Source organism: Enterococcus asini ATCC 700915 (genome assembly GCF_000407365.1).
Lineage (GTDB): Bacteria > Bacillota > Bacilli > Lactobacillales > Enterococcaceae > Enterococcus_C > Enterococcus_C asini.
Map to the genome: position 1 here is coordinate 1 of NZ_ASVU01000002.1, position 57,671 is coordinate 57,671.

Sequence of the window (57,671 nt, forward strand, 5' to 3'; positions counted from 1 at the left end):
CTTATCTCCCCCAAGAGTCCACATCGACGGGGAGGTTTGGCACCTCGATGTCGGCTCGTCGCATCCTGGGGCTGTAGTCGGTCCCAAGGGTTGGGCTGTTCGCCCATTAAAGCGGCACGCGAGCTGGGTTCAGAACGTCGTGAGACAGTTCGGTCCCTATCCGTCGCGGGCGTTGGAAATTTGAGAGGAGCTGTCCTTAGTACGAGAGGACCGGGATGGACTTACCGCTGGTGTACCAGTTGTCTCGCCAGAGGCATCGCTGGGTAGCTATGTAGGGAAGGGATAAACGCTGAAAGCATCTAAGTGTGAAGCCCACCTCAAGATGAGATTTCCCATTCTTTTAAAGAAGTAAGATCCCTGAGAGATGATCAGGTAGATAGGTCAGAAGTGGAAGGCCAGTGATGGTTGGAGCGGACTGATACTAATCGATCGAGGACTTAACCAAAAGAATCGTGGACTTGGTTGTTTCAAACGTATTTCAAATCCAGTTTTGAGTGAGCAAAGACTTACTCAACTAAATAGTGTGGTGGCGATAGCGAGAAGGATACACCTGTAACCTTGCCGAACACAGAAGTTAAGCTTCTTAGCGCCGATTGTAGTGAAGGGTTTCCCTTTGTGAGAGTAGGACGTCGCCACGCATCATTCCGGCATAGCTCAGTTGGTAGTAGCGCATGACTGTTAATCATGATGTCGTAGGTTCGAGTCCTACTGCCGGAGTTCTCTTTTGGAGAAGTAAAAATTAAGCTCTTTTTAACTATGGAGAGTTGTCCGAGTGGCCGAAGGAGCATGATTGGAAATCATGTAGATGGGTAACCCTGTCTCAAGGGTTCGAATCCCTTACTCTCCGTTTGTTACTTGGTCCGTTGGTCAAGTGGTTAAGACACCGCCCTTTCACGGCGGTAACACGGGTTCGAATCCCGTACGGATCATTAGTTGAATATTTGGGGGTTTAGCTCAGCTGGGAGAGCATCTGCCTTACAAGCAGAGGGTCAGCGGTTCGAACCCGTTAACCCCCATTGAATGTTGGTCCCGTAGTGTAGTGGTTATCACGCCTGCCTGTCACGCAGGAGATCGCGGGTTCGAGTCCCGTCGGGACCGCCATTTATTATTTGACTAAAATTAAGCATAATATTGTGGCTCGGTAGCTCAGTTGGTAGAGCAATGGATTGAAGCTCCATGTGTCGGCAGTTCGATTCTGTCCCGCGCCACCATGGAGGAGTAGCGAAGAGGCTAAACGCGACGGACTGTAAATCCGTTCCTTCGGGTTCAGTGGTTCGAATCCACTCTCCTCCATTTTAGGGGTATAGTTTAAAGGTAGAACAGCGGTCTCCAAAACCGTTAGTGTGGGTTCAATTCCTGCTACCCCTGCCATTATTATGGCGATCGTGGCGAAGTGGTTAACGCACCGGATTGTGGCTCCGGCACTCGTGGGTTCGATTCCCATCGATCGCCCTTTTCTTTTTGGGGTATAGCCAAGCGGTAAGGCAAGGGACTTTGACTCCCTCATGCGTTGGTTCGAATCCAGCTACCCCAGTTGGTTTCATTTGAAATCATAAAATAGTATAATGGCGCTATAGCCAAGTGGTAAGGCAGAGGTCTGCAAAACCTTCATCACCGGTTCAAATCCGGTTAGCGCCTTAGTACTACTATTTATAACATGCCGGCGTGGCGGAATTGGCAGACGCGCTGGACTCAAAATCCAGTGCCCGTTGAGGGCGTGCCGGTTCGACCCCGGCCGCCGGTATTCAGGGTAAATCATCTGAGAGTTAATTCTCAGATGATTTTTTTATTTCAAAAACTTCTGAAAATCGATATTTTTACTATGCTTAAGATAAATAGAAACTGTGCAAATAAATTATAGAAAATAACTAAAAAATTTACAAAAAGAGGTTGAACTTTGTGGCAAAGAATTGTATACTAACAAAGTACTAAATGACATGCCGGCGTGGCGGAATTGGCAGACGCGCTGGACTCAAAATCCAGTGTCCGTTGAGGACGTGCCGGTTCGACCCCGGCCGCCGGTATTGAAAACCTACTAGTTTGTTAGTAGGTTTTTTTGTATTCGAGAATGGGAATGAACTCAGATAGGAGAGAATGCAAATGAAGTTAGCAGAGGCTTTGATTGAACGTCGAGATCTTCAGAATAAACTCCTGGAATTGAAAAATCTAATGCTTGCGAATACGTTGGTGGAAGAAGGCAGTGAGCCGGATATTGAAGTGGCTGATTTGCTGGGCCAATACGATCAGGCAAGTAAGCAATTGGAAGATTTGATTGTTGCGATAACGAAGCGTAACCAAGAAGTTGTAGTTACAGTGAATGGTACAACGTGTTCTTTGCAAAGCTTACTGGCTAAAAGAGCACGCTTACGGCAAAAATATGATTTGTATACCAGTGTGTTAGAAGCGACTCGGGAAAATAGGCGTTTTGGGCGCAATGAGATTCGCATGGTCAAGACGGTGAGCGTGAAGGATTTCACTGAGAAGTTGGACGAGTTGGCCAAAGCTTTACGGCAAACAGACGGGGTAATTCAGCAGACGAATTGGCTAGAAGAGTTGTAAGAAAATGGGTGGGTGAATCAAAGGCGAGCACAAAGGCGTCTGTACACGCATCGTATGTACAACCAATGTGGGCGAGGCTGTAGCTTTTTAAAAACAGATGACAGCAAATCAATCACGAGGGTACTGCTAATCAATGATTACTAACTGACCATGTGCTGATTTGATTCGGTTGGGAAAAAGTCTGGGGGAAACCTCGGGCTTTTTGTATGGAGCCATATCTCACTGTCACAAGAGGATGAAAAAAGACACTACCGCGAATCGAGGTAGTGTCTTTTGGTTTGAGGTTTAACTGAAAAAGTAAGTTTCACCAACCATTTGTTTTACATCGGCATAGTCTGCGGTGATTTCCCGATTGTGGGCGTCTGCGGTTTCGCGATCGCATAATTCACAGCTTTCCACGCGGAAGATGATGCCACCATTTGTGATTTTTTCTGCTGTACCTACCATATTGCGATGGAAACGTTCCGGTTTCACTTCGTACTTTTGACCTAGGATGATTTCTTTTTTCATGGTTATCAAAGCCTCACTCTCTCACATAGTACCTATATGATACCATACCAATCTTGTTTAGAGAACTGGAAAACCGTGAATTTACACGGTTTTAGGTTGTATATACAAACAGACCTATTTTGTGAAAAAGGCTTAAATAAGGGAAGTGTGCGCTTCCAAAAATAGAAAAAAAGTTGAGAGGTATATACAAGATGTCTGGTTTTAGATAATAAGTTAATCGTGATTTTTTAAGCGGAAAGTAAAATGCTTGTTTTCTAAAGAAGTTGTTTGCCAATAAGAAGACCATAAAAGTCAGTGTGCTGGTGCTCGATTGCTTTTGATAAGGGTTGTCGTCCCTTATAATGAAAAAAAAGGAGGAGACGAGTATGAAAGATGGTAGTTACTGGGTAGGGGCCTTACAAGCCGGGCGGATTTCTTATGGGGAGTTGTACCAGGAAATAGCAAATCGAGTCGCAAAACACAATCCACAGCTAAATGCCTTGGTCACTTGGGACCTTGCAGGAAGTCTGGCGCAACAAGAGACGACACCAGATCTTTTACAACGTCCTTTTGCCGGCTTACCGATTCCTTTGAAGATGCTAGGGCAAAATAAAAAAGGCTGGCTCAATACCAATGGTTCTCGGCTTATGGCAGAAGTGCGCGCCCGGAAGACGGACCATTTCGTTTCCCGTATGGAAGCAATCGGTTTGATTCCTTTGGGTCAGACGAATTCCCCGGAGTTTGGTTTTAAAAATATCACGGATCCTGAACTTTACGGTCCCACAAAAAATGCTTGGGATCACAGCCGGACGCCAGGTGGTTCTAGTGGTGGGGCGGCGAGTGTGGTGGCCAGTGGCATGTTTCCTATGGCAGCTGCCAGTGATGGCGGCGGCTCCATTCGTATCCCGGCCTCATACTCTGGTTTAATCGGTCTTAAGCCTAGTCGGGGACAAATGCCAGTGGGGCCGTCGAACTGGCGGGGCTGGCAAGGAGCCGCGGTGAACTTCTTTTTGACGGTTTCCATACGGGATACCCAGAAGCTTTTTCGCTTGATGAAAGGAACGGAAAGTGCGGCCCCTTACCAAGTGCCAGCAGTCAGACCTATTGAAAAAAAGCGGCTACGAATCGCTGTGATTACGGAGTCGCCTGTGGGAACCCCGGTTTCAGAAGAGGCACGAGCAGCTGTCGTAGAGGCCGGAACGTTTTTGACTAGTATGGGCCATGACGTGACAGAAGTCGCCTGGCCGATTGACGGAGCAGCGCTGATCCGCAGTTATTATTTGATGAATGGGGCAGAGACGGCGGGAATGTTTGCAGATTTAGCCCAAGAATTAGGGAATGTAGATGAATCCTTGCTAGAAGCTTCTACTCGCGCTTTGTGGCGCTTTGGAGAGCAGCTGTCTGCGGCCGACTATGTTCGTTCCTTACACCTTTGGGATCAAGCCAGTGCGCAAATGGAGTCTTTTCACGAGAAATATGATCTCTTGTTGACGCCCACCACGGCCCAAGTAGCACCTAAATTGACTCGTCCTTGGGCTTCAGAAGCAACTTTGGAACGCTTGACCCACATATCGGAACTCTCTTTAGAAGAAGCCCAAGAGGCGATTTGGGCGATGTTTGCCGACAGTCTGGCAATGACTCCTTTCACTCCCTTGGCGAATCTCACTGGGCAGCCGGCCATTAGTTTGCCTACTCATCTTACGAAAGCCGGCTTGCCTTTGGGCGTCCAGCTGATTGCATCTAGAGGACAAGAGGAGCTTTTGTTACAAGTTGGTGCTCTTTTTGAAGCGGCGGGGTTATTTCATTTACCGGAAGCTTATCGGTAAATGTCCAGTACAGTTTGTTAGTAGCAGTCTTTAGTAGAATGATAAAAGGGCTTTCTTCATTGGGCTTTTCCGGTATAATAAAAGCAAATCGGGAAAAATCCCTGTAAAGGAGTCCAATGGAATGAAGGTTTTTACTCATGAAGTGACCGCTAAAAACGGTGAAGTCGGCACACTGACTGCCTATTTACCGACTTATTTTTCAGATTTTGGCGATCAAGCATTGCGCAAAGCTGTGATCATTTGTCCGGGAGGGGGCTATGCCCACGTGTCAGAGCGAGAAGGAGAACCGGTGGCTTTGCAATTGGTAGCGGCGGGATTGGCCGTCTTTGTCTTAGATTACAGTGTCGCACCGGCTATGTATCCTACCGCTTTGACCCAGTTGGCAGAGGCTGTGAGCTACGTGCGACAAAATGCGTCAGCCTGGCACATCGATCACCAGAAGATTCTCGTGGCCGGTTTTTCTGCCGGGGGACATCTAGCGGCATCCTTAGGCACCATGTGGCACAGGAAGCTAGTGGAAATGGGCTTTGATCCAGAAATGATTCGCCCGAATGGTTTGATTCTCAGCTATCCGGTAATTACCGCTGGCGCCTTTGCCCATGAAGGTTCTTTTGAAAACTTATTGCAGACAAAACAAGTAGCGGCTTGGCAAGATCAAAGTCTAGAGTTGCTTGTAAGTGAGCAAGTGCCCCCTGTCTTTATTTGGCACACGGTGGCAGACCAAGCAGTGCCTGTGGAAAATACGTTGCTCTTTGTGAAAGCCTTGCAGCAAGCCCACGTGTCCTACGAATGCCATCTGTATCCCAATGGGCCCCATGGCTTGAGCTTGGCGAATCCAAGCACTGCTACGGCAAACAATCCCGCAGTAGCCAATGTTGCTAGCTGGATAGAGTTGCTAAAGACGTGGTTAGCTACCTTTTATTAAGAACAGACAAAACTCCCTAACTCTTGTTGAGTCAGGGAGTTTTTTGTTTATGAAAGTAACAGCTGGTCATCGCGTAAGGTGGCGCCACTGTTGTGATGGAATAGTTCCATCAGTTGCGGTACGGTGAGGTTTTGCTTTTCTTGGTCTTTTACGTCCACGACAATCTGACCTTGATGAAGCATAATCAGACGATTGCCATAATGTAACGCATCCTCCATGTCGTGGGTGACCATAAAGGCTGTTAAATTTTGTTCGGCGATTAGTTTGGTGGTCAACTCCATAACGGTAATTGAGGTTTTTGGGTCCAAGGCCGCGGTATGCTCATCTAAAAGCATCAGTTCCGGCCGTTGCAATGTCGCCATTAAAAGTGTGATGGCTTGTCGCTGCCCCCCAGACAACAGACCGATTTCGCTGCCTAAGCGATTTTCTAGACCGAGATCTAAGCGGGCTAGCTGTTCTTGAAAGAATTGCCGATCATGGGCTTTGACTCCGGAGCGAAATCCTCGAGAATGGCCTCGTTTCATAGCCAAGGCCATATTTTCTTCCACGGTTAAGCGGACGGCGGTGCCCATTTTAGGATCTTGAAAGACCCGGCTAATGCGCCCGGCTCTTTTTGTGACGGACTGGCGCGTGATATTGTTGCCATTTAATAAAATCTGTCCCTGGCTAACGGGAATCGTGCCGGCGATGCTATTGAGTAAGGTGGACTTTCCGGCGCCGTTTCCTCCAATAATCGTGATGAAATCCCCTGGGTCTAAGGTAAGATTGATACCTCTAAGTACCCGGTTTTCATTAACCGTGCCGGCTTCAAAGGTTTGTACCAGATTATTAATTTCTAATACAGGATTCATTTGGCACCGCCTTTCGCTGCTTTGCGTTGACCAAAGGAAGTCCGGATTTGTGGTAATGACAAGCAGACTACTAAGATCAAAGCAGAGAAGAGTTTAATATCGGAAGGCTGAACATCGAATTCGAAGACGATGGCTAAGATGAAGCGGTAAATCACGGCGCCTAAGACGATGGTCAGCATACGCCAGAGCAGGGGCTTATTGCGGAAGAGGACTTCTGCAATGATAATCGCCGCCAACCCAATGACGATGGTCCCCACACCGGAATTTAGATCAGCATAGCCGTTGTTTTGGGCCAGTAGCGCACCGGATAAGGCGATGCAACCATTGGAGAGCATGTAGCCGATTAATTTCATATTATCCGTGTTGATGCCATTGGCTTCACTCATGGCGTCATTGTCCCCGGTGGCCCGAATCGCCAGCCCCATCTCGGTTTTAAAGAAGAAGTGCAAGACCAAGATGACTAACAGGGCAAAGAGGACGCCCACAATAATTGCCGCATGGGTTTTCGTAAGACCCAGATTTTCAAAAAAGCTGTACACCGTCTTTGAACCTAGTAAAGACAGGTTGGGTGCGCCCATGACACGATTGGTAATGGAGTACAGCCCAGTCATGGTAATAATCCCGGCTAATAGTGCAGGAATCTTCAACTTCGTATGAAAAAGCCCGGTCACAAGTCCTGCTAAGACGCCGCCAAGAAAAGCCAATAGGCAGGCGAGATAAGGAGAGCTTCCTTTTGTAATCGCCAAAGCGGCAATCCCAGCGCCTAAAGGAAAGGTTCCTTCTGCGGTGAGGTCTGCAATGTCCAAGATACGATAGGTCAAAAAGACACCAATGGCCAGTAAAGACCACAGCAGCCCTTGGGAGAGGGCCGATTGAAACAAGATCACTAGATTTCCTACAGTCAACATACGCATTCTCCTTGCTGTCTTTTCCGGTACAGAAGCACTTAGATGTGCTTACTCTGGCTGTTTGATACTTGCTTTGTCAATGCCCAGCGCTTGCGCCATTTCCTCATTGACCACTAAAGTGAATTCTTCGGCGGACTGCACGGGCATCTCAGCCGGATTTTTCTTGCCATCAAGAATCTCTGCTGCCATTTTACCGGTCACTTTTCCTAGAGAGAAGTAGTCGATGCCATAGGTGGCCAAAGCGCCGTTTTCGACTTGTTCCACCGAGCCGGTGATGACTGGGGTCTTAGTTTGTTTGGCGACTTCTCCGACTACGGGGGCAGCGGTGGCAAAGGTATTATCCGTGGGAATGTAAATGGCTTCTACGTCTTTGGCCAAACTGGTGATAACTTGTTGCACGTCGTTGGTCGTATTGGCAGTTAAGACTTTGGCTTTCACGCCGGCGTCTTTTAAGGCAGCTTCAGCGGCATCCGCTTGAATTTTTGAATTGGTTTCGCCAGCATTGTAGGCGATGCCCACGGTTTTTGCGTCAGGTACGATGGAAAGCAATAATTCGATTTGCTTTTCTACCGGGGCCCAGTCGGTGGTACCAGTGACATTAGCACCAGGTTTGTCATTGTCGGCTACCAGTTTGGCTCCGACTAAGTCCGTAACCGCAGTGACGGTAATGGGGATGTCGCTGGTTTCATTTTTCAATGCTTGGGCCGCCGGGGTGGCAATGGCCAAGAGGACGTCAGGGTTTTCCTTGACCAACTTCTCACTCATGGACTTTAAATTGGCTTGGTCGTTTTGTGCATTTTGATAGTCTAACGTAATCTTCTCTTCTGGGTAGCCATTTTCCGCTAGTCCTTCTAAAAAGCCATCATAACTGGCATCTAAAGAGGCGTGGGCCACTAGTTGTAAGACCCCCACAGTCGGTTTTGCGTCAGCTTTATCATAGGCTTTCTCTGCGCCACAGGCAGTCAAAAGACCTGTTGCGACTAGGATTAAACTCAACCATTTTTTCTTTTTCATTTTTTCTCCCCCTAATGTGTTGGAATAAAAACATCCATTTAGTGACCGCCTAAATGGATGTGGTTTTTCCTATTGATTCTGCTGGTGATGAAACCTGTTCACCACGTAAAATGAGATTGCTTAAATTATAAGGGAGTCCTGGGAGACAAGTCAAGAATGAATTCGAAATTTTCAGAAAAATAAGTCGATTTATTGAAAAAAGCAGTCCCAAAAACTGGGAACTGCTTGAAAAGCGTGTTAACTTTTGTTACCCAAGGGGGAGGCGGACGAAAAAGCGGGTGCCCGCTGTCTGGCTACTCGTCACCGAGACAGCACCTTCATGAGCATCGACAATCTCACGAACCAAGGAAAGGCCTAAACCGTTGCCTGCTGATTTGCGGCTAGTATCTCCTTGATAAAATTTATCAAAGACTCGTTTTTGTTCTTTTTCTGGAATCCCCATGCCCCAATCCTGAAAACAAATCTCAAGATACTCGGTGGAGGAAGTAAGGGTAATCGCCACCACAGCGTCTTGCTGGCTGTATTTGATACTATTGTCGATTAAATTTAGCCAGACTTGATAGAGCAGTTCTTCGTTGCCATAAAACTCTTTGCGGGGCAAAGTCAGCTCCCATTGGATATTTTTTGGTTCCCATTGGGGTCTGAGAAACAAGAGGACTTCACGGATTTGTTCGTCTAAGCGAAAGCGGGTTTTGGCCAATGGCGTAGTGGCAGATTCCAGTTTTGTCAGGCGCAAGATATTATTGGTCAAGGTGGCCAACTGTTCTGCGCCTTCCAAGATGCGGCGCTGGTAATCCGCAATCTCCTGTGGGGTTAAATCACTTGTCTGCAAAAGTTGCACATAGCCTTGAATGGTAGCCAAGGGTGTTTTGAATTCATGGGAGACGCTGGCTACAAAGTCATTGCGCAAGGTTTCCATACTGTCTAGTTCCACCACCATGGTATTGAAGTGATCGAACAGTTGCTGAACTTCTTGAATCGGTTGTTTCTCATTCACACGGAGGGAAAAATCTCCTTTGGCTACTTGGTTCATATTGGCGCTAAGCTCACGAATCGGTGCCAGTATTCTACGGCCAACTAAGCCCGCCACGCCAGTTCCGGTGATGATACTAAAAAGGGTAAAGATACTAATGATAATCAAGTGGTTGTCTGGCCCCGGTTTGATGATTTCCTTGCGCATAAGAAAAACCAAGAGTCCCCCAAACAGGATAGACAAGAGCACCAGACTAACAAAAATCAAAGTCACGAAATAAATCCAGAGTTTAGAGTAGAGTTTAGTCTTCATTTGTTAGCACCGCCTTATAGCCTAAGCCCCGAATCGTCAAAATTTGAAAGTCTTCGTTGTCTCTTGTACGTTGGCGCAAGCGCCGAATGTGCACGTCAATCGTTCGTTCCTCTGTGTCTGAATCTGGTCCCCAGAGTTCGGTCATTAATTGTTGCCGAGTGAAGATTTTATTCGGATAGGACAAAAGCTTGTACAGAATTTGAAATTCTTTGTTTCGTAATTCGAAACAGGTGGTGGCAGACGTCACGGTTAGCGTTTCTGAGTTTAAGACCGTTTGGCCACAGACGAGCTCGGTTTCGTGGCTAATCTTCGCCCGGCGTAGGAGTGCATTCACCCGCCAGAGCATCTCTTGGACATTGATCGGTTTAACCATGTAATCGTCAATGCCTAACTGAAATCCCTTTTGCTTGTCGGCAAAGGTATCTTTGGCCGTAATGACCAAAATCGGCAAGTCAAAGCCGGCTTCTCGCAAGTTTTGGGTAAAGGTGAAACCGTCCATGGTGGGCATCATTAAATTGGTGATGATCAAGTCCACATGGGTTTGCGCCAAAAGGTCCAAGGCACTTTGACCATTCTCTGCGACGAAAACCTGAAAGCCGGCTTTTTGCAACACTTGCCGATACAGTTCGGCTAAATTCGGCTCGTCTTCCAGGATTAAGATTTGGTTCATGAACAGCTCCTCCTTGGGCGTAACGAATCAAGAATGTGGGGAAATTGTAGCATTTTTTTGTGAAAGTTGCATGAATATTTGAAAGAAAGGCGGTCATTTCATTTTGAGTTCACAGAAGGATGCTATATTCTCAAAGTAGTAGCCGAGCTTATCGTAAAACAGGAGGTACTCATGTTAGAACTAAAAGAGATTAAGAAGTATTACAAGGTCGGGGATACGACCACGAAAGCGTTAGACGGTGTTTCCGTAGCATTTCGGAAGCAGGAGTTTGTTGCCATTTTAGGTCCTAGTGGCTCTGGGAAGACGACGATGTTAAATGTTATCGGGGGCTTGGACAATTATGATTCTGGGGATATGGTGATCAACGGCAAGTCCACCAAGACCTTTAAAGACAGCGATTGGGATGCTTACCGTAACAATTCCATCGGTTTCGTTTTCCAAAGTTACAATCTTATCAGCCATTTAGGGATTATTGACAATGTGGAATTGGGGATGACCTTAAGTGGGGTCAGCCGCGAAGAGAAGAAACGCCGGGCGGAAGAAGCTTTGGAGCGAGTAGGCTTAAAAGACCACATGCACAAAAAGCCTAACCAGCTTTCCGGTGGTCAAATGCAGCGGGTGGCCATTGCCCGGGCATTAGCCAATGACCCGGAAATCTTGCTTTGTGATGAACCTACGGGCGCCTTGGATTCGGAGACGAGCGTTCAAATCATGGAATTAATCCAAGAACTTTCCCGGGAAAAACTGGTCATTATGGTGACGCATAATCCCGAGTTGGCCACGCAATATGCGGATCGTATCATTGAATTTTCCGATGGGCAAATCGTCAATGACTCCCATCCTCACAAGGAACGGCCCAAACCGGATCAGTTTAACCTAAAGCATACGAAGATGAAATTTACTACCGCCTTAAATCTCTCCTTCAATAATATTCGCACGAAAAAAGGGCGGACGTTTTTAACTGCTTTTGCTTCCAGTATCGGAATCATCGGTATTGCCGTGGTCTTGTCTTTATCCAACGGCTTCCAAAAGCAAATCGACGCCACTCAGACGGAAACTTTGGCGAAATTCCCGATTACGATTTCCAAAGTGACCACCACAGACGATCAAACGGCTTTGCGAAGTGATGAAAAAGCGGAAAAGTACCCGGACAAACAGGTCGTCATTGCGGAAACCAGTGCCGCCGACCAAGCCCAACATACAAACAAAATCGATCAAGAATATGTAGACTATCTCAATGACATCAACCCTGACTTAGCCAACAACATCGGGTACACCCGACTGGCGAATTTGAACCTCATGCGGGATGTGGATGGTACGGTGACTCAAGTCAAGCTGTCCAATGAAGCAGAAGACAGCTCCCAAACCGGCTCCATGATGAGCATGATGTCTTCCATGACCGGCGTGGGTGTTTCCTCTTTTCCGAAGCAGTTGGAAGCGGACGGCACCAATTTCTTAAAGGACAACTACACGTTACTTGCCGGAAGCTACCCTAAGGCCGATACGGATTTGGTTTTAGTAGTGGATGAGAACAATAAAACCAATCTGAACGCGTTGAAAAACCTCGGCTTTGATGTTGAAAACGAGGAGGAACTATCCTTTGATGAACTTCTCGGTACTAAGCTGAAATTAATCGACAACGATGCTTACTACACGCAACTACCAACAGGAAACTTTATTCCAAATCAAGATCTCGACGCCGTCTATCAAGACAGTCGCAATCAAGAATTGACCTTAAGTGGGATTATCCGGGTGAAATCCTCGGCTTCCATGGCGCTTTTATCACCAGGGATTGCGTACAGCGATAGTTTGGTACAGTCGGTGATTGACGCCAATCAAGACTCCGCCATTGTGAAAGCCCAAAAAGACAGTGACATCAATGTTATGACCAATGAAAAAATGGACGCTGCTACGAAAGACAACTTCATGGACTACTTAGGTGCCAGCGCCGTACCGTATTCCATTATGATTTACCCGAACAACTTTAAAGACAAAGATGAAGTTTTGGATTACTTAGATGCTTGGAATAAAGGCAAAAAACAAGATGACAAGATCATCTATTCCGACTTGGCCGGTACTATGACCGACTTAACCGGGGGCTTAATGGATGCCATTACCTACGTCTTAGTGGCCTTTGCTGGGATTTCACTGGTGACCAGTATGATCATGATTGCCATCATCACCTATACTTCCGTTATCGAGCGGACGAAGGAAATCGGGGTCTTGAAAGCTCTAGGGGCCCGCAAGAAAGACATTACCCGGGTATTCGATGCGGAAACCGCCATTTTAGGGGTCTTTTCAGGAACGTTAGGCGTAGTGATTGCGTACTTGCTGACTTTCCCGATTAACTCGATTATTTATCGGTTAACAGAGTTGAAAAACGTAGCTCAATTGGAATTGCAACACGCGATTATCTTGGTGCTGGTGTCTACCGTTTTGACCATGTTAGGGGGCCATATTCCAGCTCGGATGGCCGCCAAAAAAGATGCCGCCATTGCCTTACGCGCGGATTAAATCCTTTAAAACAAGCCTGCCTTTTTCATGAAAGCGTGGTATAATTGCTCCAGGTCATAAAAGCCTCTGCCGCTTTGGCAGTAGGCTTTTATGCGTTTTACGAGAAATGAGGGAATTTCATGGAGACTTCAGAGATTAAAGCCTGGATGAATTCCGGAGAGATTTACTACGAAAACGCCGAAATTTTAGCAGAGCAAGCCCAATATCGGGATCTCTTGTTCCAGTTCAATCATACATTGCCTAGTAAGACACAAGAAAGACAAGAAATCTTGCAGGCGTTACTGGGTTCTTTTGGGAAAGGTTCTTATATCGAAGCGCCTTTTTCTGCCAATTGGGGGAAGAATACTTATTTTGGGAAGCATGTCTATGCCAACTCCCACTTGACCCTAGTGGATGATACTAAGATTACCATTGGGGATTCGGTAATGATGGGGCCCAATGTTACTTTGTGTACTGGAACCCATCCTTTAGAAGCGAGTTTACGGCAAAAAGGTGCCCAATACAATTTGCCAGTAACCATTGAAAAAGGTGCTTGGCTTGGAGCTGGCGTGACCGTCTTGCCAGGAGTAACGATTGGAGAGAATTCCGTGATCGGAGCGCATAGTTTAGTGACACAGGATATCCCGGCAAACGTAGTTGCATATGACAATCCTTGTCGCGTAATCCGTCCATTACCGAAAGAGGAGTGAAAAAATGAGTGTTGTTGTGGTAGGTAGTTTGAATATGGACATCGTCATGTTGGTGGATCAGATGCCCATTATTGGGGAGACGTTATTAGGCGAAGATGTGCGCTATTTTTACGGAGGTAAGGGAGCCAATCAAGCCGTGGCCACCAGTAAGATGAATGTTCCGGTAAAAATGGTGGGAAAAGTCGGGGACGATACCTTTGGGGACAAATTGCTTTTGCATATGGGCATGACCCAAGTAGCCATGAGCGAGGTTAAGCGAGAAGCAGGTACCCGTACTGGCACGGCAGCAATCATCAAATTGCCAGAAGACAATGCGATCATCGTCTTACCAGGAGCCAATCAAAAAATCACCCCAGAAGATGTCTCAGAACAAGTCCTAGACGAAGCCAATGTGCTTTTAGTTCAACTGGAAATTCCTTTGGCAACCGTGGCAGAAACCTTGCATCAGGCTAAGGAAAAAGGGGTGAAAACCATTTTAAATCCAGCTCCTTATCATCCAGACGTAATCGAGCTGATAAAAGATGTGGATTATATCACACCGAATGAGGCGGAATTTGCCCGAATGATGGGCCATGAAGAAGAGGACGTCACCGATGTGGAAGCAGATATGCTCGCTTGGAGCAAAGAACACACCACTCGTTTATTGGTAACCAGAGGGGGTGCCGGGGTTTCTTATGTGGAAGCAGGCCAGGTTAAGACAGTGGCAGCACCAAAAGTCCAAGTGGCGGATACTACTGGCGCTGGGGATACCTTTAATGGCATCTTCGCGGCCGGTCTAGATCAAGACGTGGACTTCGAAACAGCCGTGAAACAAGCGGTTTACGGGGCGTCCTTAGCCGTGACGAAAATGGGCGCGCAAACAGCTATGCCTACGAAGAAACAATTGACGAAATTTATGACAGAATAACGAAAAACGCTCCAGCTTCCCAATCGGAAAGCTGGAGCGTTTTTCTTTACTCTTGATAGTAGCGCACGCCTGCTTCTAGTGAAGTAAGGCGATAAAGCGTCGTGTCTGGATCTTGTTGGAGATTTTCATTGGTTAATTCTTTTGTGAAGAGCTCTTCATACTCGGCAATCGACAAGCGGGTGCGCATGTCGAGGAGCTCTTGGTGATTGGTGGAACGCAGGTGTTCTTCAAAACCTGGCACCAGTGTTCCTGTAAAGAATTCTGCCACGGCACCGGAGCCATAACTAAAGAGACCAATGTTATCGCCTTCTTGCAGTGCTTGGCTATTTTCCAGTAGAGAAATCAAACCGAGGTACAAAGACCCGGTATAAAGATTACCTGCTTGGCGACTGTAGACAATGCCTTCTTCGTAGCGGGCTAAGAGACGGTTGGCGACTGCTTCATCAGTTTCACTAGCTTCTAAACCAGCCAAGAGGGCTTTTTTCCCCATTTTCGTGTAGGGAATATGGAAGCACAGGGCAGCGAAATCTTGCCATGATTGTTGGTAACGGGTTTGATATTCTTCCCAAACTTTGAGAAAAGAATCAATGTAAGTGGCGTTGGACAAAGGACCGTCCACTCGGGGATAAGCTTCGCCAGTTGGCCGCCAGAAATCATAGATGTCTTGGGTTAAAGCCACGGATTCATCACTGAGGGTCATGATACGCGGATTTTCTGTAACCAACATGGCTACCGCACCAGCTCCTTGAGTCGGTTCACCACCGGAATTGAGGCCGTAGCGGGCGATATCACAGGCAATGACCAAAGCTTTGCGACCGGGATGGCGCAGGACATAGTCTTTCGCCAGTTGCAAACCAGCTGTGGCACCGTAGCAGGCTTCCTTGATTTCCACTGCTCGAGCAAAAGGCTGGATCCCTAAAAGTCGGTGAAGAATGACCGCTGCGGCTTTGGATTCATCGATGCTGGATTCGGTACCCACGATGACTAGATCAATCGCTGCTTTGTCTTCTGGGGTCAAAAGTTCAGCTGCCGCATTCGCTCCTAAAGTGACGATATCTTGAGTAATACCGGTGACCGCCATTTGATCTTGGCCAATGCCAATATGAAATTTCCCTGGATCAACCTTCCGGGCAACCGCCAAATCGGTCATGTCCACATAGTAAGGCGGTACAAAAAAGTTAAGTTTATCTATTCCTGCAAGCATGACTTGCTCCTTTCAAAGCATCTGATGATACTACTGATAATCAATACATCTTATCTTAGCATATTCTATTTGGATAATCGTCGTTAATTTCTCTAGGGCGGGCTTTTGCGCTGATTATTTTAAAGATTGTTAAATATTCTTACACAGTCTTAAAGCCAGAGGAAAATCTTATATGTTTTTTATTTCAATAATGGTATATTGCAAGATGGAGGTGGCAAATTTGAAAGAAGTTGTCATTATAGACGGATTACGAACACCCATTGGAAAATACAAAGGGATGCTAAAGGATTTGTCCGCAGTGGAATTAGGCAGCGCTGTGACCAAAGCCTTATTAACCAAATACCCGGAAGCTAAAGCTGACGTGACCCAAGTGATTTTTGGCAATGTCTTGCAAGCCGGTACGGGGCAAAACCCTGCTCGGCAAATCGCTTTGAAGTCGGGGCTCGATTACGCTGTGACGGCAGCCACCATTAATGAGGTTTGTGGTTCCGGCATGAAGGCGGTGCTCATGGCTCGTCAAGCGATTCAATTAGGCGAAGCTGAGGTGGTCTTAGCCGGCGGAATCGAGAGCATGACGAGAGCGCCGGGAGTGGCGACCTTTGACTATGATACGAAAACCTATGGCGCACCCTTGGCTAGTATGATTATCGACGGTTTGACGGATGCCCAGTCCGGAGAGCACATGGGACTTACCGCGGAAAACGTGGCGGAGCGCTATCAAGTTAGTCGCAAAGAACAAGATGCCTTCGCTTTGGCTTCCCAGCAAAAAGCCGCTCAAGCCCGTAGCCAGGGCCTGTTTAAAAATGAAATCTTGCCTTTACAAGTGGGAGAGCACCTCTTGACAGAAGACGAAGGGATTCGTGGGAATTCTACTTTAGAAAAACTGGCTACTTTGCGTCCGGCCTTTAAGGAAGGGGGCACAGTAACTGCCGGTAATGCCTCCACGATTAACGACGGAGCAGCAGCGTTACTTTTGGCGTCCAAAGACTACGCCGAAGCCCATAGCATCCCTTACTTGGCAATCGTGAAAGAAACGGCAGAAGTGGGGATTGACCCAGCGATTATGGGGATTTCACCGATTACGGCGATTCGCCAACTAGTGGAAAAAAGTGGCGTTTCATTGGATGATATCGATCTCTATGAAATCAATGAAGCTTTTGCGGCTTCTTCCATTGTGGTGGAGCAAGAATTGGGCTTGCCAAAAGAAAAGGTCAATATTTACGGCGGTGGGATTTCTTTAGGGCATGCCATTGGGGCTACCGGGGCCCGTTTGTTGACTACTTTAAGTCACCAGTTACAAGACAAAGACAAACGCTACGGCATCGCTTCTTTGTGTATCGGTGGCGGGCTGGGCATGGCGGTCTTATTGGAACGTCCCCAGCCGACGAAAGCCAAACGCTTTTACGAACTAACGGCAGAAGAACGCTTGCAGAAATTAGTCGCAGATGGAGCTATTACTCCGGAAGTCTATGCAACATTCAAAGACACTGCATTAGATTCAGAAATCAGCAGTCATTTAATCGAAAATGCCATCAGTGAAGTAGAAATTCCTCTGGGAGTAGCCCAGCACTTGGAAGTTAACGGGCGCAAGTACTTGGTGCCTGTAGCCACGGAAGAACCATCCGTGATCGCAGCTTTAAGCAATGGGGCAAAAATCGCCGGGAACTTCACCAGTCGCATCCTTTCTCGCTTAATGCGGGGACAGATCGTCTTTTATGATGTACCAAATCAAGAGGCTTTAATAGATTGGCTAAAAGCACAAGAGGCGCATTTTTTTGCGGTGGCTAAAGAAGCCCATCCTTCGATTTACCGACGAGGAGGGGGCTTGCGTGAGATTCATACCCGAAAAGTAGGAGAAGACTTTGTTTCCTGTGATTTTCTGGTGGATGTACAAGAAGCCATGGGGGCCAATATTGTCAACACGATTTTAGAAGCCGTGGCTAGTGAAATTCGCAGTCTGCGGGTAGAACCGATTTTGTTTGCCATTTTGAGCAACTTGACTACCGAATCTTTAGTGACTACTAGCTGCCGGATTCCTGTGACCCGCTTAGGAGCTAAAAACGGTTCAGAAATAGCGGCGAAAATCGCCCAAGCCGCAACTTACGCTCAGCTTGATCCCTATCGTGCCGCCACTCACAACAAAGGCATTATGAATGGGATAGATGGGATTTTGCTGGCTACCGGAAATGACACACGGGCCCAAGCCGCGGCGATTCATGCCTACGCGGCAAGTCAAGGACAGTATCAAGGCTTAAGTCAATGGCAAGTAGTAGGGGATGAACTCGTAGGAGAACTCACTTTGCCTTTAGCCGTGGGAACGGTAGGAGGAGGCACCCGGGTCTTGCCGAAAGCCCAAGCGGCCATGGCTTTGTTAAACGTAAGTGGAGCCGCAGAGTTAGCCCAAGTCATTGTCAGTGCAGGCTTGGCTCAAAACCTAGCAGCGCTCAAAGCGTTAGTCGGGGAAGGCATCCAGCGAGGACACATGGCCTTGCAAGCTCGCTCTTTGGCCATGACCGTGGGAGCAAAGGGCGCAGAAATCCCTGAATTAAGCCGCCAATTAAAAAAAGCCCCTCATATGAACGAGGAGACGGCTAAAGAATTATTGGCAAAAATGCGACAATCATAAAAAAGGTTGAGAGGCGTGATGCCTCTCAACCTTTTTAGTTGGTTTTGTTTAGCGATTTGCCAATGGGGTTTGTGCCAAAGCTTCAATCAAAGGAATGACTTCCGTTTTAACCTTGTATTTTCGTTCCAAGGCTTTTTCGATTTCAAATTGGCCGACTTCTGTTACAGAGATGGTTGCCAAAAGCCGATCTTCTTTGGCAGTTTTTTCTTTCACAGAGACAGTGGTGTCGTCTTTTTCGGTGAAGAATTTTGGAAATCCTTTGATGGCTTCGTCAAAGGCAGCGTAAGTCATCTCGCCTTCAACGGCAGCTGCTGAAGCGTCAGTAGTGGTTTCAACTGCTTTAGCGTCTTCTTTGACTGGCGTTTCCTTAGGGGCTACCGCTTCTTTTTCTGCTTTTGGAGCAGTTGCGACTTCTTCCACGGTGGTAGCAGTGTCTTCCGTTTTTACTGGGTGGTACCAGTAGTTGGCGATTTCTTGGGTCAAATTAGTGGAGAATTGTTCCAAAAGTCCTGCTTCTTTTTTTTGTAGGCGTTTGATGATGGTGGTGAAGCTATCATCGATTGGCACGGTCAATACAGGATTTTCCGTAGCTTTGCTGTTTTCAATCAACATTTCTTTGGCATTTTTTGGGTTTAGGCGCACGCCAATCTCCAAATCATACAATTCATTTGCTTTTTCTTCCAAAGTGCGGAACAACTGTTGGCGGGTGTTTTCAAAGGACAACCGGAATTGGTTCAGCAATTTTTGTTTTTGTTTCTTTTTCATCTATTCTGCTCCTTCTACAAATAGGGGATTAGCCAGTACGAATGCTAGTCGGGCTAGCGCTTCTCGCAAAATCTGCGAAGAATACCGTTCCCTCTGTTGATAAATCCTCTCTGATTATAAAGAAAAAAACTGATTTTGAAAAGTCTTATGTAAAGAAAGAAGGGATTCTGAAACGTTTTCTGTAAAAACGTCTCAGAATCCCAATTCACAAAATCAAGGGAAATGCTTTTAGAAAGTCGTGGTATCTGGATTTTTCGCTTTGCCTACCACGCCGTCTAAGCCGTCGATTACAGCCATGTCTTCTGGGGAAAGCTCGAAATCAAAGAGTTCCGTATTTTCTTTAATCCGACTTGGAGCCACAGATTTTGGCAATGGCAAGAAGCCGTGTTGCAAGGACCAACGCAAAGCAATTTGGGCGATGGACTTGTTGTGAGCAGCTGCCAAAGTCTTCATTTCTGGTACGTCAAAGATTTTCCCCGTGCCGAGAGGGCTATAAGCTTCCAATAAAATGTGGTTGTCTTCACAGTATTGGACCACTTCTTCTTGCTTTTCACCAGGGGCTAGGAAGATTTGGTTGACCATTGGCATGATTTTCGCGGTTTTCTTCAATTCTTCCAGATGATGAGGTTGGAAGTTGGAAACGCCGATTGCTTTGATCTTGCCCGCTTCATACAACTCTTCCATAGCTCGCCAAGTTTCGGCGTTGGCTTGTTGCCAGTGATCCCGGAAATCAATCGGGTTTGGCCAGTGGATCAAGAAAAGGTCCACGTAATCGGTGCCTAGCTTTTTCAAAGACTCTTCAAAGGATGACATGGTTAAATCATAGCTATGGTTTTTATTCCACAGTTTGGTGGTCAGGAAGATTTCTTCCCGGGGTACGCCGCTTTCTTGCCACGCTTTGCCCACACTTTCTTCGTTTTGATAGCCTTGGGCAGTATCGATGTGGCGGTAGCCGTCAGCTAGAGCTGCTTTTACGGAAGCAACTGCCACGTCACCGTCCGGGGTTTGCCAAGTACCAAATCCGACTACGGGAATTTTTACACCATTGGCTAAAGTGTAAGTAGATGTTAATGAATCCATAAAATGACTTCCTCCTTTGTTGTGTTACTGTAAGTGTACCGTACTTTCCGGAAAAAAACAGCGAGATTGCTTAGGGGCAATGAGGTGCTTCTCGATTTTTTTGGCTTTTTCTTGCGCTTTTGTGTAAACTGGATGGGCGTAAGCATGGAAAGGACGAGTTCAAATGGATATCATGTTAAAAGAAGCAATTTTACATATACTGGATCGGGAATCCGGTTCACCGGTATTTTCTCAAGTGCCCTTAGATTTAACAAAGGAGTACATCCGGGAGTATTTGACCAAAAAGATTCAGAAATTGACCAATCCCCAAACCAAAACCGGTACCTTGACTCAAGATGCGCTATTTACCCAATTGGTGCAAGCTTGTCAGGAGAATTTTACCGAAGCTTCCGAAGGGTTGACCAAGCGTTGGTATGATAGTTACGCTCAAAGTGAGGATGCCCCGAGCTGTGACGTCTTTGTCGTGCGTTACGAGGTGGACGTGACTCCTTTTGTGGCGTTTTTAAAAGTGAATTATCACGAAGGGTACACTCATTTTGTGGAAGGCAGTGACAGTGGGGTGGCCAATCAGTTGATCATCAACCGGGCGCTATTAGCCAATAAGACGCAAAAAGCGGATGAAGGTCTGATGGTGAATTTAGAGACGCTCTTCTATGGTCTAGTGGAAAAACGCTACACGTTCTCCGGGGAAAAGCGTCTGTATTTTTCCGAAGAAGTCATCGAAACTGAGCCGCAACTGTCTTTAGAAGACAATGTGAAGGTCATTACCAAAGTGGCCGCGAAAATCGGGCAAAAATTTGAAGCTACCCAACACGATTTGGTGGCTGATGTAAAAGAGTCCATTTATGATTCCATCGAGGATTCCGGTGAGGTAGATGTGAACTTAGTGGCAGAAAAGGTCTTTAAGGACAATATTACGGCTCAGCTAAGCTTCAAAGAAGAAGTGGCGGAAAAAGGTTTTGTCGACCGAGCGCCCATGGTGGAAGAAGTCCGGGAGCTTACGGAGAAAAAATACGGCAAGCAAAAACTGCGCTTGTCTAATGGCATCGAGTTAATCGTTCCTTTAGATGTCTATCGGGATCCGAATTTGATTGAATTTATCAATAATCCTGACGGGACCATTTCCGTTACAATCAAAAATGTGGAAGATGTGATCAACCGCCTGTAAGGAGGGAGAACATGGAGTTAATCGACGGGCTAGGCAAATTAAAAGCCTTAGTCAATACCAGTTTGGCATATACTAAGGATGTCTACGATCAAGAACGCTTGGAAGAGATGCAGACAATTTTGCGAGAGTTGGTGACCACGTATAGCACCAATCTGACAAAAACGGAAATTGAGCGCTATTTTACCAGTGATGTGGGCTATGTGACGCCGAAAGTCGATATTCGTGCCGTGGTTTTTAATGACCAAAAAGAACTGCTCCTGGTTCAAGAGAAAAGCGACGACACCTGGGCTCTACCGGGAGGCTGGGGAGATGTGGGATACTCGCCTGGGGAAATCGCCCAGAAAGAAACCTGGGAAGAGGCTGGCATCACTGTGGCCGCCAAGCAGCTGATTAAAGTAGTGGATAAAGCCAAGCAGGATTATCCGCCTAGCTTAGAATACGTGTATAAGTTTTTTATCTTCTGTGAGGTAGCTTCAGGGGAGCTTAAACCTGGTTTGGAGACGAAAGACGTGGGCTTTTTTTCTGAAGCAGAAAGTCAGCAGTTAACGCTATCTTTACCTCGTAATAGTCTGGAAGATGTACAGGAGTTATTTGCTTTTATTCGCGAGCCCTGGTGTCGAACTTCATTTGATTAAACGTAACCTCTCTTAACGGGAGGTTTTTTTTGTTTTACGCTGCGAGACAAGATAATTGACTTTGACTAAATTTGACCTATAATAAAGTCAGCTCAAGAAAACTAACAATTAGTAAGTAGTTAATGATTCGAGGGCAAATTTTTTACAATCGGTCAAGGGGAGCCTATAATAGGTGTCGTAAGAGCCAAGACAACTTGACCCAGCGACTCGGCAACCCCGAGTAGATTTGGAGGGAAAAATTATGGCAAAAGAACATTATGACAGAAGCAAACCCCATGTTAATATTGGGACGATTGGACACGTTGACCACGGGAAAACAACCTTGACCGCGGCCATCACCACCGTATTAGCAAAACAAGGGTTGGCCAATGCCCAAGATTACGCAGCGATTGATGCTGCACCAGAAGAACGGGAACGGGGTATCACCATTAACACCGCTCACGTGGAATATGAAACCAAAAAACGGCACTATGCCCATATTGATGCACCAGGACACGCGGACTATGTTAAGAACATGATTACTGGGGCTGCCCAAATGGACGGTGCGATCTTGGTAGTTTCCGCTACCGATGGCCCAATGCCACAAACTCGTGAACACATCTTACTTGCTCGGCAAGTAGGGGTTAAACACATCATCGTTTTCTTGAACAAAGTCGATTTGGTGGATGACGAGGAACTACTTGACTTAGTCGAAATGGAAGTCCGTGAACTTCTAAGTGAATATGGTTTCCCAGGTGACGATATTCCTGTGATTAAAGGGTCTGCTTTGAAAGCTTTGGAAGGCGATCCTGAACAAGAAAAAGTCATTATGGAACTTATGGACACGGTAGACGAGTACATTCCAACACCAGTTCGGGATACAGACAAACCTTTCCTATTACCAATTGAAGATGTCTTCACCATTACCGGTCGTGGGACTGTTGCTTCCGGACGTATCGAACGCGGCACGGTGAAAGTTGGCGAAGAAGTCGAAATCATCGGGATTAAACCAGAAACCCAAAAAGCTGTGGTAACTGGTTTGGAAATGTTCCGCAAGACATTGGACTTTGGGGAAGCCGGGGACAACGTCGGGGTCTTACTCCGGGGGATTAACCGAGATCAAGTGGAACGGGGCCAAGTGTTGGCAAAACCAGGTTCCATCACTCCTCATACGAAGTTCAAAGGGGAAGTCTATGTTTTGACCAAAGAAGAAGGTGGTCGTCATACGCCATTCTTCAATAACTATCGACCACAATTTTATTTCCATACCACAGATGTGACAGGGAATATTACGTTGCCAGAAGGAATTGAAATGGTAATGCCTGGGGACAATGTGACCATCGATGTGGAATTAATCCATCCGATTGCCATTGAAAAAGGAACGACCTTCTCCATTCGTGAAGGTGGCCGGACCGTGGGCTCAGGGATTATTACCGAAATCGAATCCTAAGTCAAAAGGCTACAGGCGACTGCTCAAAGACGAGCGCAATTCCAGTGATTGCGCTCGTTTTTTTGTATAATGAAGAAGAGTATCAAGGCGAAAAATCGCAAAACAAGGAGGAAGCTATGAAGACAATCATTATCGGGGGAACAGCAGCGGGAACCAGTGCTGCGGTGAAGGTCCAAAAACTGGCGGAAGATCCAGAAGTGGTTATTTATGAAAAAGGGGATTTGGTCAGCTTAGGGGCTTGCGGTCTGCCTTACTACATCGGGGATTATTTCGAAGACGCCAATCAGATGATTGCCCGAGAAAAAGCCGCTTTTGAAAAACAAGGCATCACGATTAAATTGCATCACGAAGTCTTGGCAGTGGATACGACCGCTAAAACGGTACATGTGAAGCCGGCGGATGGGGAAGAATTTATCGACCACTATGACAAATTAATGGTGGCCACAGGCTCCTCAGTAGTCTTGCCCCCAGTGAAACGAGCGGACTTTGAGAATTTGTACACGGTGAAAACCATGTCAGACGGCAAGAATTTGAAAAAGCATCTCTCACAAGCTGATATTCAACGGGTTACCATAGTCGGTGGCGGGTATATCGGGGTGGAAATCGCCGAAGCCTTACTTCATTTGGATAAAGAAGTGCAGTTGATTCAAATGGAAGCCAATCTTTTACAAGACAGCTTTGATTCGGAAATCAACGAGTTAATGGTGGCAAAAATGCGGGAAGCCAACGTGGACTTACACCTTAGTGAAACCGTCAAAGAGTTTGAAGGAGATCATACTGTTCAGTGGGTTATCACGGATAAAGGGCGTTACAAGACCGATTTGGTGATTGTGGCCATTGGCGTGCGCCCAGCCACAGCCTTTTTGGGAAAAGAATTTGCCACATTGAAAAATGGTGCACTAATCGTGGACAATCAAGGTCGGACCAATGTCCCAGACGTCTGGTCGGCAGGGGACTGCGCTACGGTGGACTTCCTGAATACGGGAGAAAAACGCTACATTCCTCTAGCCACGGGAGCGAATAAATTAGGGCGTGTAGCCGGGGAAAGCATGGCGGGCAAAGCTACCACTTATCCGGGCTCATTAGGAACCGCCGGCGTGAAATTTCAAGAGTTGGAAATGGCGCGTACCGGACTGACCGAACGAGAAGCTAAAGACTTAGGTTTGAATTACAAAGCCGTTGTGATCAATGATAAAAATCAAACGAACTACTATCCGGGACAAAAAGATATCCGAATTAAATTGATTTACGAAGCGGATACCCGTCGCATTCTCGGTGGTCAAATCGCCGGGGAAAACGGAGCAGCTTTACGTATTGACACACTAGCTGCGGCCATTACCGGTCAATTGACAACGGGAACTTTAGGATTGTTGGATTTATTGTATGCACCACCTTTTGCCCGCACTTGGGATGCATTAAATATCGCCGGCAATGTTGCGAAATAAGTAATTTCTAAGTGATAAACAGCGTATGTCTAACAAAAATTAATAAAAAACATACGGATAAGAAAAATTTGCGACAACTTTTATGTCAGAGTCCGAAGAGAGAACAATACCATACGTGAAAAAAGGAAAAATAAAGTATGGTTAGGCTCTTTGAAGGCGCCTAGTACAGTTGAACTAAGCAAAAATCGCTAAGTTCAACTAGCAAATTACGCTGACTAAACTTGATGAAATCAAGTTTAGTCAGCGTTTGAAATTTTTAGCAATGAAAAGACGGCTATTTTCCAATGAATTTAATGGAAGATAGCCGTCTTTTGTGGTCTCACGTTTGGTGTCGCTCGGTTCGTAGGACGGTGACTTAGCTATTGTTACAATTTTTTTATGCATTTTTTAGCGCTGTATAAAGGGGAAGAAGACTTTTGTAAGTCGCTTCCATGTAAGCTAAGGCTTGTTCGGAGTTCTGCCAGAGTGGAGCATCTTTTTTGATAATGCGACCAATTTGAAATTCGGCTTTTTTGACTTTTGCGAGGCGCTCCAAACTTGCCGAAACATTTTCTGCGGTGGCCGGTAAAATCTGGTCTTTTGTGTGATCTATGTTTAGCACCGTATCTTCTGGCAAAGCTTCAAACAACGTTGGCTTATTTAAAAGAGTCTCGGCAAATGCGACTTGTCCTTTTGGTTGATCAATCATGGAAAGCCACAAAAAGACGTAATCAGGCCAGATTCCCACTTGAAAATGGGGCGCCATTTTGTATCCCCGTTTGCCTTCACTAAAAGCAGCCCAAGTGTTTTCGGGAGGATGGACGCTACGCCGGCGATGCTGTGCAATATGAAGGTAGAAGGGACTCTCTAGGGTTTCGCTCAATTTGGGACAAATGGTATCCCCAATTTTTTGAAACACTGGTTGAATCTCACTGCGAATCGCTGTCATGCGAGGTTCCAAGCCCTCGACTTGAAACACTTGAAAACTTTCTTCCGTAAACATGTTGTCCTCCTATGTACTGAATGCTTTTGTCTTGTCACTATTTTTGAGTGTAGCATATTCTTTGGAAAAAAAGACAGTAAACCGCCCAGTTGACCAGGGGGACAAGGAGATTTGCCTGGTCTTTTTAAAGGGCTTTCTTATTGCTTGCTTAAATCTAAGAATCGTGTTATTCTGCGAATGCACACGTTAACATTTTGCAAATAAAATCTAGGAGGAATCTCAATCATGTCTACCATCGTTTCAGTCACAACGGAATATTATCGCATTCCCTTGCCCGAATTAATGGAGGATGCCAAACACGGTCTGCATACTCATTTTGAAGTGCCAATTGTTAAAATTGCCACGGATGATGATCGTGTAGGCGTGGGCTACACCTATACGGGTGGTTTCGGGGGCGAGTCCATTGCCAAGTTGATCGACAAAGAATTGAAGCACATCTTACTAGGAAAAGACCCGGCCTGTGTCGAATCCATCTGGGATCAGATGAACTGGGGCATTCACTACGTGGCTAGAGGAGGCTTAGCAAGTTTTGCCATTGCTGCTTGCGATATTGCCTTGTGGGATTTGCGGGCCAAAAAAGCCGGCGAACCTTTGTATAAATTATTGGGGGGTCATTCCAATAAAGTGAAATGCTACGGTGGGGCCATTGACTTGAATTACCCGCTAGAAAAGTTATTAGCCAATAACCAACGCTATTTGGATATGGGCCTTAAAGCCGTGAAAATCAAATTAGGCCAAAAGACCTTAGCCGAAGACATCGCTCGAATAAAAGCGGTACGAGAACTAATTGGTCCAGATGTGACTTTCATGGTGGACGCTAACATGAGTTGGTCCGTGGAAAAAGCCATTAAAGGAGCCAAATTAATGGCACCTTATGACATTTTATTCTTGGAAGAACCAACGATTCCAGAAGACTATGAAGGCTACGGCCGGATTGCTAGAGAAGGCAGTATTGCCGTGGCAGCGGGAGAAAACTTGCGTACCCCAATGGAATTTCAGCACATGATGCAATACGGGCATGTGGACTTTCCTCAACCGGATGCATCGAATGTGGGCGGAATTACCGGTTGGCTGAAAGTGGCGGCAATCAGTCAAGTCAATAACTTGACCGTTTCCACCCATGGGATGCAAGAGTTGCACGTGAGTCTCTTGGCTGCTTTACCAAATGCTGGTTATTTGGAAATGCATAGCTTCCCAATTGACCAATACACCACACGACCACTAGTGATTGACCCAGAAGACGGCATGGCCGTGGCACCGGAAGAACCAGGGATTGGCGTTACCTTTGATTGGGAAAAACTGGCGCCTTATAAAGTTGAATTTTAGACAAGAAGTGCGAGAAAGCAGGGCAAGCAGATTGCCCTGCTTTTTTCGTATCCAATGATTTCTTTAAGTTTCAGAAAAGAAATGGGGCTTTTCTGGTCAAGAAAAAGAGAAACAGGTAGTATGAAGAATGACAAAAAAACGTTTGGATGGGTGAATCCTTGATTAAAAAAATATTCAAGTTAATGTTGAAGCTCCTCTTACTAGTGCTACTGATTGGCATGGTGGCCCTAGGCGTGAGGAACTATTTTATTTTAAAAGATGTTCATAAATATGATGAGGTTGTTGCCACAGCAGTTGAAAAATATGGTATTCCCGAATACAAGAATTTGGCTTCGGCCATTATTTACACGGAAAGTAAAGGACGGAGCATTGATTTGATGCAAAGTTCGGAGAGTCGCTACGGGGAAGCAGGGCAGATTGAAAACCGCTCAGAGAGTATCGATGCGGGAGTGTCCTTTCTGGCGCAATCTCTTGAAGCCGCTAAAGAGGCCGGTTGTGATTTAGATACGGGAATTCAAGCGTACAATTTTGGCCTGGACTACATCGATTATGTGGCGGAGAACGGGGGCAAAAACTCCTTGAAATTGGCGGAAAGCTATTCCAAAGAAGTCTTGGCCCCACAATTAGGTAACGCGGAACAGACGACCTATCGTTATTGGGGCATCTTTTCTCTGTTTTATAATGGGGGCTTCCTCTATCACAATGGGGGCAACATTTTTTATGCGAAAAATGTTCAATGGAACCAGTGGAAATATCAAACCACAAATTTTCTCTTTTAATTTGGTAAGCCTATCGGTTATGATAGACTAGATATATTTGGAAGAAGGTGCTGATTGGGAATGGAAAAAGAAGTATCAGATCAATCAAAGAATAAAGATTGGTTCTTGCGTTTTGTGAAAGGGATGTTTATCGGCTCTGGGTTTATTCTCCCAGGCGTTAGTGGTGGGGCATTAGCCGCCATCTTTGGAATTTACCAACGAATCATCTCGTTTTTGGCTCACATTACTCGTAATTTTAAAGAAAATGTCTTGTTTTTCTTACCTGTGGGCCTAGGCGGCGTGACCGGCGTCTTTTTACTGTCCTTTGTGGTGAGTTTTGCTTTAGGCAGCTATGAAAACATCGTATTGTGGTTTTTTGTAGGTTGTATCATCGGTACGGTGCCGGCATTGTGGAAAGAAGCCGGGAAAGAAGGGCGCAGTACGCGAGATGTAATTATTTTAGTGATCAGTTTCGTTTTAGGTCTGCTCTTTTTATGGAAAGGCTCTGGTATGTTTTCCGAAGTCAATCAAAACTTTTTCACTTGGATTATTGCAGGGGCCTTGATTGGACTAGGGATGATTGTTCCTGGTTTAAGTCCGTCAAACTTCTTGGTGTATATGGGGATGTATAAAGCCATGTCTGATGGGATTAAGACTTTGGACTTTGGGGTAATCATTCCGATTGCAATCGGTGGTTTGGCGTGTGTTTTAAGTCTTTCAAAACTGATGGACTACATCTTTAGTAAAGCTTATCCGCAATTGTTCCACTTTATTTTAGGGATCGTCTTTGCTTCCACTGTGATGATTATTCCGACAGATTATTCAGGATTCACCCCAGGAAACTACGCTGCTAGTGTGGTAATGTGCATCGGCGGTATTCTACTAGGGGCTTGGATGAGTCGTCTGGAAGAAAAATACAAATAACATGAAAAATGACACCTTCCTTTGGTGTCATTTTTTCATGTTTCAGAAAGCTTGTTATCAAACCTTAAGAATACTTGAAACAACCTGTGCAAAAGGCTTGAAAATCATCAGCAATGTGTTAAAATAAACCATGTATAATCTTGTTTGTATTCAATCGCGCTGATTTCGATTAGTGCGTTTTTTTACGGCAGGAAATGCATTGGATATGGAGAGTGAGGCAAGTGGCACGAATCCCACAAGAGTTGATCGACGAGATCCGGGAGAAAGCCAACATTGTGGACATTGTCGGTCAGTATGTACAACTGAAGAAAACCGGCAAAAACTACTCTGGACTTTGCCCCTTTCACAATGAAAAGACACCGTCATTTTCGGTAGCAGAGGACAAGCAGTTTTACCACTGTTTTGGTTGCGGTCGTGGAGGCAACGTCTTTCGTTTTTTGCAAGAGATTGATGGCATCAGTTTTCCTGAAGCAGTAGCAAAAGTTGCAGATTTTGAGCAGATTTCTATCCCTCAGGAATATCGGGAAGCAGAAGCAAGCTCAGGCAATTCCGAGCAACGACAACTGATTGAACTCCATGAGAAAGCCCAAGAGCTGTATCATCATTTGCTGATGAATACCGCTGTCGGTGAGCAAGCTTTGGCTCACTTGCATGAGCGTGGTCTAGACGATGAGACGATTGCGGAATTTGGCATTGGCTTTGCGCCAAATCAGCGACAGTTTTTGGAACAAGTCTTTCAAAATGAAGGCTTTGACAAAGAGTTGTATGAGGCTAGCGGGTTATTTGTAGCTAGAGATGATGGTCATTTTGCTGATCGTTTTTATCAGCGAATCATGTTTCCCATTCGTGATCCACGAGGCAAGACGATTGCTTTTTCCGGGCGCTTTTTTAAAACGATGGAATTTCCTGGTGAGGATCAACCAAAGTATCTGAACTCACCGGAAACGAGTTTGTTCAATAAGCGCATGGTCTTGTTTAACTTTGACAAGGCCCGAGGAACGATTCGTAAGGAAAGTACGGTTTTCTTGTTTGAAGGATTTATGGATGTGATTGCTGCGTGGCGTTCCGGGGTGAAAAACGGTATCGCCAGTATGGGCACAAGCCTGACGCAACAACAAGTGGGGGCGATGGAACGCTTAGCTGATACGATTGTCATCTGTTATGACGGGGATCGTGCAGGCATTGAGGCTACCCAACGAGCAATTCACTTGTTACGAGAAAACAGTCGCTTGAAAATTGATATTGCCCGTTTGACCGATGGACTGGATCCGGATGAATACGTCAAAAAATATGGTGGTCAAGCATTTGCCCAGTTGGCTGAGCATGGTCGAGAAACCGTCTTTAGTTTTCAGCTAGATTATTATCGTGGTCAATACAATTTGGCCAATGAAAAAGATCAGCTCTTGTATGTGGAGACGATGTTAAAGGAATTGACCCAAGTCGATTCTTTGATTCAACAAGACCACTACTTGACACAGTTGGCCACAGAGTTTCATTTGCAACGGGAAACTTTGCAACAGCAACTTGACAGCTTTAAACAGGCCCAAAAGCCCCAAGCAACAAAGGCGACCTACCCAGAGGAGCCTCGTTTCGAGGACTTTCCTGAAGCGGGTGATATGGAAGTGCCGCCAGAGCAACAGGCAATCACCAGACGGCCGTTGACCCAAGGGGAAAAAGCGGAACAACAATTGCTTTATCGCTTGTTCAATGAACCGCGACTCTTGTATCAATTGCAAGAGGCTCATTTGACTTTTCTTCACGAGGAGTACGAAAGAATTTACCAGTTATTTGTGACCTATTTCGAGCAAAAGGGTGAGTTTGATGTAGCCGGATTTGTGGATCATCTAGATGATCCCGAGATTCAAAATAAAGTGATCACGATCGTCACACTTAATTTACCGCAAGAGAGTACGGAAAAGGAAATTCGCGTGCTACTCCGGGTGTTGGATAAGACCAGACTCGCTGATAAAATCAATGAAAAAGTTATTTTGCAGCAGGAAGCAGGTCGCATTGGCAATACCCAGCTGGAACTTGAGTTGGCTGTTGAGATAATAGATTTACGGAAACAACTGAAGCAAACCGACATCTTTTAAGGGGGGCCTTCTGAATTATGGCTAATGAAACAAAAGATTACAACAAGGCAGTGACCGCATTTATTGCTGAGAACAAGGCGAAAGGACAGGTCGTATACGATGATCTTTCCAATAAGCTAGCAACACCTTATTCCTTAGATGCAGATGGAATGGACAAACTGATCCAAAAAGTGGAAGATGCGGGTATCAGCGTGGTAGATGAAAATGGCGAACCCTCTGTGCATAGTTTGAAGAGCAATGAGAAAAAAGCCGAACAAGCCAAGCAAGAAGATCTTTCTGCCCCAACTGGTGTGAAAATCAATGACCCTGTCCGGATGTATTTGAAAGAAATCGGTCGGGTGCCTTTATTGACAGCGGAAGAAGAAGTCGCTTTGGCCCTGAAGATTGAAGAAGGGGACCAAGAAGCAAAACAACGCTTAGCAGAAGCCAATCTCCGTTTGGTAGTCTCGATTGCCAAACGTTATGTCGGCCGTGGGATGCAATTCTTGGATTTGATCCAAGAAGGAAACATGGGGCTGATGAAAGCCGTGGAAAAATTTGATTACCGCAAAGGGTTCAAATTCTCCACTTATGCCACTTGGTGGATCCGTCAAGCCATCACTCGGGCCATCGCCGACCAAGCGCGGACGATTCGGATTCCGGTACACATGGTAGAAACGATCAATAAATTGATTCGGATTCAACGGCAATTGTTGCAAGATTTAGGCCGGGAACCTACACCGGAAGAAATCGGTGCAGAAATGGACTTGCCAACGGAAAAAGTTCGGGAAATCCTAAAAATCGCCCAAGAACCAGTTTCTTTGGAAACACCAATTGGGGAAGAAGACGACTCTCACTTAGGTGACTTTATCGAAGACCAAGAAGCGACTAGCCCAGCGGATCACGCGGCTTATGAATTGTTGAAAGAACAATTAGAAGACGTATTGGATACATTGACCGACCGGGAAGAAAACGTCTTGCGCTTGCGTTTTGGTTTAGACGACGGTCGGACTCGCACTTTGGAAGAAGTCGGCAAAGTCTTTGGGGTTACTCGGGAACGGATTCGCCAAATTGAAGCGAAAGCCTTGCGGAAATTACGCCATCCATCTCGCTCCAAACAATTGAAAGATTTCTTAGAATAAACACTTAGCGCTGGCCTTTGGGGTCAGCGCTTTTTTTGATTTTCTGGAGAAATGCAAGCCAAGCCAACTTTGCCTTGGGAATTTAAGGAAATCGTAACGTTCCAAATATTGGCGAAAGGCTGAGATTGTGATAGATTAACTGTTAGGTGTATCCGTTTTGCTGGTGCTTTAGAATTAGCCCGGACAACAAAACTGGATAAAAGATCCTCAGTAGAATTCATGAAGGAGCAAGTGATTTGATAAATACGTGTCCTTATTGTGGTTTTACGCCATTAGCCGGCAAGATGGTTTGCCCGGAATGTGGCCGTGAAATCGAGGAAAATATCGCTCATAAATTACAAGATATCGACGAAAAAAACCGTAAAAATAATGATTCGATTTCCTGGAATGACTTTCAGGACGTGTCCTTAGGGGCCTTGATGAATCATCTAGAAAACAATGGCACAAGTAGTGAAGACGCTACAAAAGATTCTGATGAAAGTAAAGAAGTAGAATCAGTAGAAGCAGATGCAGAAGAAGTAGAAGAATTTGCAGTGCCGGCAAAGGATTTGGCAGAAGAGTCATTGACTAATGATGAAACAGATGAGTTTGATCAAAATGATGAAACAGAAGCTGTGGATCATCTGGAAGACAATCCGATTCTTTCGGCTTACATCAAGCGCCACCGGGAAGGAAGCGATGCTGAGGGCCCTAGCTTAGAAGAGTTAGTGGCAGCACAGCAGGCAGCTACTAAAAAAGATCCTGGGGAAGAAATAAATGAAGCTAAGCTAGCTTTGAACGAAACCCCAACTCCAAATGCGGAGGAACAAGCAAGTGATCTTGCCGACTCAGAAACTACCTCACAAGAGCAGGATTCTGAAGTAGAAAGTGAAGCGTTAGAAGCAGAGCATGACGAGGAGACTGCCGAAGAAGTAGCGGAGTCTTCGAAGGAATCTTCAACAGTACCTGAAACCGAAGAAGAGATGGTTCCAGAAGTAGAAGCTGATGCAGAAACGCCTCTTGAAGAGACAGAAGATCTTGCAACAGACGCTCCTGCAGAAGACGTGCCAGAAGCGCTCGCTAATGAAAATCAGACGGATACGGATGAAGAATTTTCTGAGGAAACGCAATGGGATGAAGCGGACACTGAAGAACTTGATGAAATCCCTGAGAAAGCCCAAGGAGTAGCATCTAATCTTCAAACCGAAACGCCAATAGCCGATGAAAAAATCGAAAAAGCGGCAATCAAGGCAGATGTGAATGATTCTCTTACAGAGGAAGTTGCCAACGAACCTGAGAAATCTACTACTGAGTCTGTAGCAGCGACTGAGTATGTTGTTTCCGAAGTAAATGAAGCAGCAGAACCTCAAGCAACAATAGCGGCTACTAAGGAAAGTAAGACAGCTCCTGTTGTCAAGAAACGCCAAAAGTGGCCAATTGTTCTTGTGGCAGCAGTGCTTTTAGCCGGTGGCGGTAGTGCTTATGCATATCACCAACAACAAGTGGCACAAGAGCAGAAACAAGCCCAAGCAAAGGCAAAGGCGCTGGCTGCTGAATTGAAAGGCCTAAAAAAATCAGTAGCGGACCTATACTTAAATGACGACAAAGACTTTTTAAAAGCCGGCTTGACTTCTGCCGAGGTAACTGGCGTTCTTAAACAGGTAGAAGACTTTAGCGATACATCAAAAACCAAGGACTTAAAGGCGGAATTGACGGATATTCAGGAGAAATTAGCCTTGCAAGATCAGGTCAATGGGCTTTACACGAAACCAGTGATTTCCGGAGATGTATTTACAAAAGAAGTGGCGATTGCAACAACGGAAAAAATTGATTTAGATATTACAGGTGACGATCCCTTTGATCAGTTGTTGGCAGAAGGAGTTCAAGCTGCGAAAGACCAATTAACTCAATTGAACAATGCCCAAGCGGCGATGACTTCGTTAGTTAAAGATGGTAAAGCTGTGGCGGAACCAAAAGAAGCGGATTATCAAGCAGCGCAAAAACTGGTAGCAGAAATAGTGGCCAGTGAGGAAAAGACTGCTTTAAGTGATCAATTGAAGCTGGTGGAAACCAAAATCAATGAAAACAAAGCGGCGGCTAAGGCTGCGGCAGAAAAAGCAGCCCAGGAAAAGGCGGCTCAAGAAAAAGCTGCGGCAGAAAAAGCGGCACAAGAGCAAGCAGCCAAAGAAGCGGCCGCCGCTAGTAGCGCCAATAGCAATCTTCCAGCAGAGGCATCGCCAAACATGCAGACGAATTCGGCTAACCAACCGATTTTGACGACAAATGCAGCCGATGTGGCGGATAGCTCAAATCCAGCTTGGACATGGTCCAGTGGTGTCTTGGATCAAGTTATAGCGACTTGTATAGAACGGGGCTATATCGTGGAAGGTGGCTACAAATTGGAGCGGGTGCGGATTGAAAATGGCGAGGGATATTACAATCTTTACGCTACTACCAATCAAGCACCACTAACGGCCAATTACAAAGCCAAAGATTTGCCACTTTACTTGGTAACAATCAACTGTAAGACGGGATACTTCCGAGGCAATGGGAATGACCATACCGTTCGTTAAGCAGTAAAAGTAGACAGTTTTCAGAAAAATTCAAAAAAATTCTTGTGACCCCCACTTTTTTTCGATATGATGATTGCAATCACACGAAAAATGGGGGTTGTTTTATGGAAACTGTTGGTTATCGTCGTTTTCGTGAAGGGGTTCAAGCCTGTGTTCCTACCATGATGGGGTATTTAGGCATTGGGTTTGCCGCCGGAGTCGTGGAAAAAGGAGTGGGCCTTTCACTGTGGCAAATTGCCGCTTTGTCCTTACTGGTTTACGCAGGCAGTGGGCAGTTTATTATTTGTGGCTTGCTTGCGTTGAATGCACCGATTCCTTCTATTATTGTGACGGTTTTTTTGGTGAATTTCCGTCACTTGTTAATGAGTCTTTCCGTGACTTCCTATTTTCGTGGCAAAGGCTTATGGCAGACGATTGGTATCGGGAGTTTGTTAACGGATGAGTCATACGGGGTACTCACCACGGCTTTACAAGCAGGGCATAAAGTTTCGGTTGCTTGGTGTCATGGGCTAAATGTGGCAGCTTATCTCGTTTGGCTAGTCGCCAATGTTTTAGGAGGACTTTTTGGGCAATTTTTAACCGATCCGGCGCGTTTTGGATTGGACTTTGCTTTGACGGCAATGTTTTTAGGGCTCTGGTTATTTCAAGTGGATCTACCACTAAAGAAGCGGACCAGCCAGAGTGTGCGCATTCTCTTAGCTGTCGTGGTGACATTAGTAGTTGGGATGCGGCTTTTTTCCGGAGAAATCGCAGTGATTGCGGCGACTTTAGTCGGTTGCATGGTAGGGCTTTTGACGGAAGGCGGTGTCCAATGAGTAATCAACAGTTCTTTGTTTTAGTGATTGGTTGTGCGGTGGTCACTTGGGTTCCTCGGGTTTTACCATTTGCGATTGCCAATCGTTTGGTCTTTCCCAAAAAGTTCAATCAATTTTTAAATTACTTGCCCTTATGCATCTTGACGGCTTTGTTAGTCCAGAGCCTGCTGGTGTTTCGGGAAGGGCAGTGGCCCCTAGTAAAAATACCCGAATTACTGGCTTGTTTGCCTGCTTTAGTGGTAGGCTATTATACGAAAGACTTAATGAAAATCGTGATCGTAGGCATTTTATGTATCGCCTTGTTACGCATTTTTTTGTAAAGAGAAAGCGGGCTTTTCGCCCTTGGAGGAAAATCGATGAATAATTTACTAGCAACGGTCTTTACCGGTTTAGTTACAGATGAAAATGACAGTCATTACTTTGTCCAAAAGAATGGCTTCACCTTCCGTTTGGCCAAATCAGAAGGAGAACGCCAATTAGGCGAAGGCGTGGAAGGCTTTGGGTATGTCAATCAAAAGCAAGAGCTTGCATTTACGACAGAAATTCCGAAAAGTCGCCAAGGACACTACGCATTTGCCACGGTGATTGAAACTCGGCGCGACTTAGGGGCCTTTGTGGACATTGGCTTGGCGGATAAAGATATTGCCGTGTCCTTAGATGAATTGCCAACCATGCGGGAATTGTGGCCGAAAAAAGGCGACCGCTTAATGGTGGCTTTGCGAGTGGACCAAAAGGATCGTATTTGGGGCACGTTAGCCGATGAAAAAATCTTTCGTTCTTTAAGTCGTCTGGGCACCCAAGATTTGATGAACAAGGATTTAACAGGAACGGTCTATCGTTTGAAATTAGCCGGAACTTATATTTTGACGGAAGAGTATCACATTGGCTTCATCCATCCTTCCGAGCGTTACATGGAACCGCGCTTAGGTGAAGTGGTTAAAGGCCGAGTGATTGGCTTGCGTCCAGATGGCGTTTTGAATGTTTCCTTAAAACCTCGGGCTCATGAAGTCATCAATGACGATGCAGAGATGCTATTGGTTTATCTGGAACGTACACCAGATAAGCAAATGCCTTACACGGATAAATCCGATCCAGAAGCGATTAAGCAAATGTTTGGTATCAGTAAAGGTCAATTCAAGCGGGCCATGGGACATTTGTTAAAAGAAAAACGGGTTGTGCAAGAAAATGGGATAACCAAACTGATTTCTAAATGAGAATGACTTGTCTTATTGAAAAGATTACTTTATAATAAGTATGATTTACGTGATAGTTACACGAGTTAGATTATAATTAATATAAAGTAATGAAAAGGAGACCGGGGATGAATACAGGTAGTGCCTTAATGAAAATCAAGAAACAGCTTCACGAAGCCGGGTTCAAGCTGACGCCTCAGCGGGAAGCCACTTTGTTGGTTTTATTGGAAAATGAGAAGGACCATCTTTCCGCCGAAGAAGTCTTCTTTTTTGTAAAACGAAAAAGTCCAGAAATCGGGTTGGCCACGGTGTATCGCACACTGGAAATCTTAACGGATCTCCATGTGGTAGACAAAGTCAGCTTCAATGATGGGGTGGCCCGCTATGACCTGCGCAAAGAAGGTGCTAAGCATTTCCATCACCATTTGTTGTGTCTGGAATGTGGCAACATTGAAGAAATCGAAGAAGATCTGTTAGGAGAAGTGGAAGAAGTCGTGGAAAGTCGCTATCATTTCTTAGTGAAAGACCACCGCTTAACCTTCCATGGGATTTGCCAGAGCTGTCAAGAAAAACAGGGAAAAGCACAATAAATAGTAGGAGACGACCGGAGTGATTCGGTCGTTTTTTTATGAAAAAACTTGTTGTTACCGGGCTTTTTCCCGATAAAAGGCGGTTTTGACTATCACAATCTTCTAGAATTTGCTATGATAGGAAAGCGAAAGTTGAGGGAGTAAGATGGAAGAAATCATCACAGATTATTTGCATTATCTACTGATTGAGCGTGGCTTGTCGCAAAATACCCGGCAGAGCTATCGAAGAGATCTCATGCAGTATTTGGCTTATCTAAAGGAGCATCAAATCGATAATTGGCAAATGGTGGATCGCTATTTGGTACTAGGGTTTTTGCAGTCTTTGCAACAAGGAGGCAAATCTTCTGCTACCGTGGCCCGGATGATTTCCAGTTTGCGCCGGTTCCATCAGTATTTGCGCCAAGAGCGCTATACGGATCACGATCCTATGCAACACATCGAAACCCCGAAAAAGCAACAAAAATTACCGGATACGTTGAGTCTGGCCGAGGTGGAGGCATTGATTGAAACACCGGATACTAAAGACCCTTTAGGACTGCGTAATCGGGCAATTTTAGAGGTGATGTACGCCACCGGACTACGGGTCAGTGAGTTGATTGGGTTAAAATTAAATGATTTGCATTTGGCGATTGGTTTGCTGCAAGCCACCGGGAAAGGGGATAAAGAGCGCATCGTACCCTTAGGCGATTACGCCATTGAATGGGTTACCCGCTACTTGGAAGAAGCTCGGCCAAGCTTGACGAAGCATCATCCAGAAGAAGATCATCTCTTCGTCAACCATCACGGTACCGGCTTATCCCGCCAAGGCATCTGGAAAAACTTAAAGGAAATCGTGCGCCAAGCGGGGATCCATAAAACGGTCACCCCCCATACTTTGCGCCATAGTTTTGCCACCCATCTGTTGGAAAATGGGGCGGATTTGCGGACGGTGCAAGAGTTATTAGGTCATGCGGACATTTCCACCACCCAGATTTATACCCATATTACGAAAAAACGCATGACAGATGTTTACAAAGAATATTTCCCCCGGGCATAGAGAGGAGCAGGCCGTGAGCGAAATCAAGATCAAATTAGATGTGTTTGAAGGGCCATTGGATCTCTTATTGCATCTGATTCAAACATTGGAAATCGATATTTATGACATTCCCATTGCCCAGGTGACGGATCAATACATGGGGTATATCCACGCCATGAAGACTTTGGAGTTGGAATTAGCGGGAGAATACTTGGTGATGGCGGCTACCTTAATGGCGATAAAATCACAAATGCTCTTACCAAAACAAGAACTGGAACCAGAAGCAGAGGATTTTTACGAAGAAGATCCCCGAGATGCACTGGTGAACCAGTTGTTGGAATATCGAAAATACAAGTACGCCGCGGAACTTCTTTCGGAAAAAGCGGAAGAACGCAGTGAGTTTTTCACTAAGGAACCCATGGACTTAGATGATTACCAAGAAGAGGACTTGGCCTTACCGGAAAATCAGCTGACCACGGTGGATTTATTTTTGGCGTTTCACAAGATGCTGGAGAAAAAGAAAAAGCGCCAAGTCTTGGAGACGACCATTACCAGTGACGAGGAATCGATTGAAGACCGCATGGCGGAAATCAAACGCGGCATGGCCCATTTGGCTACCACAGAAGGCCGGAGTCTGACTTCTTTTATGGTGAGTTACAGTCGTACCGAAATTGTCACGACCTTTATGGCTATGTTGGAACTGATGAAAAATCGGGAAATCCGGGTGGTACAAGAGGACAATTATGGTGAAATTTTGTTATATGGTGTGAAAGAGGGAGAATATGAACAAAAGCAGTGAACTGGAGGCTTTGTTATTTGTAGTGGGGGATGAAGGCATCGGCTTAGAAGAGCTGAGCTATCTCTTAACCATTAAAACAGAAGAAGTCTATCAATTGATTCAAGAATTACAAGTACGCTATCAAGAAGACGAGCAATCTTCTTTGAATATTTTAGAAGTTGGCAATCATTTCGTTTTAACTACGAAACGTTCCTTTGCGCCTTTGTTGAAGAAGTACGCTCAATCTCCACTGTCCAATCGCTTGTCCCAAGCAGCTTTGGAAACTTTGGCGATCATCGCATACAAACAGCCGATTACCCGCATGGAAGTAGAAGAAATCCGTGGAGTGCAGTCATCGGGTTCCGTACAAAAACTAACAGCCCGGCAATTAATCGAAGAAAAAGGTCGGGTAGAAGGACCAGGCCGGGCGATTTTATATGGTACTACTAGCTATTTCATGGATTATTTTGGCTTGAAGGACTTAAGTGAATTGCCAGACATCCAAGCCATGGAAACTGAGTTGGAAGAAGAGTTGCCTTTGGATTTATTCTTTGATCGTTATCAAGAACTTCCAGACGAGGAAACACCCCTAGAAAATACCCCTACAGCTGCCGATTTTGAGGTAGCAGCGGAAGAAAGAGAAGAGGAAGACTAATGGAAAGATTGCAAAAAGTCATCGCCCATGCAGGAATTGCTTCCCGACGTAAAGCCGAAGAATACATCTTGGCTGGTCGGGTCAAAGTCAATGGTCAGGTGGCCAATGAATTAGGCGTGAAAGTATCCGCTAAAGACTTGATTGAAGTGGATGATGTGCCGATTTATCAAGAAGAGCCGGTACATTATTTGTTTTACAAACCTCGCGGGGTGATTTCCGCGGTTAGTGACGACAAAGGACGCAAAGTGGTCACGGACTATTTTCCTCATGTGGCCGAACGGATTTATCCTGTTGGGCGTCTGGATTATGATACTTCAGGACTGTTATTACTGACGAATAATGGGAATTTTGCTCAACGTCTGACCCACCCGAAACATCAGGTGGACAAACGCTATGTGGCAAAGCTCAAAGGCGTGGCCAATCAGAAGAATCTGTATCCTTTGACCAAAGGGATGAAGATTGAAGGGCATAAATTAGCACCGGCCCGCTACGAAATCATTTCTGTGGATGCCAAAGCAGAAACTAGCGTGGTGGCCTTAACCATTCACGAAGGTCGGAATCACCAAGTAAAAAATATGTTCCAAGCAGTAGGCTTACCCGTGCAAAAATTGAAACGAGAAGGCTATGGGGAGCTAACTTTAGGCAATTTACGCCCGGGAGAATACCGGAAATTGTCCCGGCATGAAGTGAGTCAATTGTTGCAACAATCCAAATAATAAACCAAAAGCTTGCAAAGAAAAGCCAAAGCTGTATAATAAGCCTTGTAAACTAAATAAAAGGTTCGTCTTCAGGGGCAGGGTGTAATTCCCGACCGGTGGTATAGTCCACGACCCACTTCACGGTGGTTGAATCGGTGTAATTCCGATACCGACAGTATAGTCTGGATAAAGAAGATAGGGCTTATTTGCGTGCTTTTTCACCAGATAACTCTACTCTGCTTTCCCCTGGGAAGCAGAGTTTTTTGTATTTGGAGAAGAGGTGGCAAAGAGGTTCGTTTGAAGATGAATCCTTCACTACTTGGCAAAATGCCGTAAAGAGGAGAGGATTTCAACGATGAAAAACACAAAGGTACAAAAAATGATTGCTGTAGCGATGTTTGCAGCAATGGCGGTCGTGCTACAGTACGTGGCATTTCCTGTAATTCCAGCTTTTAGCTTTATGAAGGTGGACTTCAGTGATATTCCCGTAATGTTGAGCATGTTTTTATTCGGACCAGGAGCGGGGATTTTAACCGCATTTCTCCGGTCAGCGTTGCACTTATTGACAACGGGGCTGGAACCTACGAACATGGTGGGCGATGTGGCGAGTTTCTTAGCTACCTCACTGTTCACTTTGCCGATATTCTATTTCTTTAATAAAGGAACGAGCAGTCGGAAGAACAAAATTCTCGGCGTAGTTACCGGGATTTTCGCATTAACCGTCTTCATGAGTCTGGCGAACTACTTCGTCATCACTCCTTTGTACCTGAGCTTCTATGGTGTCACCGCTACTCAGTTTTTAGGAACTTCTCTGGGACAATACGTGGCAATCGGTGTGATTCCGTTCAACTTAGTCAAAGGGATCATCGTTTCCGGTGTCTTCTTGGCCATCTATTTGAAACTGTATCCATGGTTGACCAAAAAACAACGGGAAAAAGGGCGCGTACAAGGAATGTAAGTAAAACAAAAGCAGTTGGGCTTCGTGCTCAACTGCTTTTTTCTCGTTCAAAAAGCACAATCAAAACTAGACAAACGGCGGTTTCTCGGCTACGATTGTGGCAGCAAGAAAAACCTGCTATTTTTGAGTTGGAGGAAACATCATGGCATTTATTACGAAAACACATCAAGAAGAAGCACTGGCGGCATTGCAAGACTTAGTGGCGATTCCCTCTGTGCTAGACGAAAGCCAAGCAAAACCAGGACAACCCTTTGGTCCGGAATGTTTGCGGGCTTTGGAACATACACTGGCGCTGTGCGAATCTTTAGGTTTGCGCACGTTTAAAGACCCAGAAGGCTACTATGGTTATGCAGAAGTCGGCCAAGGGGAAGAACTTTTCGGGATTTTGTGTCACTTGGATGTGGTGCCTGCAGTGGGGCAAACTGGTTGGAAAACGGAACCTTTCACACCGGTAGTGACGGATGAGACGATTATCGGCCGAGGCACGCAAGACGACAAAGGGCCGACGATTGCCGCTTTGTATGGGGTGAAAGCGTTGCTAGATGCAAAGGTCACCTTTAATCAACGGGTGCGCTTTATCTTCGGCACCGATGAAGAAAACTTGTGGCGTTGTATCAACCGCTACAATGAAAAAGAAGAGATGATCACCGCAGGCTTTGTGCCGGATTCCAAATTCCCACTAACCTTTGCGGAAAAAGGCTTATTGCAAGTTTATTTTGAAGGCCCTGGCAGTGACCAATTGGCTTTACAAGCTGGTGGTTCTTTAAACGTGGTACCGGACCATGCTGAGTATCAAGGAAGTGAAGCTGCCGCTGTGGCGAGTGAATTGAAAAAGCTCGGCTATGACTTTCAGCAACAGGGTGAAGGGATCGCAGTAGCCGGCAAGAGTGTGCATTCGAAATTAGCTCCTCAAGGGGTTAATGCCATTTCCCGCTTGGCAGAAGCTTTGGTTAATACCGGAGAATTTGCCAATCCGATTTTGGAAATTGTGGGGAACGTCATTAAAGAAGATGCTACAGGTGAAAGCCTTGTGGGCCTCTTTACGGATGAAGTCTCCGGTTCCATGACTTTAAATGTGGCCAACATCACCATTACACCGGAAAGCAGTCGCGTTGGCTTGGACATTCGTTACCCGGTTACCTTGGAAAAAGAAACCTTGGTCAAAGCTTTGGGAGAAGTCTGTGCTGAGTATGGGGTAACCTATCGGGAACACGACTATATTGCCCCACTGTATGTACCCTTGGATAGCGAGTTAATCGTAACCTTGTTGGGTACCTATCGGGAGCTGACTGGGGACATGACGGAGCCATTTGTGAATGGTGGGGCGACTTTTGCTCGGGCTATGAACAATTGTGTGGCTTTTGGCGCCATGTTTGTCGACACGCCGGATTACTTGCACCAAGCCAATGAACAGTGGCCTTTAGCTAGTTTGTATCAAGTAATGGAGATTTATGCGGAAACCATTTATCGGATTTGTTGTAAGTAACTTTTCTTTTCTCAGCGGTTAGAGGAAAGTCAGTCAACCAAAAAAGCCGTGACAAAAGCCTAGCCTTTAATCATAAGCTGGGGGCTTTTGCCACGGTTCTTCCATGGTTGCACATTTTTTGCGTATATTCTGGCAAGCTTAGTCCGCTAGTTTTTCCATTAGTATGGCACGCACGGGACATTTTCCCGCGGCTTTACGCAAAGCGGCTTCTTGCTCTTGGGGGATAAACTGCTGGTGGGCTTCTGGTTCTTCTTTAAAAAGCAGAATCCCTTCTTCATCATAATCAAAAATATCTGGGGCATAGACGGCACACAGCCCGCAGCTAATACATAATTCAGGTTTTATTTTTGCTAAAGATGTCATCGTCAGACTCACTTTCGGAGGTAGTAGAATGGATGAGTTTATTTTAGCCTTGTTTGGCTCAGGAGACAAGCTGAAGGCTACCACATTGTATCAATTACTCACGGGAAAAAAGACGACTTCCGTTTTGCTTTTTGGGTATTTCCATGATTTACTGCCTCTTTTCGGCCTTTTTCCAGAAGGCAATCAAGGACAATTTCAAAATCGTTTGCAGCAGTTAGCGGCAGCAGGAAAGCTTACGGCCTTGCCGGACCATTATTATTGTCTGGAAAATGAGGATTTCCAAGCGGTCCAGCCGATGAAGCAAACTTTGGCAAATCTGGATCATTTCGCTTTTGGTAAGCGAGAGGCAGCTGCTTGGCGCATGGTGCAATTTGTCGTGCAAGTGGCCTCCATGTACCAACGGACAGCTAACTTCGTCCCTTTGGAAACCGCTCCTGGCTACACGGAACCCGTGCGGCTGTTGATTCGCCAGCATCAAGGGAACTTGCGAGAAATCTTGGCAAAAGAATTCCAAACCCTTTTTAGTGAACTGGATCAAGATGTGGCAGATGTTTTGGCCCGAAGTTTTTCCGGCTGGGAAGTCATGGGGCAAGCGACCTATCAATTAGTGCCGGACTGGGCGCAAAAAAAGCCCTGGGATATGCTAGTTCCCATTTCTTGGCATGAGGCTTTTTTCAAAGTCTTAGACAAGCATCCAAATTTTGTCCTCTATCAACTGATTACCCCGATTTTTCTGGGAGAACGCAATCAAAGTGGACTGCAGACTCAAGCTCTTTTTGAAGCGGGGTACACATTTGAGCAAGTCATGGGACAACGAGGGCTAAAATCCGGTACGATTAATGATCATGTAATCGAGTGGGCCTTGAGTGATCGGAATTTTCCTTTCGATGAGTTTATTCATCCAGAGGCGGCGGTACGGTTAGCCCAGCGCTCGGGTAATCCGGTGTCTTGGCGCTTTCGAGATGTGGCAGAGCTTCCAGTGGATTTTTTGTCCTTTGCATTGTTTCAAATTCGGTCTAAGAAAAAGGAGGAGCGTTCGTGTTCTTAAAGCTAGCTTTAAAACAATTTTTCGATTTCGATGAATTTCGTCCGGGACAAGAAGAAGTCATTAAAAGCGTGCTCTCCGGAAAAGATACCTTAGGCGTATTGCCCACAGGAACGGGGAAAAGCTTGTGCTATCAACTATCCGGCTACTTGGTAGAAGGTCTTGTCTTGGTAGTCTCGCCCTTAATTGCTTTAATGGAAGATCAGGTGTCTTCCTTACAAGCCGCCGGCGAAAAGCGTTGTATCGCACTGACCTCCCAAGTGGAACCAAGTGATCGCTATGCTATCTTGCAACGGCTAGCGCAATACAAATTTCTCTTTCTCAGTCCGGAAATGTTGCAAAATCCTCAGGTGCTAAAGGCCTTAGGTGGTGTTAAGTTAGCGTTTTTGGTGGTGGATGAGGCCCATTGCGTCTCCCAGTGGGGCATTGATTTCAGACCGGAATATCGTTTGTTACCGGGAGCCAAAAAACAATTGGGCAATCCGGTGGTTCTGGCATTGACGGCCACGGCCACGCCGGCGGTTACCACGGATATTCAAAACTTACTATTAGACGAATCAGGACAAGTCTTTCGCCATTCTGCGGATCGACCCAATATCGCCTACTTTGTGGAGCAGCCAGAGGATAAAACGGCCTGGGTCAAGGAATATTTAAGTCAAACCAAGGACAGTGGTTTGATTTATTGTGCTACCCGTCAGGAAGTAGAAGAGTTGTACCAAGCTTTATCCGGCTCCTGCGCCTGTGGTTACTATCATGGGGGACTAGCCAGTGACCAAAGGCGTTTGTTACAACAACAATTTTTACAAGGGCAGTTGCAAGTATTGATTGCCACCAATGCGTTTGGCATGGGTATTAATAAACCGGATCTACGCTTTGTGATTCACTATGATTTACCGGATAGTCCGGAAAATTACTTGCAAGAAAGTGGTCGGGCCGGCCGAGACGGGCAAGCGGCCCAAGCAATCCTACTTTATCAACCAGGGGACGAACGCGTCTCCCAATTTTTTCAACAAAAGCTCTGGGAAGAACGAGCCGGTTTACTGGCTCTTCTTGCCGGTAAAATCAGCCAAGGGACGCCGTTGCAAGAAAAATGGCGGGGAGTAATGGAGCAAACAGGAAAAGAAGATTTACCGGAGCAGTTAGCTGCAAATGCTCAAGGCAAAGACCAGCGCTTGCAACAAATGCTGGCTTATATTCGGACGGAGGGCTGTCGACGGGCGTTTTTGCTGCAGTATTTTGGCGAAGAATTGACCAGGATACCCCCTCGTTGCTGTGATTTTCACGGGGCGAGTTTGTTTACGCCAGCAGAAAGTGAGCAGGAGGAAGAACTTTTTCCTACTACATCACCGTTGACCTGGCAGGAGATAATGCTAAAATTATTTTAAGAAAAAAGCAGTCTTGGTTTTTTCAAGACAGGCCGGAATCACCTATGGTATAATAACCAACGAATGATAACAGGAGGGTATTACAGTGAGCAAACGAGATGACTTAAAGAATGACAACCAAGAACCTTGGGAACAGCCGATTTATGATACGGAAGGTGAAGATCTAGGGTCTCGCACCCAACGCCGCAGCAATAAAAACGGCAATAAGGTCTTTTTGATTAGCCTTGTGGTACTTTTAGTTCTGTGTATTGGGTTAATCATGGGCTTCTGGATGATTGTTACTCGGGATACGGACCGGGCAGCCGTTTCTGAAAGTACTACGGAAACGACGACAGCAATTAGTTCCACAAAAGAATCTTCCACTAAGGAGTCTTCCACAAAAGAATCTTCTAGCGAAAGTTCTACGGTAGAAAGCAGTAGCTCTTCAAGCGAAACCGTGCCAAGTTCTAGTGAAACAGAACCAAGCTCTAGTGAAGAAACACCGGCTGCAGACGATACGGTGCAACAAGCAGACGGCACTAATAACGGCACAACCAACAACGATACAACAAACAATGCTACGAATAATGGGAATACCACAAACAATGGTACAACCAATAATCAAACCACCCAAAATGCCAATACTGAAGGGGATTACACCCTGGTAAGAGACGGTGAAGGTCCGAACCAAGTAGCAGCCCGGACTGGTGTTTCCGTAGATACATTGTTCCAATTAAACGGTCTTGATCCAAACAACTACATGTTGTATCCTGGTCAACAATTGCGTATTCGTTAACCCAGTAAAACCAGAGACTGTGACAAAACCAAACCTTGTCAGTGCGTAAAAAAGGGCTGTCTAAACAGCCCGAAAATACCGGAGAGGCTTTTGTCAGAGCCTCTTTCTTTATGTCTTAGATTGAGAAAATTGTCAAAATAGGGAGCTAGTTGTAGTGAGAAAAATCAATATTGCCATCGATGGACCGGCCTCATCAGGAAAGAGCACGGTTGCCAAAATTATTGCCAAGGACTTGGGCTATATCTATACGGATACTGGCGCCATGTACCGCAGTATCACGTATCTTGCCGTGAAGCACCAAGTTGCCTTTGATGATGAAGCGGGTCTAGTTGCTTTAATCGAGAAATATCCGATTACCTTTAGTCAAACAACCGGTGGGCAAGCTGTCTTTTGTGATGGGGAAGAAGTCACGCAGGCGATTCGTAATAACGAAGTGACGCACAATGTTTCCGAAGTTTCTGCTCATGAAGAAGTCCGCAAGCGTCTAGTGGCTCAGCAACAAAAAATTGCCGAAGCTGGCGGGGTGGTTATGGATGGCCGGGATATCGGCACTCAAGTCTTGCCTAATGCAGAGGTCAAAATTTTCTTAGTAGCCAGTGTGGATGAACGAGCAGAACGACGCTATAAGGAAAATATCGCCAAAGGTATTGCCACGGATTTGGCGACTTTAAAAGAGGAGATCAAACAGCGGGATTATTTGGATTCGCATCGGGAAGTCTCACCTTTGAAACAAGCAGCAGATGCTACCTTAATCGATACCACAGGGATGTCCATTCAAGACGTGGTGGCGGCCATTGAAACCATTGTGGCGGCAACGCTGGAGGACGATTCAGCACGAAAGGCAGAAAAAGAAGCCTAAAGTGTGCATTAATTCATGAAAATCTTGATGAAAACGGGTTTATTCGAAAGAAATAAGCGAAATCGCTTTATTTTTCCGGCGGTTTATTTTACACTTAAAGCTGTAGCTATGCATTTATTTAATATGTGTTGGTTAGGAGGACATGAGTCATGACAGAAATGAACAATCAGGTAGAAGGCAGTCAATCAATGGCGGACGCTTTGGAAAACTTCGGTGAAGTGAAAATCGGCGACGTTGTCAAAGGGGAAGTATTAGCCATCGAAGACAAACAAGCCATCGTGGGAATCGAAGGCGCCGGTGTTGAAGGGGTTGTTCCAGCTAAGGAACTTTCTACTTTGCCAGTCGAAGACATCAATGAAATTGTAAAGGTGGGGGATGTCTTAGAACTAGTGGTCATCTCATCCATCGGGAAAGACAAGGAAAACGGTAGTTACCTTCTTTCCAAACGCCGTCTAGACGCGAAAAAAGTCTGGGCTGATATCGAACAAGAATTCAAAGATGGAAAAATCATCGAAGCACCTGTTACGGATGTAGTAAAAGGTGGCTTGGTTGTAGACGTTGGTGTGCGTGGTTTCGTCCCTGCATCAATGGTTGAAGATCATTTCGTTGCAGATTTTTCTAGCTATAAAGGCCAAACTTTGGCATTTAAAATCGTGGAAATCGAACCATCTGAAAACCGCTTGATCTTATCCCACAAAGCAATTGTGGAAGAAGAAAAAGCTGGTAAAAAACAAGAACTATTGGCTTCTCTTCACGAAGGCGATAAAGTGGAAGGAACCGTTGCCCGTTTGACCGACTTCGGCGCTTTCGTGGATCTTGGAGGCATCGACGGCTTAGTCCATGTTTCTGAAATTTCCCACAGCCATATTGCCAAACCAAGTGATGCTTTGAAAGTGGGAGACAAAGTTCAAGTAGCGGTCTTAAGCGTAGATCCTGACCGGGAACGGATTTCCTTGTCCATTAAAGATACTTTGCCTGGACCTTGGGACAATATCGAAGAAAAAGCTGCCCCAGGAACAGTCTTGGACGGGACAGTAAAACGCCTAACTAGCTTTGGCGCTTTTGTAGAAGTCTTCCCAGGTGTTGAAGGTTTGGTTCACATTTCCCAAATCTCTCACAAACACATTGCAACACCTCATGAAGTGTTAACTGAAGGGGATCAAGTACAAGTGAAAGTCTTGGAAGTAAACCCTGAAGAACACCGCATTGCTTTAAGCATCAAAGCTTTGGAAGAAAAACCAGCGGATGCCAAAGAAGAAGTCGAAGAAACAGAAGACTATGTTTTGCCTGAAGAAACAACTGGCTTCTCCATGGGCGACATTCTTGGCGCAGCATTGAAAGAAGAAAACGATAACGACGAAGCATAAGCGAAATTGAGTGGGAACCCTTTGCAGCTTGAAGCCTGCAAAGGGTTTTTTTAACTTGCAACTTGTTGACAGATTGGGTAAACTAACCTAGTTAGAGACAAATGATTGAAGACATTACGTAACAATGAAAGGCAGGAGAGCGCAATGGCAAATCCAACAATCGCAATCGTAGGACGGCCCAATGTAGGTAAGTCCACGATTTTTAACCGGATCGCCGGAGAACGCATCTCCATCGTAGAAGATACTCCGGGGGTAACCCGAGATCGGATTTATGCGACAGGAGAATGGTTAGGACGGGAGTTTTCCGTCATTGATACCGGGGGAATCGATCTTGGGGACGAACCCTTTATGGATCAGATTAAGCATCAAGCAGAAATCGCTATCGATGAAGCAGATGTGATTATTTTAGTGGTTAGTGCTAGAGAAGGGGTCACAGATGCAGACGAGATGGTGGCCCGGATTTTGTACAAGAGCAACAAACCGGTGATTTTGGCCGTAAACAAAGTGGACAACCCGGAAATGCGAGCAGATATCTATGAGTTTTACGCTTTAGGTTTAGGCGATCCTTTCCCAGTATCTGGTAGTCACGGTCTTGGTATCGGGGATATCTTGGATGAAGCGGTGAAAAACTTCACCACGGAGATTGAGGAAGAAGACGACAGCGTCATTAAATTCTCTTTGATTGGTCGGCCTAATGTGGGCAAATCTTCTTTGATCAATGCGTTGCTAGGAGAAGAACGAGTTATCGTCTCCGATGTGGAAGGCACGACGAGAGATGCGATTGATACGCATTTTGTGGCGGAAAATGGGCAAGCTTTCACGATGATTGACACAGCCGGGATGCGCAAGCGTGGCAAGGTCTATGAAAACACGGAAAAATACAGTGTCATGCGGGCTATGCGGGCTATCGAACGCTCTGATGTCATTTTGATGGTATTAAACGCCCACGAAGGTATCAGAGAGCAGGATAAAAAAGTGGCGGGCTATGCTCATGAAGCAGGCAAGGGCATGATTATTCTAGTGAACAAATGGGATTTGGTGGAAAAAGAAACCAATACCTTACGAGACTTTGAACAAGAAATCAGAGACGAGTTCCAGTATTTGGATTACGCGCCGATTTTATTCGTATCAGCGGTGACCAAACAACGCTTGAACAAGTTACCGGAATTAATCGAGGAAGTCAGCATGAACCAAAATATGCGGGTTCCGTCTGCGTTGCTAAATGATGTGATCATGGATGCTGTTGCGATTAATCCAACCCCGACGGATAAAGGCAAACGCTTGAAGATTTTCTATGCAACCCAAGTGGCGGTGAAACCACCAACCTTTGTGATTTTCGTCAATGAAGAAGAATTGATGCACTTCTCTTATGCTCGCTTCTTGGAAAATCAAATTCGCAATGCTTTCACTTTTGAAGGTACCCCGATTCGGATTATTCCTCGGCGGCGGAAGTAATGAAATCAGCGACTTAGCTCTTTAGGGCTAGGTCGTTTTTTTATGATTAGGACTTGACAGAGCAAGGTTTTAGTGGGTCACTTACGGGATTCTTTTCCCTAAAAATCAGTTTTTTTCAGGAAAAATCCGGGGATTTCAGACAAAAAGCATTGAAAGTCCAAAATCTGCGAAAAAAACGCCTGAGAGTCGGTGTTATCCTTGATATTACAGCATTCTTGTGATAACGTATTAACAGAATATTGATGGGAATCAATATTTAGCGAGGAAGTTTGGACCACTCAAATTTCCTTACTTGATGTTCCTACATCAAACCACGTGTTCAGGAGGTGAATCATTCATGGCAAATAAAGCAGAATTGATCGAGCAAGTTGCAAAAGCAACTGACTTGACTAAAAAAGATGCAACCGCAGCAGTTGAAGCAGTTTTTTCTACAATCCAAGACGCTTTAGCTAACGGTGAAAAAGTTCAATTGATCGGTTTCGGTAACTTCGAAGTACGTTCTCGCGCAGAACGTAAAGGACGTAACCCACAAACTGGTGAAGAAATCCAAATTCCTGCAAGCAAAATTCCTGCATTCAAACCAGGTAAAGCATTGAAGGATGCAGTTAAATAAAACTGTTTCGAGAACCCTTGAGCAATCAAGGGTTCTTTTTTTGTGCCAAGATTTTGATAGCCAAATAGTAGAAATCTGTTAATTGGATGAGATCACGCGAGGGTATCTCTAGAATTTTAAGCGAGTATTTTCTAGAATCTAAACAAAATTCTTTTAATAAAAGGGAATCAACACACATAAATTATTCATCTATCTCATTGTATTTTCATGTTCTCCGAATTCATGCTATACTTTTAACTAACAGGGATGAATTGCTCGGAGTTGCAAAAAGATAAAAAAAATTCAGAAAATTTGTTGACTTTCACTTTGAATAAAGATATAGTAAAAAAAACATTCGAATCGGATGAATCTTGACGAGAGGGGCGATTGACATGCATACATTCCAAAAACAGCAAGAAATCGTCATTTTAGTCATTTACCAGAGGACTTGAAACGAGGGCAACCTGATCGTTCGAGTCCTGTTTGCGTTACGAATGGGATTCTGGCAAGCATCCCATTTTCATTCATGGGATGCTTTTTTCTATGCCAAAGAAGCCAAGGGGGAGTTAGATAGATGCGAAGTGACCAGATTAAAAAGGGAATTGATGCGGCGCCGGCTCGGAGTTTGCTGTATGCCACCGGGCAAGTCAAAAACATCAAAGACATGAACAAACCATTCATCGCCATTTGTAATTCTTACATTGATATCGTACCGGGACACGTTCATTTGCGGGAGTTGGCAGATGTGGCAAAAGAAGCGATTCGAGAGGCCGGGGGAATTCCTTTCGAGTTCAATACCATCGGCGTGGACGACGGGATTGCCATGGGCCATATCGGCATGCGCTATTCGCTACCTAGTCGCGAATTGATCGCCGATGCGGCGGAGACCGTGATCAATGCCCATTGGTTTGACGGGGTTTTGTATTTGCCAAACTGTGACAAAATCACACCGGGAATGATTATGGCGGCCATGCGCACCAATGTACCGGCAGCGTTCGTCTCAGGCGGCCCCATGAAAGCCGGAGTAGATCCACGGGGGCATCAAACCACCTTGTCTTCCATGTTTGAAGCGGTGGGAGCTTACAAAGAGGGCCAGATGACCCAAGAAGACTTCCAATTTATGGAGGAAAATGCTTGTCCGACTTGTGGTTCTTGTGCGGGGATGTTCACCGCAAATTCTATGAACTGTCTATTAGAAGTCTTAGGCTTAGCATTACCGGGAAATGGTACGGTTTTAGCGGTTTCTGAAGAGCGGCGAGACTTGGTGCGCCAAACGGCCAAACATTTAATGGAGCTTGTGAAAAAAGACATTAAACCCCGAGACATCGTGACAAAGGAGGCCATTGATGATGCGTTTGCACTAGACATGGCCATGGGAGGATCCACCAATACAGTATTGCACACCTTGGCGATTGCGAATGAAGCAGAGATCGACTATCAGTTGGAAGAGGTCAATGAAATTGCCAAACGAGTACCGTACTTGTCGAAAATCGCACCTTCTTCGGCTTACTCCATGCACGATGTTCATGAAGCCGGTGGAGTTTCCGCGATTATCCATGAGTTGGTGGACATCGAAGGGGCAATTCACCCGGACCGGATTACCGTTACAGGCAAAACACTGCGAGAGAATGTTCAAGATGCGAAAATTATGAATCCTGAAGTCATTCATCCAAAAGAAACTCCTTATAGTCCGGTGGGGGGCTTGTCCATTTTGTATGGGAATATCGCTCCTGAAGGTGGCGTCATCAAAGTCGGTGGCGTGGATCCTAGCGTTACTACTTTTACCGGGAAAGCCATTTGTTTTGATTCTCATGATGAAGCGGTGGCGGCAATTGACGATCACCGGGTGCGGGCAGGGCACGTGGTGGTCATTCGCTACGAAGGACCAAAAGGCGGACCGGGGATGCCGGAAATGCTGGCGCCGACTTCGAGTATTGTGGGACGAGGCTTAGGTAAAGACGTGGCGTTGATTACGGATGGGCGCTTTTCTGGGGCCACTCGGGGCATCGCCATCGGCCATATTTCACCGGAAGCAGCGGCGGGCGGTCCTTTGGCGCTAGTCCAAGATGGGGATGAAATAACCATTGACTTAAATCAACGGACATTGAATGTGAACTTGACGCAAGAAGAGCTGACTCGTCGGCAAGAACAGTTACCGAAATTCCAGATGAAGGTCAAAAGTGGCTGGTTAGCCCGTTATTCGGCATTGGTGACTTCGGCCCATACTGGGGGAATCATGCGCTTGCCGCAAGAGTAAGAAAAAAAGGTTTAACAGGTTGGTTTTAAAAGGAGGGGGCTTATGGCCATTTTGCGGGAAACAAAACAAGAGCAGCTTTCGGGAGCGGAGCTATTATTGAAAGGATTAAAGGAGCAAGAAGTCGAGCTTATTTTCGGCTATCCTGGCGGAGCGGTCTTGCCCTTGTACGATGCTTTATATGATGCAGAAATACCAAACATTTTGACTCGCCATGAGCAAGGGGCGGTTCATGCGGCTCAAGGCTATGCCAAGGCTACGGGCAAACCAGGTGTGGTAGTGGTTACCAGTGGCCCGGGGGCGACCAACGCGGTTACAGGAATTGCCGATGCGAACTCTGACTCTGTTCCGTTAGTCGTCTTTACAGGCCAGGTTACCACGGATGGCATCGGCAAAGACGCCTTTCAAGAAGCGGATATCTTAGGCATTACCGTACCGATTACGAAAAACAGTTACCAAGTGCGAGATGTGAATGAATTACCCCGAATCATTCAAGAGGCGTTTCACATTGCCATGACCGGGCGCCCGGGACCAGTAGTCATCGACTTACCAAAGGATATGACGATTTGTGAAGGCGGCTGCCAGACTCCTGATTTGCACATTCCGAGCTATCAGCCCAATACGACGCCTTCTATTTTACAAGTTCAGAAGTTGTTAAAGGTCTTGGGGGAAAGTCGCAAGCCGGTGCTCTTAATCGGTGGGGGAGTGATTAGTGCTGAGGCAGAACAGGAAGCATTGGCCTTTGCGGAGCGTTATGAGATTCCAGTGGTAAGCACGTTGTTGGGCTTGGGCGTTGTGCCTACCAGCCATCCGCTGTTTCTTGGTATGGGCGGCATGCACGGTTCCTATAGTGCCAATCTAGCACTGATGGAATGTGATCTTTTGATTAGCTTAGGCGCGCGCTTTGACGATCGGCTGGCGACATCCCCAAGTGACTTTGCCCAACAAGCCATCGTGGCTCATGTGGATATTGATCCCGCCGAAATCGGGAAAATCATCCAGACGGACATTCCCATTGTGGCAGACGCTAAAGAATGCTTGGTGAAACTCTTGGAATTGCCGGGAGAAAAGCCAAATAGTCAAGAGTGGCTCGCCTTGTGTCAAGAACGAAAAGTCAGTAAGCCTTTCACCTATGATCGGGAGCAAGAAGCAGAGATTAAACCGCAAAAAGTCATTGAAATCGTAGGCGAGTTGACCAAAGGGGAAGCCATTGTGGTTACCGATGTTGGTCAGCATCAAATGTGGGCCGCCCAGTTTTATCCTTTCCAATTTGCCAAGCAACTGATTACCTCTGGGGGACTAGGCACTATGGGATATGGGATTCCCGCTGCAATTGGCGCGAAATTCGGTCAACCGGATAAAGAAGTCGTGGTTTTTGTGGGGGATGGTGGCTTCCAGATGACCAATCAGGAATTGGCCATTTTAAATGAAAACAATTTGGACATTAAGTTTATCCTACTGAACAATAGCTCCTTAGGCATGGTACGCCAGTGGCAAGAAGCTTTTTACAATGAACGCCGCTCCAAGTCGGTCTTTTCCAGTCAGCCAGACTTTATCAAATTGGCGGAAGCTTACGGCATTGCCGGGGTTAGGATCACGGACCCAACCAAACTTTCAGAGCAGTTGACGAAAGCCTTTGAACAAAAAGGACCCGTGGTAATCGAGGTGGTAACGTCCACGACGGAACACGTTTTGCCCATGGTACCGCCGGGGCAAGCCAATGATCGCATGATAGGGGTGGACTAGATGAAGCGAATGATTTCCATGGTAGTCAAAGACCATGTAGGGGTTTTAAGTCGCATTACGGCAGTCTTAAATCGCCGACAGGTTAATATCGATAGCATTTCGGTAGGGCCGACCGAGACGCCGGGATTGTCTCGCATGACCATCATGATCAATGCGGAAACCTTACCGGAAGTGGAGCAGGTCACCAAGCAATTAAACAAACAAGTCTCGGTTTTAAAGGTACGGGACATTACCACAGAACCCCACTTAGAACGGGAATTAGCGCTGGTAAAGGTCAACGCACCAGTGGCGATTCGCTCGGAAATCAAAGCGGTAATTGATCCATTTCGTGCGGATATCGTGGATGTGGGACTGAAAAATATCGTGATTCAAGTGGCAGGCACCCAAGACAAAATCGATGCTTGCATTGAAATGTTAAAACCTTATGGCATCAAGCAATTGAGCCGCACCGGTGTTACCGGATTTACTCGTGGTTAATGGACCGAAAACTTTCGGCTATTGATAGATAACAACACTTTGGAGGGAAGATACATGGTAAAAGTATATTATGAAGATTCGGTTGCACAAGACGCGTTAACAGGGAAGACGATTGCAATCATCGGCTATGGTTCACAAGGACATGCTCATGCGCAAAACTTGCGAGATACAGGACATGAAGTCATCATCGGTTTGCGTCCTGGGAAATCGGCGGATGCGGCCAAAGAAGACGGCTTTGAAGTTTTGACCGTAGCAGAAGCGACGAAAAAAGCGGACTTAATCATGATTTTGGCTCCTGACGAAGTGCAAGGAGACCTTTACAAAAATGAGATTGCGGACAATTTAGAAGCGGGCAATGCTTTGGCATTTGGGCATGGCTTTAACATTCATTATGGGGTAATCACCCCACCGGCTGATGTGGATGTCTTTCTAGCAGCGCCAAAAGGTCCTGGCCATCTCGTGCGCCGTACCTTTACAGAAGGCTTTGCAGTCCCGGCCTTGTTTGCGGTTCATCAAGACGCTACGGGAAAAGCTAGCGACATCGCTTTGTCCTATGCAAAAGGCATCGGAGCGACACGGGTAGGGGTTTTGGAAACCACCTTTAAAGAAGAAACCGAGACGGACTTGTTTGGGGAACAAGCAGTCTTGTGTGGAGGCTTGACTTCTATGATTGAAGCCGGCTTTGAAACCTTAGTGGAAGCAGGCTACCAGCCAGAATTGGCCTATTTTGAAGTGTGCCACGAGTTGAAGTTGATCATCGACTTGATTTATGAAGGTGGCTTCGCTAAAATGCGGAACTCCATTTCCAATACGGCGGAATACGGGGATTATGTATCTGGACCACGGGTGATTACCGACGTGGCGAAAGCCGGCATGAAAGATGTTTTGACGGATATCCAAAACGGCAAGTTTGCGGAAGGCTTTATTAAGGAAAATCAAGCTGGCTTCCCAGAATTCAAAGCGATGCGGGCCAAAGCAGCAGGGCATCAAATCGAAGCAGTAGGGGATGAACTGCGGAAAATGATGCCATTTGTGAACAAAAAGGATTAAGGGAGAAAAGGGGGAGTTTTTGTGGCATTAATCACCGATGTCGAGGTCCGGCAGGCTTACCAAACTTTGAAACACGCTGTGAGTCATACACCGTTGCAGTACGATCGTTCGCTGTCGGAGAAGTACGGCGCGACGATTTTGCTGAAGCGAGAAGACTTGCAAAAAGTTCGCTCCTTTAAATTACGGGGAGCTTATTACGCGATTCATCAGCTAAGCCAGAAACAGTTAGCCAATGGCGTAGTCTGCGCTAGTGCCGGCAATCATGCCCAAGGCGTAGCGTATACCTGTCAGGAGCTAGACACCAAAGCGGTGATTTTCATGCCTACGACGACTCCCCAACAAAAAATTGCGCAAGTGCGGTTTTTCGGCGGAAACAAAGTGGACATTCAACTGGTGGGAGATACCTTTGACCGTTCCGCCCAAGCCGCAAAAGAGTATGCCCACAAGCAGCAAATGACCTTTATCGATCCGTTTAACGACGCCCAAATCATCGCCGGTCAAGGAACCTTGGCCTTGGAGATGATGGCGGATGCGGCAGCGGAAGGCTATCAAGCGGACTATGTGTTGGCGGCCATTGGGGGTGGCGGCTTGATCAGCGGTTTGGGAGCCTATGTGAAAAACACCAGTCCGGCTACTAAAGTGATTGGCGTAGAGCCTTTGGGGGCAACATCCATGCAAGTGGCTTTTGACAACCAAGGTCCTAAAGCCTTGGCTAAAGTCGATAAATTCGTAGACGGTGCGGCGGTGGAAGAAGTGGGGGCTTTGACCTATGCGCACGCTACAGCTTACGTGGATGAGCTAGTCGCCGTGGATGAAGGCTTGGTGTGCTCCACGATTTTGGATCTTTATAGCAAGCAAGCTATTGTTTGTGAACCGGCGGGGGCTTTGAGTGTGGCAGCTTTGGACTTGTTGCAAGAAGAGATTCGGGGGAAGACGGTCATCTGCGTGATTTCTGGTGGTAATAATGACATCAACCGCATGGGAGAGATTGAGGAGCGGTCCTTAGTCTATGAGGGATTGAAGCATTATTTTGTGGTGAATTTCCCACAACGCCCAGGAGCGTTAAAAGAATTCGTGTCGGAAGTGTTAGGCACAGATGACGATATCACCAGGTTTGAGTATACGAAGAAGATCAATCGGGGGACGGGTCCTGTTGTAATCGGGATTCTATTGAAAGAACCAGAAGCATTGACGCAATTATTGGCCAATTTGGCTAAGTTCGATCCGGAGTATATCAATCTTAGAGACAATGCCTCCTTGTACACACTGCTAGTGTAAAAAGTGGAGACGGCCATTTTAGGGATAAGACATGCAAATAGCAGACGATTTTTGAAAAAAGGGCAGCCTTTCTTCAAAAATCGTCTTTTTTC

General features: G+C 45.9%; 50 protein-coding genes, 13 tRNA genes, 2 rRNA genes and 1 riboswitch. Of the genes, 54 read left to right on the plus strand and 11 right to left on the minus strand.

The genetic code is table 11. From position 1 onward, the window contains the following. From I579_RS09805 to I579_RS09880, 16 genes are all read left to right on the plus strand, one after another. Positions 1-445: ribosomal RNA gene (locus I579_RS09805) — 23S ribosomal RNA — on the plus strand; the annotation flags it as partial. A gap of 77 nt (positions 446-522) precedes the next feature. Continuing rightward, positions 523-638 (plus strand): 5S ribosomal RNA (rrf, locus tag I579_RS09810). Between the two features lie 5 nt (positions 639-643). Continuing rightward, positions 644-717 (plus strand) — tRNA-Asn (locus I579_RS09815). Between the two features lie 41 nt (positions 718-758). Next, positions 759-847, plus strand: a tRNA-Ser gene (locus tag I579_RS09820). Between the two features lie 10 nt (positions 848-857). Further along, positions 858-929, plus strand: a tRNA-Glu gene (locus I579_RS09825). A gap of 14 nt (positions 930-943) precedes the next feature. Then, positions 944-1,016, plus strand: a tRNA-Val gene (locus I579_RS09830). A gap of 9 nt (positions 1,017-1,025) precedes the next feature. Beyond that, a tRNA-Asp gene (locus I579_RS09835) sits at positions 1,026-1,101 on the plus strand. A gap of 34 nt (positions 1,102-1,135) precedes the next feature. Next, positions 1,136-1,211: transfer RNA gene (locus I579_RS09840), tRNA-Phe, on the plus strand. A 1-nt stretch (position 1,212) separates the two neighbouring features. Continuing rightward, positions 1,213-1,293, plus strand: a tRNA-Tyr gene (locus tag I579_RS09845). Positions 1,294-1,297: 4 nt separating this feature from the next. After that, a tRNA-Trp gene (locus I579_RS09850) sits at positions 1,298-1,371 on the plus strand. A gap of 8 nt (positions 1,372-1,379) precedes the next feature. After that, a tRNA-His gene (locus I579_RS09855) sits at positions 1,380-1,452 on the plus strand. Between the two features lie 10 nt (positions 1,453-1,462). Continuing rightward, positions 1,463-1,534: transfer RNA gene (locus I579_RS09860), tRNA-Gln, on the plus strand. Between the two features lie 33 nt (positions 1,535-1,567). Beyond that, positions 1,568-1,638 (plus strand) — tRNA-Cys (locus I579_RS09865). Positions 1,639-1,659: 21 nt separating this feature from the next. Next, positions 1,660-1,744 (plus strand) — tRNA-Leu (locus I579_RS09870). 195 nt (positions 1,745-1,939) lie between these two features. Next, positions 1,940-2,024 (plus strand) — tRNA-Leu (locus I579_RS09875). A gap of 76 nt (positions 2,025-2,100) precedes the next feature. Next, on the plus strand, positions 2,101-2,559 hold the full coding sequence (locus I579_RS09880) for a DIP1984 family protein (protein WP_010753260.1): 459 nt from the start codon (positions 2,101-2,103) through the stop codon (positions 2,557-2,559). Between the two features lie 285 nt (positions 2,560-2,844). Here I579_RS09880 and I579_RS09885 read toward each other — a convergent pair whose 3' ends face one another. Further along, positions 2,845-3,069 carry a hypothetical protein gene (locus I579_RS09885; protein ID WP_010753261.1) on the minus strand — a complete coding sequence of 75 codons (225 nt, stop codon included), beginning with the start codon at positions 3,067-3,069 and terminating at the stop codon, positions 2,845-2,847. 365 nt (positions 3,070-3,434) lie between these two features. Here I579_RS09885 and I579_RS09890 point away from each other — a divergent pair, with 365 nt between their 5' ends. Continuing rightward, positions 3,435-4,874, plus strand: coding sequence for an amidase (locus I579_RS09890; protein ID WP_010753262.1), 1,440 nt, complete (start codon positions 3,435-3,437; stop codon positions 4,872-4,874). A gap of 121 nt (positions 4,875-4,995) precedes the next feature. Further along, on the plus strand, positions 4,996-5,799 hold the full coding sequence (locus I579_RS09895; protein WP_010753263.1) for an alpha/beta hydrolase: 804 nt from the start codon (positions 4,996-4,998) through the stop codon (positions 5,797-5,799). A 47-nt stretch (positions 5,800-5,846) separates the two neighbouring features. Here the strand turns inward: I579_RS09895 and I579_RS09900 are convergent, their stop codons facing one another. The 5 genes from I579_RS09900 to I579_RS09920 all read right to left on the minus strand — a co-directional run bounded on the left by I579_RS09900 (position 5,847) and on the right by I579_RS09920 (position 10,527). Continuing rightward, positions 5,847-6,650, minus strand: a complete 804-nt coding sequence (locus I579_RS09900; RefSeq protein WP_010753264.1) for an ABC transporter ATP-binding protein — start codon at positions 6,648-6,650, stop codon at positions 5,847-5,849. After that, positions 6,647-7,558 carry an ABC transporter permease gene (locus I579_RS09905; RefSeq protein WP_010753265.1) on the minus strand — a complete coding sequence of 304 codons (912 nt, stop codon included), beginning with the start codon at positions 7,556-7,558 and terminating at the stop codon, positions 6,647-6,649. The genes I579_RS09900 and I579_RS09905 overlap by 4 nt, the downstream gene beginning before the upstream one ends. Positions 7,559-7,606: 48 nt before the next feature. Continuing rightward, on the minus strand, positions 7,607-8,572 hold the full coding sequence (locus I579_RS09910) for an ABC transporter substrate-binding protein (RefSeq protein ID WP_010753266.1): 966 nt from the start codon (positions 8,570-8,572) through the stop codon (positions 7,607-7,609). Positions 8,573-8,819: 247 nt separating this feature from the next. Further along, entirely contained in the window at positions 8,820-9,857 is a 1,038-nt protein-coding gene (locus I579_RS09915) for a HAMP domain-containing sensor histidine kinase (RefSeq protein ID WP_010753267.1), read from the minus strand. Then, positions 9,847-10,527: a response regulator transcription factor gene (locus I579_RS09920; protein ID WP_010753268.1), complete on the minus strand. Its 681-nt coding sequence runs from the start codon at positions 10,525-10,527 to the stop codon at positions 9,847-9,849. The genes I579_RS09915 and I579_RS09920 overlap by 11 nt, the downstream gene beginning before the upstream one ends. A gap of 171 nt (positions 10,528-10,698) precedes the next feature. On the opposite strand from I579_RS09920, the gene I579_RS09925 reads away from it, so the two are divergent. The 3 genes from I579_RS09925 (at position 10,699) to I579_RS09935 (ending at position 14,637) form a co-directional block, all read left to right on the plus strand. Next, the gene (locus tag I579_RS09925; RefSeq protein ID WP_010753269.1) at positions 10,699-13,041 is read left to right on the plus strand and encodes an ABC transporter ATP-binding protein/permease; all 2,343 of its coding nucleotides are present in this window, start codon (positions 10,699-10,701) and stop codon (positions 13,039-13,041) included. Between the two features lie 119 nt (positions 13,042-13,160). Next, positions 13,161-13,730: a sugar O-acetyltransferase gene (locus I579_RS09930; RefSeq protein WP_010753270.1), complete on the plus strand. Its 570-nt coding sequence runs from the start codon at positions 13,161-13,163 to the stop codon at positions 13,728-13,730. Between the two features lie 4 nt (positions 13,731-13,734). Beyond that, a complete protein-coding gene (locus I579_RS09935; protein ID WP_010753271.1) occupies positions 13,735-14,637 on the plus strand; it encodes a ribokinase in 903 nt (300 codons plus the stop codon). 46 nt (positions 14,638-14,683) lie between these two features. Here the strand turns inward: I579_RS09935 and I579_RS09940 are convergent, their stop codons facing one another. Further along, the gene (locus I579_RS09940) at positions 14,684-15,841 is read right to left on the minus strand and encodes a hydroxymethylglutaryl-CoA synthase (RefSeq protein ID WP_010753272.1); all 1,158 of its coding nucleotides are present in this window, start codon (positions 15,839-15,841) and stop codon (positions 14,684-14,686) included. A 220-nt stretch (positions 15,842-16,061) separates the two neighbouring features. On the opposite strand from I579_RS09940, the gene I579_RS12705 reads away from it, so the two are divergent. Then, positions 16,062-18,467 carry a hydroxymethylglutaryl-CoA reductase, degradative gene (locus I579_RS12705; RefSeq protein ID WP_071860476.1) on the plus strand — a complete coding sequence of 802 codons (2,406 nt, stop codon included), beginning with the start codon at positions 16,062-16,064 and terminating at the stop codon, positions 18,465-18,467. Positions 18,468-18,515: 48 nt separating this feature from the next. Here I579_RS12705 and I579_RS09950 read toward each other — a convergent pair whose 3' ends face one another. Both I579_RS09950 and I579_RS09955 read right to left on the minus strand, forming a co-directional pair. After that, positions 18,516-19,232: a hypothetical protein gene (locus I579_RS09950; RefSeq protein WP_010753274.1), complete on the minus strand. Its 717-nt coding sequence runs from the start codon at positions 19,230-19,232 to the stop codon at positions 18,516-18,518. A 228-nt stretch (positions 19,233-19,460) separates the two neighbouring features. Then, positions 19,461-20,312: an aldo/keto reductase gene (locus I579_RS09955; RefSeq protein ID WP_010753275.1), complete on the minus strand. Its 852-nt coding sequence runs from the start codon at positions 20,310-20,312 to the stop codon at positions 19,461-19,463. Positions 20,313-20,475: 163 nt separating this feature from the next. Here I579_RS09955 and I579_RS09960 point away from each other — a divergent pair, with 163 nt between their 5' ends. The 4 genes from I579_RS09960 (at position 20,476) to I579_RS09975 (ending at position 24,989) form a co-directional block, all read left to right on the plus strand. Further along, positions 20,476-21,480 carry a nucleoid-associated protein gene (locus I579_RS09960; protein WP_010753276.1) on the plus strand — a complete coding sequence of 335 codons (1,005 nt, stop codon included), beginning with the start codon at positions 20,476-20,478 and terminating at the stop codon, positions 21,478-21,480. Positions 21,481-21,491: 11 nt separating this feature from the next. Then, the gene (locus I579_RS09965; protein WP_010753277.1) at positions 21,492-22,115 is read left to right on the plus strand and encodes an NUDIX hydrolase N-terminal domain-containing protein; all 624 of its coding nucleotides are present in this window, start codon (positions 21,492-21,494) and stop codon (positions 22,113-22,115) included. A 241-nt stretch (positions 22,116-22,356) separates the two neighbouring features. Next, positions 22,357-23,544, plus strand: coding sequence for an elongation factor Tu (tuf, locus tag I579_RS09970; RefSeq protein ID WP_010753278.1), 1,188 nt, complete (start codon positions 22,357-22,359; stop codon positions 23,542-23,544). A 116-nt stretch (positions 23,545-23,660) separates the two neighbouring features. Next, entirely contained in the window at positions 23,661-24,989 is a 1,329-nt protein-coding gene (locus tag I579_RS09975; protein WP_010753279.1) for a CoA-disulfide reductase, read from the plus strand. A gap of 376 nt (positions 24,990-25,365) precedes the next feature. On the opposite strand, the gene I579_RS09980 is transcribed toward I579_RS09975, so the two are convergent. Beyond that, a complete protein-coding gene (locus tag I579_RS09980) occupies positions 25,366-25,971 on the minus strand; it encodes a DUF1054 domain-containing protein (RefSeq protein ID WP_010753280.1) in 606 nt (201 codons plus the stop codon). A 225-nt stretch (positions 25,972-26,196) separates the two neighbouring features. Here I579_RS09980 and I579_RS09985 point away from each other — a divergent pair, with 225 nt between their 5' ends. The 16 genes from I579_RS09985 to I579_RS10060 all read left to right on the plus strand — a co-directional run bounded on the left by I579_RS09985 (position 26,197) and on the right by I579_RS10060 (position 42,933). Then, on the plus strand, positions 26,197-27,297 hold the full coding sequence (locus I579_RS09985; RefSeq protein ID WP_010753281.1) for a mandelate racemase/muconate lactonizing enzyme family protein: 1,101 nt from the start codon (positions 26,197-26,199) through the stop codon (positions 27,295-27,297). A 146-nt stretch (positions 27,298-27,443) separates the two neighbouring features. Next, positions 27,444-28,076, plus strand: coding sequence for a lysozyme family protein (locus tag I579_RS09990; protein ID WP_010753282.1), 633 nt, complete (start codon positions 27,444-27,446; stop codon positions 28,074-28,076). 60 nt (positions 28,077-28,136) lie between these two features. Continuing rightward, positions 28,137-28,979: a DUF368 domain-containing protein gene (locus tag I579_RS09995; protein WP_010753283.1), complete on the plus strand. Its 843-nt coding sequence runs from the start codon at positions 28,137-28,139 to the stop codon at positions 28,977-28,979. A 221-nt stretch (positions 28,980-29,200) separates the two neighbouring features. Next, positions 29,201-31,072, plus strand: a complete 1,872-nt coding sequence (dnaG, locus tag I579_RS10000) for a DNA primase (protein WP_010753284.1) — start codon at positions 29,201-29,203, stop codon at positions 31,070-31,072. Positions 31,073-31,089: 17 nt separating this feature from the next. After that, on the plus strand, positions 31,090-32,193 hold the full coding sequence (gene rpoD, locus I579_RS10005; protein ID WP_010753285.1) for an RNA polymerase sigma factor RpoD: 1,104 nt from the start codon (positions 31,090-31,092) through the stop codon (positions 32,191-32,193). Positions 32,194-32,429: 236 nt separating this feature from the next. After that, positions 32,430-34,745 (plus strand): cell division site-positioning protein MapZ family protein, encoded by a 2,316-nt coding sequence (locus I579_RS10010; RefSeq protein WP_010753286.1) that lies wholly within the window; start codon positions 32,430-32,432, stop codon positions 34,743-34,745. 104 nt (positions 34,746-34,849) lie between these two features. Beyond that, complete coding sequence (locus tag I579_RS10015) at positions 34,850-35,560, plus strand: AzlC family ABC transporter permease (protein ID WP_010753287.1); 711 nt, start codon at positions 34,850-34,852, stop codon at positions 35,558-35,560. Next, positions 35,557-35,880, plus strand: coding sequence for an AzlD domain-containing protein (locus I579_RS10020; protein WP_010753288.1), 324 nt, complete (start codon positions 35,557-35,559; stop codon positions 35,878-35,880). The genes I579_RS10015 and I579_RS10020 overlap by 4 nt, the downstream gene beginning before the upstream one ends. A 36-nt stretch (positions 35,881-35,916) precedes the next feature. Then, positions 35,917-36,774 carry a CvfB family protein gene (locus I579_RS10025; protein ID WP_010753289.1) on the plus strand — a complete coding sequence of 286 codons (858 nt, stop codon included), beginning with the start codon at positions 35,917-35,919 and terminating at the stop codon, positions 36,772-36,774. Positions 36,775-36,881: 107 nt separating this feature from the next. Continuing rightward, on the plus strand, positions 36,882-37,343 hold the full coding sequence (fur, locus tag I579_RS10030) for a ferric iron uptake transcriptional regulator (RefSeq protein WP_010753290.1): 462 nt from the start codon (positions 36,882-36,884) through the stop codon (positions 37,341-37,343). A gap of 145 nt (positions 37,344-37,488) precedes the next feature. After that, the gene (xerD, locus tag I579_RS10035) at positions 37,489-38,379 is read left to right on the plus strand and encodes a site-specific tyrosine recombinase XerD (protein ID WP_010753291.1); all 891 of its coding nucleotides are present in this window, start codon (positions 37,489-37,491) and stop codon (positions 38,377-38,379) included. Positions 38,380-38,392: 13 nt separating this feature from the next. Continuing rightward, positions 38,393-39,157, plus strand: a complete 765-nt coding sequence (locus tag I579_RS10040) for a segregation/condensation protein A (RefSeq protein ID WP_010753292.1) — start codon at positions 38,393-38,395, stop codon at positions 39,155-39,157. Continuing rightward, positions 39,141-39,791 carry an SMC-Scp complex subunit ScpB gene (scpB, locus tag I579_RS10045; protein WP_010753293.1) on the plus strand — a complete coding sequence of 217 codons (651 nt, stop codon included), beginning with the start codon at positions 39,141-39,143 and terminating at the stop codon, positions 39,789-39,791. Before I579_RS10040 ends, scpB begins: the two co-directional genes overlap by 17 nt. After that, the gene (locus I579_RS10050; protein WP_010753294.1) at positions 39,791-40,507 is read left to right on the plus strand and encodes a pseudouridine synthase; all 717 of its coding nucleotides are present in this window, start codon (positions 39,791-39,793) and stop codon (positions 40,505-40,507) included. Before scpB ends, I579_RS10050 begins: the two co-directional genes overlap by 1 nt. A gap of 63 nt (positions 40,508-40,570) precedes the next feature. Next, positions 40,571-40,690: riboswitch (FMN riboswitch) on the plus strand. Between the two features lie 154 nt (positions 40,691-40,844). Then, the gene (locus I579_RS10055; RefSeq protein ID WP_010753295.1) at positions 40,845-41,447 is read left to right on the plus strand and encodes an ECF transporter S component; all 603 of its coding nucleotides are present in this window, start codon (positions 40,845-40,847) and stop codon (positions 41,445-41,447) included. A gap of 139 nt (positions 41,448-41,586) precedes the next feature. Continuing rightward, complete coding sequence (locus I579_RS10060) at positions 41,587-42,933, plus strand: M20 family metallopeptidase (protein ID WP_143139848.1); 1,347 nt, start codon at positions 41,587-41,589, stop codon at positions 42,931-42,933. A 138-nt stretch (positions 42,934-43,071) separates the two neighbouring features. Here the strand turns inward: I579_RS10060 and I579_RS10065 are convergent, their stop codons facing one another. Further along, the gene (locus I579_RS10065; RefSeq protein WP_010753297.1) at positions 43,072-43,296 is read right to left on the minus strand and encodes a ferredoxin; all 225 of its coding nucleotides are present in this window, start codon (positions 43,294-43,296) and stop codon (positions 43,072-43,074) included. 28 nt (positions 43,297-43,324) lie between these two features. Here I579_RS10065 and I579_RS10070 point away from each other — a divergent pair, with 28 nt between their 5' ends. The 12 genes from I579_RS10070 (at position 43,325) to ilvA (ending at position 57,579) form a co-directional block, all read left to right on the plus strand. After that, positions 43,325-44,344: a helix-turn-helix domain-containing protein gene (locus I579_RS10070; protein WP_010753298.1), complete on the plus strand. Its 1,020-nt coding sequence runs from the start codon at positions 43,325-43,327 to the stop codon at positions 44,342-44,344. Further along, entirely contained in the window at positions 44,335-45,726 is a 1,392-nt protein-coding gene (locus I579_RS10075; protein WP_010753299.1) for a RecQ family ATP-dependent DNA helicase, read from the plus strand. The genes I579_RS10070 and I579_RS10075 overlap by 10 nt, the downstream gene beginning before the upstream one ends. Before the next feature lie 85 nt (positions 45,727-45,811). Further along, a complete protein-coding gene (locus I579_RS10080; RefSeq protein ID WP_010753300.1) occupies positions 45,812-46,501 on the plus strand; it encodes a LysM peptidoglycan-binding domain-containing protein in 690 nt (229 codons plus the stop codon). A gap of 154 nt (positions 46,502-46,655) precedes the next feature. Then, on the plus strand, positions 46,656-47,360 hold the full coding sequence (gene cmk / locus I579_RS10085) for a (d)CMP kinase (protein ID WP_010753301.1): 705 nt from the start codon (positions 46,656-46,658) through the stop codon (positions 47,358-47,360). A 149-nt stretch (positions 47,361-47,509) separates the two neighbouring features. Beyond that, positions 47,510-48,727 carry a 30S ribosomal protein S1 gene (rpsA, locus tag I579_RS10090; RefSeq protein ID WP_010753302.1) on the plus strand — a complete coding sequence of 406 codons (1,218 nt, stop codon included), beginning with the start codon at positions 47,510-47,512 and terminating at the stop codon, positions 48,725-48,727. 144 nt (positions 48,728-48,871) lie between these two features. Next, positions 48,872-50,182, plus strand: a complete 1,311-nt coding sequence (der, locus tag I579_RS10095) for a ribosome biogenesis GTPase Der (RefSeq protein ID WP_010753303.1) — start codon at positions 48,872-48,874, stop codon at positions 50,180-50,182. 337 nt (positions 50,183-50,519) lie between these two features. Next, positions 50,520-50,795: an HU family DNA-binding protein gene (locus tag I579_RS10100; protein WP_010753304.1), complete on the plus strand. Its 276-nt coding sequence runs from the start codon at positions 50,520-50,522 to the stop codon at positions 50,793-50,795. A 553-nt stretch (positions 50,796-51,348) separates the two neighbouring features. Further along, on the plus strand, positions 51,349-53,031 hold the full coding sequence (gene ilvD / locus I579_RS10105; protein WP_010753305.1) for a dihydroxy-acid dehydratase: 1,683 nt from the start codon (positions 51,349-51,351) through the stop codon (positions 53,029-53,031). Between the two features lie 42 nt (positions 53,032-53,073). After that, entirely contained in the window at positions 53,074-54,774 is a 1,701-nt protein-coding gene (gene ilvB / locus I579_RS10110; RefSeq protein WP_010753306.1) for a biosynthetic-type acetolactate synthase large subunit, read from the plus strand. Beyond that, positions 54,775-55,251, plus strand: coding sequence for an acetolactate synthase small subunit (gene ilvN, locus I579_RS10115; protein WP_010753307.1), 477 nt, complete (start codon positions 54,775-54,777; stop codon positions 55,249-55,251). 54 nt (positions 55,252-55,305) lie between these two features. After that, positions 55,306-56,301 carry a ketol-acid reductoisomerase gene (ilvC, locus tag I579_RS10120; protein WP_010753308.1) on the plus strand — a complete coding sequence of 332 codons (996 nt, stop codon included), beginning with the start codon at positions 55,306-55,308 and terminating at the stop codon, positions 56,299-56,301. Positions 56,302-56,322: 21 nt separating this feature from the next. Further along, the gene (gene ilvA, locus I579_RS10125) at positions 56,323-57,579 is read left to right on the plus strand and encodes a threonine ammonia-lyase IlvA (protein ID WP_010753309.1); all 1,257 of its coding nucleotides are present in this window, start codon (positions 56,323-56,325) and stop codon (positions 57,577-57,579) included. Positions 57,580-57,671 lie beyond the last annotated feature (92 nt).

What these genes read in the sequence shown, in the direction of transcription:
- I579_RS09895 (WP_010753263.1), top strand. Translation starts at nt 4,996, where the DNA reads ATGAAGGTTTTTACTCATGAAGTGACCGCTAAAAACGGTGAAGTCGGC.
- I579_RS09900 (WP_010753264.1), bottom strand. Translation starts at nt 6,650, where the DNA reads ATGAATCCTGTATTAGAAATTAATAATCTGGTACAAACCTTTGAAGCC.
- I579_RS09995 (WP_010753283.1), top strand. Translation starts at nt 28,137, where the DNA reads ATGGAAAAAGAAGTATCAGATCAATCAAAGAATAAAGATTGGTTCTTG.
- I579_RS09965 (WP_010753277.1), top strand. Translation starts at nt 21,492, where the DNA reads ATGGAGTTAATCGACGGGCTAGGCAAATTAAAAGCCTTAGTCAATACC.
- I579_RS10020 (WP_010753288.1), top strand. Translation starts at nt 35,557, where the DNA reads ATGAGTAATCAACAGTTCTTTGTTTTAGTGATTGGTTGTGCGGTGGTC.
- der (WP_010753303.1), top strand. Translation starts at nt 48,872, where the DNA reads ATGGCAAATCCAACAATCGCAATCGTAGGACGGCCCAATGTAGGTAAG.
- I579_RS09950 (WP_010753274.1), bottom strand. Translation starts at nt 19,232, where the DNA reads ATGAAAAAGAAACAAAAACAAAAATTGCTGAACCAATTCCGGTTGTCC.
- I579_RS09920 (WP_010753268.1), bottom strand. Translation starts at nt 10,527, where the DNA reads ATGAACCAAATCTTAATCCTGGAAGACGAGCCGAATTTAGCCGAACTG.
- fur (WP_010753290.1), top strand. Translation starts at nt 36,882, where the DNA reads ATGAATACAGGTAGTGCCTTAATGAAAATCAAGAAACAGCTTCACGAA.
- I579_RS10070 (WP_010753298.1), top strand. Translation starts at nt 43,325, where the DNA reads ATGGATGAGTTTATTTTAGCCTTGTTTGGCTCAGGAGACAAGCTGAAG.
- rpoD (WP_010753285.1), top strand. Translation starts at nt 31,090, where the DNA reads ATGGCTAATGAAACAAAAGATTACAACAAGGCAGTGACCGCATTTATT.
- I579_RS10015 (WP_010753287.1), top strand. Translation starts at nt 34,850, where the DNA reads ATGGAAACTGTTGGTTATCGTCGTTTTCGTGAAGGGGTTCAAGCCTGT.
- I579_RS09985 (WP_010753281.1), top strand. Translation starts at nt 26,197, where the DNA reads ATGTCTACCATCGTTTCAGTCACAACGGAATATTATCGCATTCCCTTG.
- I579_RS10055 (WP_010753295.1), top strand. Translation starts at nt 40,845, where the DNA reads ATGAAAAACACAAAGGTACAAAAAATGATTGCTGTAGCGATGTTTGCA.
- ilvB (WP_010753306.1), top strand. Translation starts at nt 53,074, where the DNA reads ATGGCCATTTTGCGGGAAACAAAACAAGAGCAGCTTTCGGGAGCGGAG.
- xerD (WP_010753291.1), top strand. Translation starts at nt 37,489, where the DNA reads ATGGAAGAAATCATCACAGATTATTTGCATTATCTACTGATTGAGCGT.
- I579_RS10025 (WP_010753289.1), top strand. Translation starts at nt 35,917, where the DNA reads ATGAATAATTTACTAGCAACGGTCTTTACCGGTTTAGTTACAGATGAA.
- ilvN (WP_010753307.1), top strand. Translation starts at nt 54,775, where the DNA reads ATGAAGCGAATGATTTCCATGGTAGTCAAAGACCATGTAGGGGTTTTA.
- rpsA (WP_010753302.1), top strand. Translation starts at nt 47,510, where the DNA reads ATGACAGAAATGAACAATCAGGTAGAAGGCAGTCAATCAATGGCGGAC.
- I579_RS09905 (WP_010753265.1), bottom strand. Translation starts at nt 7,558, where the DNA reads ATGTTGACTGTAGGAAATCTAGTGATCTTGTTTCAATCGGCCCTCTCC.
- I579_RS09925 (WP_010753269.1), top strand. Translation starts at nt 10,699, where the DNA reads ATGTTAGAACTAAAAGAGATTAAGAAGTATTACAAGGTCGGGGATACG.
- I579_RS09915 (WP_010753267.1), bottom strand. Translation starts at nt 9,857, where the DNA reads ATGAAGACTAAACTCTACTCTAAACTCTGGATTTATTTCGTGACTTTG.
- I579_RS09885 (WP_010753261.1), bottom strand. Translation starts at nt 3,069, where the DNA reads ATGAAAAAAGAAATCATCCTAGGTCAAAAGTACGAAGTGAAACCGGAA.
- tuf (WP_010753278.1), top strand. Translation starts at nt 22,357, where the DNA reads ATGGCAAAAGAACATTATGACAGAAGCAAACCCCATGTTAATATTGGG.
- I579_RS09890 (WP_010753262.1), top strand. Translation starts at nt 3,435, where the DNA reads ATGAAAGATGGTAGTTACTGGGTAGGGGCCTTACAAGCCGGGCGGATT.
- I579_RS09955 (WP_010753275.1), bottom strand. Translation starts at nt 20,312, where the DNA reads ATGGATTCATTAACATCTACTTACACTTTAGCCAATGGTGTAAAAATT.
- I579_RS09930 (WP_010753270.1), top strand. Translation starts at nt 13,161, where the DNA reads ATGGAGACTTCAGAGATTAAAGCCTGGATGAATTCCGGAGAGATTTAC.
- I579_RS09975 (WP_010753279.1), top strand. Translation starts at nt 23,661, where the DNA reads ATGAAGACAATCATTATCGGGGGAACAGCAGCGGGAACCAGTGCTGCG.
- I579_RS10065 (WP_010753297.1), bottom strand. Translation starts at nt 43,296, where the DNA reads ATGACATCTTTAGCAAAAATAAAACCTGAATTATGTATTAGCTGCGGG.
- I579_RS09940 (WP_010753272.1), bottom strand. Translation starts at nt 15,841, where the DNA reads ATGCTTGCAGGAATAGATAAACTTAACTTTTTTGTACCGCCTTACTAT.
- I579_RS10100 (WP_010753304.1), top strand. Translation starts at nt 50,520, where the DNA reads ATGGCAAATAAAGCAGAATTGATCGAGCAAGTTGCAAAAGCAACTGAC.
- I579_RS10050 (WP_010753294.1), top strand. Translation starts at nt 39,791, where the DNA reads ATGGAAAGATTGCAAAAAGTCATCGCCCATGCAGGAATTGCTTCCCGA.
- ilvC (WP_010753308.1), top strand. Translation starts at nt 55,306, where the DNA reads ATGGTAAAAGTATATTATGAAGATTCGGTTGCACAAGACGCGTTAACA.
- I579_RS09960 (WP_010753276.1), top strand. Translation starts at nt 20,476, where the DNA reads ATGGATATCATGTTAAAAGAAGCAATTTTACATATACTGGATCGGGAA.
- I579_RS09990 (WP_010753282.1), top strand. Translation starts at nt 27,444, where the DNA reads ATGGGTGAATCCTTGATTAAAAAAATATTCAAGTTAATGTTGAAGCTC.
- I579_RS09880 (WP_010753260.1), top strand. Translation starts at nt 2,101, where the DNA reads ATGAAGTTAGCAGAGGCTTTGATTGAACGTCGAGATCTTCAGAATAAA.
- ilvD (WP_010753305.1), top strand. Translation starts at nt 51,349, where the DNA reads ATGCGAAGTGACCAGATTAAAAAGGGAATTGATGCGGCGCCGGCTCGG.
- I579_RS09935 (WP_010753271.1), top strand. Translation starts at nt 13,735, where the DNA reads ATGAGTGTTGTTGTGGTAGGTAGTTTGAATATGGACATCGTCATGTTG.
- I579_RS09980 (WP_010753280.1), bottom strand. Translation starts at nt 25,971, where the DNA reads ATGTTTACGGAAGAAAGTTTTCAAGTGTTTCAAGTCGAGGGCTTGGAA.
- scpB (WP_010753293.1), top strand. Translation starts at nt 39,141, where the DNA reads ATGAACAAAAGCAGTGAACTGGAGGCTTTGTTATTTGTAGTGGGGGAT.
- I579_RS09910 (WP_010753266.1), bottom strand. Translation starts at nt 8,572, where the DNA reads ATGAAAAAGAAAAAATGGTTGAGTTTAATCCTAGTCGCAACAGGTCTT.